The 57,671-nt window shown below is 71.6% G+C and carries 45 protein-coding genes, 1 tRNA gene and 1 pseudogene (1 of these 47 running past the window's edge); 17 read left to right on the top strand and 30 right to left on the bottom strand.

The genetic code is table 11. The features are described from left to right. The 10 genes from ACZ4WH_RS24370 to bldG form a co-directional block, all read right to left on the bottom strand. Positions 1-918, bottom strand: partial view of an alpha/beta hydrolase gene (locus ACZ4WH_RS24370; RefSeq protein WP_468183860.1) — the 5' portion only. It extends 696 nt beyond the left edge of the window; the window shows 918 of its 1,614 coding nt (coding positions 1-918); the start codon lies at positions 916-918; the stop codon falls past the left edge of the window. 299 nt (positions 919-1,217) lie between these two features. Next, complete coding sequence (locus ACZ4WH_RS24365; RefSeq protein WP_468183857.1) at positions 1,218-2,423, bottom strand: DNA polymerase III subunit delta'; 1,206 nt, start codon at positions 2,421-2,423, stop codon at positions 1,218-1,220. Positions 2,424-2,569: 146 nt separating this feature from the next. Continuing rightward, positions 2,570-5,986 carry a dTMP kinase gene (tmk, locus tag ACZ4WH_RS24360; RefSeq protein ID WP_468183854.1) on the bottom strand — a complete coding sequence of 1,139 codons (3,417 nt, stop codon included), beginning with the start codon at positions 5,984-5,986 and terminating at the stop codon, positions 2,570-2,572. A gap of 126 nt (positions 5,987-6,112) precedes the next feature. Beyond that, a complete protein-coding gene (gene topA / locus ACZ4WH_RS24355; RefSeq protein WP_468183851.1) occupies positions 6,113-8,968 on the bottom strand; it encodes a type I DNA topoisomerase in 2,856 nt (951 codons plus the stop codon). Positions 8,969-9,226: 258 nt separating this feature from the next. Next, a complete protein-coding gene (locus tag ACZ4WH_RS24350) occupies positions 9,227-9,424 on the bottom strand; it encodes a hypothetical protein (RefSeq protein ID WP_468183849.1) in 198 nt (65 codons plus the stop codon). Positions 9,425-9,812: 388 nt separating this feature from the next. Next, positions 9,813-11,333: a DUF7059 domain-containing protein gene (locus ACZ4WH_RS24345; protein WP_468183846.1), complete on the bottom strand. Its 1,521-nt coding sequence runs from the start codon at positions 11,331-11,333 to the stop codon at positions 9,813-9,815. 193 nt (positions 11,334-11,526) lie between these two features. Then, a complete protein-coding gene (locus ACZ4WH_RS24340; RefSeq protein WP_468183844.1) occupies positions 11,527-12,138 on the bottom strand; it encodes a small secreted protein in 612 nt (203 codons plus the stop codon). Between the two features lie 216 nt (positions 12,139-12,354). Then, a complete protein-coding gene (locus tag ACZ4WH_RS24335) occupies positions 12,355-14,757 on the bottom strand; it encodes a sodium-translocating pyrophosphatase (protein ID WP_468183841.1) in 2,403 nt (800 codons plus the stop codon). A 377-nt stretch (positions 14,758-15,134) separates the two neighbouring features. Next, positions 15,135-15,569, bottom strand: coding sequence for an ATP-binding protein (locus ACZ4WH_RS24330; protein WP_468183838.1), 435 nt, complete (start codon positions 15,567-15,569; stop codon positions 15,135-15,137). A 181-nt stretch (positions 15,570-15,750) separates the two neighbouring features. Then, positions 15,751-16,092: an anti-sigma factor antagonist BldG gene (gene bldG, locus ACZ4WH_RS24325; RefSeq protein WP_014674042.1), complete on the bottom strand. Its 342-nt coding sequence runs from the start codon at positions 16,090-16,092 to the stop codon at positions 15,751-15,753. Positions 16,093-16,172: 80 nt separating this feature from the next. On the opposite strand from bldG, the gene ACZ4WH_RS24320 reads away from it, so the two are divergent. Next, complete coding sequence (locus tag ACZ4WH_RS24320) at positions 16,173-18,653, top strand: DEAD/DEAH box helicase (RefSeq protein WP_468183835.1); 2,481 nt, start codon at positions 16,173-16,175, stop codon at positions 18,651-18,653. Positions 18,654-18,966: 313 nt separating this feature from the next. Here ACZ4WH_RS24320 and ACZ4WH_RS24315 read toward each other — a convergent pair. The 7 genes and pseudogenes from ACZ4WH_RS24315 to ssd all read right to left on the bottom strand — a co-directional run. Continuing rightward, positions 18,967-19,353, bottom strand: a pseudogene (locus ACZ4WH_RS24315) (Rv3654c family TadE-like protein); the annotation flags it as partial. Beyond that, positions 19,350-19,688: a TadE family type IV pilus minor pilin gene (locus tag ACZ4WH_RS24310; RefSeq protein WP_468183832.1), complete on the bottom strand. Its 339-nt coding sequence runs from the start codon at positions 19,686-19,688 to the stop codon at positions 19,350-19,352. The gene ACZ4WH_RS24310 and the pseudogene ACZ4WH_RS24315, both read right to left, overlap by 4 nt. Positions 19,689-19,710: 22 nt before the next feature. Further along, positions 19,711-19,911 carry a DUF4244 domain-containing protein gene (locus tag ACZ4WH_RS24305; RefSeq protein WP_468183829.1) on the bottom strand — a complete coding sequence of 67 codons (201 nt, stop codon included), beginning with the start codon at positions 19,909-19,911 and terminating at the stop codon, positions 19,711-19,713. A gap of 128 nt (positions 19,912-20,039) precedes the next feature. Further along, positions 20,040-20,819: a type II secretion system F family protein gene (locus ACZ4WH_RS24300; protein WP_468183826.1), complete on the bottom strand. Its 780-nt coding sequence runs from the start codon at positions 20,817-20,819 to the stop codon at positions 20,040-20,042. A gap of 82 nt (positions 20,820-20,901) precedes the next feature. Then, positions 20,902-21,783 carry a type II secretion system F family protein gene (locus ACZ4WH_RS24295; protein WP_468183823.1) on the bottom strand — a complete coding sequence of 294 codons (882 nt, stop codon included), beginning with the start codon at positions 21,781-21,783 and terminating at the stop codon, positions 20,902-20,904. Between the two features lie 117 nt (positions 21,784-21,900). Then, positions 21,901-23,103 carry a TadA family conjugal transfer-associated ATPase gene (locus ACZ4WH_RS24290; RefSeq protein WP_468183820.1) on the bottom strand — a complete coding sequence of 401 codons (1,203 nt, stop codon included), beginning with the start codon at positions 23,101-23,103 and terminating at the stop codon, positions 21,901-21,903. After that, positions 23,100-24,206, bottom strand: coding sequence for a septum site-determining protein Ssd (gene ssd / locus ACZ4WH_RS24285; RefSeq protein WP_468183817.1), 1,107 nt, complete (start codon positions 24,204-24,206; stop codon positions 23,100-23,102). The genes ACZ4WH_RS24290 and ssd overlap by 4 nt, the downstream gene beginning before the upstream one ends. Before the next feature lie 593 nt (positions 24,207-24,799). On the opposite strand from ssd, the gene ACZ4WH_RS24280 reads away from it, so the two are divergent. Continuing rightward, positions 24,800-25,630: an HAD family hydrolase gene (locus ACZ4WH_RS24280; protein WP_468183814.1), complete on the top strand. Its 831-nt coding sequence runs from the start codon at positions 24,800-24,802 to the stop codon at positions 25,628-25,630. A 428-nt stretch (positions 25,631-26,058) separates the two neighbouring features. Here ACZ4WH_RS24280 and ACZ4WH_RS24275 read toward each other — a convergent pair whose 3' ends face one another. Then, positions 26,059-26,883: a Fic family protein gene (locus tag ACZ4WH_RS24275; protein ID WP_468183811.1), complete on the bottom strand. Its 825-nt coding sequence runs from the start codon at positions 26,881-26,883 to the stop codon at positions 26,059-26,061. Between the two features lie 101 nt (positions 26,884-26,984). Between ACZ4WH_RS24275 and ACZ4WH_RS24270 the strand changes: the two genes are divergently transcribed. Beyond that, on the top strand, positions 26,985-27,965 hold the full coding sequence (locus ACZ4WH_RS24270; RefSeq protein WP_468183809.1) for an ATP-binding protein: 981 nt from the start codon (positions 26,985-26,987) through the stop codon (positions 27,963-27,965). Positions 27,966-27,968: 3 nt separating this feature from the next. Here ACZ4WH_RS24270 and ACZ4WH_RS24265 read toward each other — a convergent pair whose 3' ends face one another. Beyond that, positions 27,969-29,234: a polysaccharide deacetylase family protein gene (locus ACZ4WH_RS24265; protein WP_468183806.1), complete on the bottom strand. Its 1,266-nt coding sequence runs from the start codon at positions 29,232-29,234 to the stop codon at positions 27,969-27,971. Positions 29,235-29,573: 339 nt separating this feature from the next. Between ACZ4WH_RS24265 and ACZ4WH_RS24260 the strand changes: the two genes are divergently transcribed. The 6 genes from ACZ4WH_RS24260 (at position 29,574) to ACZ4WH_RS24235 (ending at position 37,446) form a co-directional block, all read left to right on the top strand. Then, on the top strand, positions 29,574-31,925 hold the full coding sequence (locus ACZ4WH_RS24260; RefSeq protein WP_468183803.1) for a SulP family inorganic anion transporter: 2,352 nt from the start codon (positions 29,574-29,576) through the stop codon (positions 31,923-31,925). A gap of 92 nt (positions 31,926-32,017) precedes the next feature. After that, positions 32,018-33,973, top strand: coding sequence for an acetate--CoA ligase (gene acs, locus ACZ4WH_RS24255; RefSeq protein ID WP_468183800.1), 1,956 nt, complete (start codon positions 32,018-32,020; stop codon positions 33,971-33,973). A 206-nt stretch (positions 33,974-34,179) separates the two neighbouring features. Continuing rightward, positions 34,180-35,628: a Na+/H+ antiporter NhaA gene (nhaA, locus tag ACZ4WH_RS24250; RefSeq protein ID WP_468183797.1), complete on the top strand. Its 1,449-nt coding sequence runs from the start codon at positions 34,180-34,182 to the stop codon at positions 35,626-35,628. A gap of 67 nt (positions 35,629-35,695) precedes the next feature. After that, entirely contained in the window at positions 35,696-36,184 is a 489-nt protein-coding gene (locus tag ACZ4WH_RS24245; protein ID WP_468183794.1) for a phage holin family protein, read from the top strand. Beyond that, the gene (locus ACZ4WH_RS24240) at positions 36,181-37,104 is read left to right on the top strand and encodes an alpha/beta fold hydrolase (RefSeq protein ID WP_468183791.1); all 924 of its coding nucleotides are present in this window, start codon (positions 36,181-36,183) and stop codon (positions 37,102-37,104) included. Before ACZ4WH_RS24245 ends, ACZ4WH_RS24240 begins: the two co-directional genes overlap by 4 nt. A gap of 162 nt (positions 37,105-37,266) precedes the next feature. Then, complete coding sequence (locus ACZ4WH_RS24235; protein WP_078629584.1) at positions 37,267-37,446, top strand: hypothetical protein; 180 nt, start codon at positions 37,267-37,269, stop codon at positions 37,444-37,446. 14 nt (positions 37,447-37,460) lie between these two features. Here the strand turns inward: ACZ4WH_RS24235 and ACZ4WH_RS24230 are convergent, their stop codons facing one another. The 3 genes from ACZ4WH_RS24230 to nth are packed head-to-tail and all read right to left on the bottom strand — an operon-like array spanning position 37,461 to position 40,488. Next, positions 37,461-38,660 (bottom strand): MarP family serine protease, encoded by a 1,200-nt coding sequence (locus ACZ4WH_RS24230; RefSeq protein WP_468183788.1) that lies wholly within the window; start codon positions 38,658-38,660, stop codon positions 37,461-37,463. 12 nt (positions 38,661-38,672) lie between these two features. Continuing rightward, complete coding sequence (locus tag ACZ4WH_RS24225) at positions 38,673-39,368, bottom strand: NUDIX hydrolase (RefSeq protein WP_468183785.1); 696 nt, start codon at positions 39,366-39,368, stop codon at positions 38,673-38,675. 55 nt (positions 39,369-39,423) lie between these two features. Continuing rightward, positions 39,424-40,488, bottom strand: coding sequence for an endonuclease III (gene nth, locus ACZ4WH_RS24220; protein ID WP_468183782.1), 1,065 nt, complete (start codon positions 40,486-40,488; stop codon positions 39,424-39,426). Positions 40,489-40,763: 275 nt separating this feature from the next. On the opposite strand from nth, the gene ACZ4WH_RS24215 reads away from it, so the two are divergent. Both ACZ4WH_RS24215 and ACZ4WH_RS24210 read left to right on the top strand, forming a co-directional pair. Further along, positions 40,764-41,438 carry a Crp/Fnr family transcriptional regulator gene (locus tag ACZ4WH_RS24215; protein WP_014674022.1) on the top strand — a complete coding sequence of 225 codons (675 nt, stop codon included), beginning with the start codon at positions 40,764-40,766 and terminating at the stop codon, positions 41,436-41,438. Between the two features lie 60 nt (positions 41,439-41,498). Continuing rightward, complete coding sequence (locus tag ACZ4WH_RS24210) at positions 41,499-42,320, top strand: nucleotidyltransferase domain-containing protein (protein ID WP_468183779.1); 822 nt, start codon at positions 41,499-41,501, stop codon at positions 42,318-42,320. Here ACZ4WH_RS24210 and ACZ4WH_RS24205 read toward each other — a convergent pair. From ACZ4WH_RS24205 to ACZ4WH_RS24190, 4 genes are all read right to left on the bottom strand, one after another. Then, positions 42,317-43,147, bottom strand: coding sequence for an MBL fold metallo-hydrolase (locus ACZ4WH_RS24205; protein ID WP_468183776.1), 831 nt, complete (start codon positions 43,145-43,147; stop codon positions 42,317-42,319). The genes ACZ4WH_RS24210 and ACZ4WH_RS24205 overlap by 4 nt on opposite strands. After that, positions 43,144-44,049: an NUDIX hydrolase gene (locus ACZ4WH_RS24200; protein ID WP_468183773.1), complete on the bottom strand. Its 906-nt coding sequence runs from the start codon at positions 44,047-44,049 to the stop codon at positions 43,144-43,146. The genes ACZ4WH_RS24205 and ACZ4WH_RS24200 overlap by 4 nt, the downstream gene beginning before the upstream one ends. A 70-nt stretch (positions 44,050-44,119) precedes the next feature. Beyond that, positions 44,120-44,584 (bottom strand): RidA family protein, encoded by a 465-nt coding sequence (locus ACZ4WH_RS24195; protein WP_468183770.1) that lies wholly within the window; start codon positions 44,582-44,584, stop codon positions 44,120-44,122. Beyond that, positions 44,581-44,751 (bottom strand): DUF4177 domain-containing protein, encoded by a 171-nt coding sequence (locus ACZ4WH_RS24190; protein ID WP_165951826.1) that lies wholly within the window; start codon positions 44,749-44,751, stop codon positions 44,581-44,583. The genes ACZ4WH_RS24195 and ACZ4WH_RS24190 overlap by 4 nt, the downstream gene beginning before the upstream one ends. Before the next feature lie 107 nt (positions 44,752-44,858). Here ACZ4WH_RS24190 and bagA point away from each other — a divergent pair, with 107 nt between their 5' ends. Both bagA and bagB read left to right on the top strand, forming a co-directional pair. After that, a complete protein-coding gene (bagA, locus tag ACZ4WH_RS24185) occupies positions 44,859-45,836 on the top strand; it encodes an ATPase BagA (protein ID WP_468183766.1) in 978 nt (325 codons plus the stop codon). After that, positions 45,833-47,194, top strand: a complete 1,362-nt coding sequence (gene bagB / locus ACZ4WH_RS24180; RefSeq protein WP_468183763.1) for an ATPase BagB — start codon at positions 45,833-45,835, stop codon at positions 47,192-47,194. The genes bagA and bagB overlap by 4 nt, the downstream gene beginning before the upstream one ends. A 328-nt stretch (positions 47,195-47,522) precedes the next feature. Here bagB and wblA read toward each other — a convergent pair whose 3' ends face one another. Continuing rightward, positions 47,523-47,861, bottom strand: coding sequence for a transcriptional regulator WblA (wblA, locus tag ACZ4WH_RS24175; protein ID WP_018547931.1), 339 nt, complete (start codon positions 47,859-47,861; stop codon positions 47,523-47,525). Positions 47,862-48,352: 491 nt separating this feature from the next. Here wblA and ACZ4WH_RS24170 point away from each other — a divergent pair, with 491 nt between their 5' ends. Next, complete coding sequence (locus tag ACZ4WH_RS24170; protein WP_468183760.1) at positions 48,353-50,692, top strand: transglycosylase domain-containing protein; 2,340 nt, start codon at positions 48,353-48,355, stop codon at positions 50,690-50,692. A 203-nt stretch (positions 50,693-50,895) separates the two neighbouring features. Here ACZ4WH_RS24170 and ACZ4WH_RS24165 read toward each other — a convergent pair whose 3' ends face one another. Further along, positions 50,896-51,363 carry a GatB/YqeY domain-containing protein gene (locus ACZ4WH_RS24165; RefSeq protein ID WP_468183757.1) on the bottom strand — a complete coding sequence of 156 codons (468 nt, stop codon included), beginning with the start codon at positions 51,361-51,363 and terminating at the stop codon, positions 50,896-50,898. A gap of 94 nt (positions 51,364-51,457) precedes the next feature. Here ACZ4WH_RS24165 and ACZ4WH_RS24160 point away from each other — a divergent pair, with 94 nt between their 5' ends. The 3 genes from ACZ4WH_RS24160 (at position 51,458) to ACZ4WH_RS24150 (ending at position 53,482) form a co-directional block, all read left to right on the top strand. Next, entirely contained in the window at positions 51,458-52,384 is a 927-nt protein-coding gene (locus ACZ4WH_RS24160; protein ID WP_468183754.1) for a metallophosphoesterase, read from the top strand. A gap of 200 nt (positions 52,385-52,584) precedes the next feature. Beyond that, positions 52,585-53,343, top strand: coding sequence for a Pr6Pr family membrane protein (locus ACZ4WH_RS24155; RefSeq protein WP_468183751.1), 759 nt, complete (start codon positions 52,585-52,587; stop codon positions 53,341-53,343). A 65-nt stretch (positions 53,344-53,408) separates the two neighbouring features. Further along, positions 53,409-53,482, top strand: a tRNA-Pro gene (locus ACZ4WH_RS24150). 849 nt (positions 53,483-54,331) lie between these two features. Here the strand turns inward: ACZ4WH_RS24150 and ACZ4WH_RS24145 are convergent. Beyond that, positions 54,332-54,469 (bottom strand): hypothetical protein, encoded by a 138-nt coding sequence (locus tag ACZ4WH_RS24145; protein ID WP_468183748.1) that lies wholly within the window; start codon positions 54,467-54,469, stop codon positions 54,332-54,334. Positions 54,470-54,485: 16 nt separating this feature from the next. After that, on the bottom strand, positions 54,486-57,536 hold the full coding sequence (locus ACZ4WH_RS24140) for an RHS repeat-associated core domain-containing protein (RefSeq protein ID WP_468183745.1): 3,051 nt from the start codon (positions 57,534-57,536) through the stop codon (positions 54,486-54,488). Positions 57,537-57,671: the final 135 nt, after the last annotated feature.

The following is a 57,671-nucleotide window of genomic DNA, read 5'->3' as shown; positions in this document are numbered from 1 at the left end:
GCAGTCGGAGTGGCGAACGCAGTCCTTCGCGAACGCCTGGAACGCCGTTTCGAAGCCCGCCGTCTGGTCCAGGTTCAGCCTGCGGGCGTCCAGGGTCGGGTCCATCGCACCGTCCAGGACCATCCGGCCGACCCGCCCGGGGAACAGGCCGGCGTACGTCGCCCCGAGGAACGTGCCGTACGACGCCCCGACGTAGTTCAGTTTCCGGTCCCCGAGCACCGCCCGCAGGATGTCCATGTCGCGTGCCGCCTCGACGGTGGAGACGTGCCGCAGCAGCCGCGCCGAGCGGGCGCCGCAGCTCTCCGCGAACTTCCGGTCCGCCGCGACCAGCGCGTCCCGTTCCCGCTGGTCGTCGGGGGTCAGGTCCGTCTGCGTGTACGTGTCCATCTGCCGTCCGTCGAGGCATTCGACGGGCTCGCTGCGGGCGACGCCCCGCGGGTCCACCGCGACCATGTCGTAGCGGGCGCGGACCTGGGCCGGGTAGCCGATGCCGGCGTACTGCTGGAGGTACCCGACCGCCGAACCCCCCGGGCCACCCGGGTTGACCAGCAGCGAGCCGAGCGGCTTGGCCTTGCCGGTGGCCTTCTTGCGGGCGACGGCGAGCCGCACAGTGCCCGCGTCGGGTTTGGCGTAGTCCAGGGGGGCCTTCATCGTCGCGCACTGGAATCCGGGCACACCGCAGTCGTGCCAGCGCAGCCGTTGGCTGTAGTACGGCGTCAGCGCCGACGGCGTCGAACGCGGCAGCGCGGCCAGCGCCGCCTCCACCGTCCCGCCCGCCGGTGATGTGGTCGAGCTCCCGGAGGAACAGGCGGACAGGAGCAGTGCGGCGGCCGTGAGGAGGGTGGCCGTGAGGCGGACCGTCGTCCGGGTGCGGGTGCCCCGGGCCCGGCGGGTGCGGGGGGATGGCCTGGTGTGCATCCGGCGAGCCTAACCGTGTGCGAAGGGATGTGTGCGTTGCGTGGGATTTGTGGCTCTTACGAGGGACATGGTGGCCTCCTTCCCTGCCGGCCGGTCCCGACGCGCTTCCCAGCCGGCCAGTCCCGACGTCCTTCTCTGCCGGCCGGTCACGACGCCCTTCCCAGCCGGCCAGTCCCGACGTCCTTCCCTGCTGGCCGGTCACGACGCCCTTCCCAGCCCCCAGTCCCGACGTCGTTCTCCCTGCCGGCCGGTCGCGGCCGCCTTCCGTGCTCAGCCCGGGGCCCTGACGGCTTACGGCCTCAGCCCGCCCGCAGCGCCATCGTCATCGCCTCCACCGCCAGCAGCGGAGCCACATTGCGGTCCAGGGCCTCCCGGCACGCGGCGATCGCCTCGATGCGGCGGAGCGTGGACTCCGGGGCGCTGGCCCGGGCCAGCCGCTCCAGGGCGTCCTCGGCGTCGGCGTTGGCGAGCGCCACGCGCGTGCCGAGCTGGAGGGCGAGGACGTCGCGGTAGAAGGCGGTGAGGTCGCCGAGGGCGATGTCCAGGCTGTCGCGCTGCGTACGGGTTCTGCGGCGCTTCTGCATGTCCTCCAGTTCCTTCATCACCCCCGCCGTACCGCGCGGCATCCGGCCGCCCTGGGCCGCGCCGAGCGCCGCCTTCAGCTCCTCGGCCTCCTTGCCGTCCATCTCCTCGGCGAGCTGCTTGGCGTCCTCGGCCGCCGCGTCGACCAGCTCCTGGGCGGCCCTCAGACAGGCGCCGACCTGATCCAGCCGCAGCGGGAGCTTCAGCACGGCGGCGCGGCGCTCGCGGGCCGCCGGGTCGGTGGCCAGGCGGCGGGCCCGGTCGACATGGCCCTGGGTCGCGCGGGCGACGGACGCGGCGACCTCGGGCTCGATGCCGTCGCGCCGCATGAGCATGTCGGCGACCGCCTCGACGGACGGCGTGCGCAGGTTCAGGTGGCGGCAGCGGGAGCGGATGGTCGGCAGGACGTCCTCGATGGAGGGCGCGCACAGCAGCCAGACCGTGCGCGGGGCGGGCTCCTCCACCGCCTTGAGGACGGCGTTGGCCGACTTCTCGTTCAGCCGCTCGGCGTCCTCGACCAGGATGATCTGCCAGCGGCCGTTCGCCGGGGAGGTGAACGACTTGCGGACCGTGTCCCGCATGTCCTTGACCAGGATCTCGGAGCCGACCGCTGCGACCGTCGTGACATCCGCGTGGGTGCCGAGCAGCGCGGTGTGGCAGCCGTCGCAGAAGCCGCAGCCGGGGGCGCCGCCGAGCGCGCGGTCGGGGCTCACGCACTGAAGGGCGGCGGCGAAGGCCCTGGCCGCCTGGTTCCGGCCCGCGCCGGGCGGGCCCGTGAAGAGCCAGGCGTGGGTCATCTTCGACGTCTCGGGCAGCGGCTGGCCCGCCGCGGCGGCCGTGACGAGGGCGTCGGCGTCCCGCGCGGCGGCGTCGAGCACCGCGCTCACCTTCTCCTGCCCGACGAGGTCGTCCCACACGGTCATGGGTCACGCCGCCCTTCCGTCACACTGCGCGTTCCGGGATCCATTGTGCGGGTGGGCACTGACAACGCGGGCGAGCGGAGGTACGGCGGGGCGGCGAAGGTACGGCGGGGGGCCGGCGAAGGTGCGGCGGACCGACCGCACCGCCGTCAGCCGCGTCGGCCCCGGCCACGGCCCTTGCGGCCCTGCTCCTCCCCGTCGCGCCCCTGGTCGCCGTGCTCGCCCCCGTCGTACGACCCCAGCAGTTCGTCGGCCAGCGTCGGCAGGTCGTCCAGCGGGGTCTCCTCGGCCCAGTCGGGGCGCGGGCGGCGGCGGGGCGTGCCGTCGGCGTCGATCTGGGGCATCTCCCGCGTGCGTGCGTCGGAGCCGTCGGGGCCCGCGGCGGGCCGCTCGTCCCGGAAGAAGCCGGGCGGCACCCGGTCGGACGGGGCGTCGTCCCGTACGGGCGGCAGCACGGCGGTCTCGTCGGCCGCACCCGGAGCCACCGACGGCAGCTCGGCCGTCTCGTCGGCGGACACCGGCGGCAGCACGGCCGTCTCGTCCGCCGCGCCCGGCGGCACCTGCGGCAGCACCGCGGTCTCGTCCGCCGCCCCGGAGGGCGCCGGCGGCTGCGGCAGCTCGGCGGTCACCTCGGCGTCCGGGGAGGCGCCGCGGGCCTCGCCGGCCGAGCCGCCGCGCTGCTCGCGCACCGGCCGCAGCACCGTCGTCTCGTCCATGCCCCGGGTGTCGGCCGCCCGGGAATCCGCACCGCGCGCGTCCGCGCCCCAAGCGTCCGCAGGACGCCCGTCCGGGTCCGCACTCCAAGCGTCCGCACGACGCCCGTCCCCGTCCGGTGACACCACCGGCGTGGGGACCGTGGCCGCGTCGGGGACCACGCCCAGGGCCGTCGGCAGAGGCGCGCTGGGCCTGCGGGCCGCCGCGTCGGCCGCCGCCGCGGCCTCGGCGGCCTGCCGGCGGGCCTCCTCCGCCCGCAGCAGCGCCTCCTCGGCCTTGCGCTGTGCCTCCAGGCGCCGGGCCTCCTCCTCGGCGCGGAGCCGGGCCTGCCGGGCCTCTTCCTCGGCGCGCAGCCGGGCCTCCTCCTCGGCCTGCCGGCGGCGCCGCTCCTCCTCGGCCCTGCGGCGGGCCTCCTCCTCGGCGCGTGCCTTCTCCTCGGCGAGCAGCCGCTGCCGCTCCTCCTCCGCGCGCCGACGGGCTTCCTCGGCCCGCTGCCGGGCCTCCTCCGCCTGCCGTTCGGCCTCGCGCCGCTGCGCCTCCTCCAGCTCGCGCCGCTTGCGCTCCTCCTCCTCGGCGCGCAGCTTGGCCAGCTGCTCCTGGCGCTCGCGCTCCAGGCGCTCCTCCTCGGCCTTGCGGGCGGCCTCTTCCTCGGCCTTGCGGCGGGCTTCCTCCTCGGCCTTCCTGCGCGCCTCCTCCTGGGCCTTGATCTCGGCCTCGGACAGCGGCAGCACGGTGTCCAGCCGGTGCCGGATCACGGTGGTGACGGCCTCGGGCTCCTGCCCGGCGTCCACGACCAGGTAGCGGCCCGGGTCGGAGGCGGCCAGCGTGAGGAAACCGGCCCGCACGCGCGCGTGGAACTCCGCCGGCTCCGACTCCAGCCGGTCCGGTGCCTCGGTGAACCGCTCGCGGGCGGTCTCCGGGGAGACGTCCAGCAGGACGGTGAGGTGCGGGACGAGTCCGTTGGTGGCCCAGCGGTTGATGCGGGCGATCTCGGTCGGGGACAGATCGCGGCCGGCGCCCTGGTAGGCGACGGAGGAGTCGATGTAGCGGTCGGTGATCACCACCGCGCCGCGCTCCAGGGCGGGGCGCACGACCGTGTCGACGTGCTCGGCGCGGTCGGCGGCGTACAGCAGCGCCTCCGCGCGGTGCGACAGACCCGCCGAGGACACGTCCAGCAGGATCGAGCGCAGCCGCTTGCCCACCGGGGTGGCGCCGGGCTCGCGGGTGAGCACGACCTCGTGGCCCTTGGCGCGGATCCACTCGGCGAGGGCCTCGGCCTGCGTGGACTTGCCGGCGCCGTCACCACCCTCCAGCGCGATGAAGAAGCCGCTGGCCGCCGGGGCGGTGACCGGGTCGTCGCCGCCCAGCAGGGCGTCCCTGAGGTCTTGCCGCAGCGGCACGCCGGAGCGGTCGTCGACCTTGGCGAGCACCAGCGCGGCCACCGGCAGCAGCAGCGCGCCGACCAGCATCAGCGTGAACGCCGCGCCGCCGTGCGCGAAGACGAACTTGCCGTTCTCCAGGCGGTGCGGGCCGACGAGCGCCGCGAACACGGGTGCGATCAGGGCGCCGAGCGCTATGAAGACGCGGACCACGGCGTGCAGGTGCTCGGTGGTGCGCGCCCTGCGGTGGTCCTCGGTCTCCTGGTCGAGCAGGGTGTGCCCGGTGTTGGCGGCCACGCCCGCGCCGACGCCGGCCAGCGTGACGATCAGCAGGACCGTGGTGACGTCCGGGACCAGCCCGGCGGCCAGCAGCGCGATGCCGGTGACGGCGATGGCCAGGGCCAGCAGGCGACGGCGGGAGAGCGAGGGCAGCAGCGCGGGGGCGGTGCGGATGCCGACGGCGACACCGCCGGTCAGGCCCAGCACCAGCAGGCCGTACAGCACCGGGCCGCCGCCCAGGTCCTTGGCGTGCAGCACGCACACGGAGACGGCCGCCGCGATGGCCCCGGCGACCCCGGCGCAGGCCGGGACGAGCAGCGGGATGGCCCCCGTACGGCCCTTGTCGACGCCGGTGGCGGTGCGCGGGCGGCGCAGGCCCTCCAGCGGGGACCGCGCACGCGGGGTGCGCGTGTCGGGCAGCTCCAGATAGGTCAGCACGGACAGGGAGGCGGCGAACAGGCCCGCCGCCACATACGACCCGAGGGCCGCCTGGTGCTGGTCGAACCAGGCCACGCCGGTGCCCAGCAGGTTGTTCAGCAGCGCGGCGACGACCAGGGCGGCGGCGGCCAGCGGGACCGCCAGGAAGGTCGTCCGCACCGACAGACGGCGCAGGGCGTCCAGGTGGTCCGGCAGCGGCCGTACCGTCGCGCCCTCCGGTGGCGGGCCCGGCAGCAGGGCCGGGGCCGCGCTCTCCCGGCACACGGTCCACAGCCGCTCGGCGACGCCGGTGACGAAGGCGGTGACCAGCAGGACGGCCAGCGCGTTGTCCGGCGTCCAGTCGATCCACAGGGGCGCGACGATCAGCAGCGCGGCGCGCAGGCCGTCGGCGCCGACCATGGTCCAGCGGCGGTCGAGCGGGCCCTCCTGAGCGGTGAGCGAGGACAGCGGGCCGAGGAGGACGGCGCCGAAGAGCAGCGCGGCGAGGACGCGTGCGGCGAAGACCGTCGCCACTGCGAACGCCACGCCTCGGTAGCCACCGCCGAAGGCCCCCTCGGCGATCGCCGCCTGAAGGACCAGGAGGACCAGGACGAGGAGGGACAGGGTGTCGCCGACACCGCTCACCAGCTGCGCGCTCCACAGGCGCCGCAGCGGCGGTCGGCGCAGCAGGGAACGGACGGCGCGCTCGCGGGAGTCCGCGACCAGGGCGTCGTCCGGTGCTGTCGTGTGGGCCGTCGGCTGCTCGGCTCGCGTCATGCGTGCAGCCTATCCGCAGCCACTGACACCACACCTCGCGTGTCCGGACGTACGCGCGCCCCGGCACCGAAGGGTGCCGGGGCGTTCGTTTCGCGAATCGGGCCAGTGGCCGCCGTCCGACGGGTGTCAGTCCTCCGTGCCGGAAGCCGTCGCCTTGGAAGCCGTCGCCTTCTTCGCGGTGGTCTTCTTGGCGGTCGTCTTCTTCGCGGCGGCCGTCGTCTTCTTCGCGGCCGTCTTCTTGGCGGCGGTCTTCTTCGCCGGTGCGGTCTTCTTGGCCGCCGCCTTCTTCGCGGTCTTCTTGGCGGGGGCCTTCGCGCGCTTCTCGGCGAGCAGCTCGAAACCACGCTCAGGAGTGATCGTTTCGACGCTGTCGCCCGAGCGGAGGGTCGCGTTGGTCTCGCCGTCGGTGACGTACGGGCCGAAGCGGCCGTCCTTGACCACGACCGGCTTGCCGGAGACCGGGTCCTCGCCCAGCTCCTTCAGCGGCGGCTTGGCGGCCGCCCGGCCACGCTGCTTGGGCTGGGCGTAGATCGCCTGCGCCTCCTCCAGCGTGATCGTGAAGATCTGGTCCTCGGACTGCAACGAACGCGAGTCCGTGCCCTTCTTCAGGTACGGGCCGTAGCGGCCGTTCTGCGCGGTGATCTCCTGGCCGTCCGTGTCGGTGCCGACGACGCGCGGCAGCGACATCAGCTTCAGCGCGTCCTCGAGCGTCACCGTGTCGAGTGACATCGACTTGAAGAGCGAGGCCGTGCGCGGCTTGACCGCGTTCTTGCCGGTCTTCGGGGTGCCCTCGGGGAGGACCTCCGTGACGTACGGGCCGTAGCGGCCGGCCTTGGCGACGATCGTGTGGCCGGTGGCCGGGTCGGTGCCCAGCTCGAAGTCGCCGCTGGGCTTGGCCAGCAGCTCCTCGGCCAGCTCGACGGTCAGCTCGTCCGGCGCCAGGTCGTCCGGGATGTCGGCGCGCTGGTGCTGCTCGGTGTCCTTCTCGCCGCGCTCGATGTACGGGCCGTAGCGGCCGACGCGGAGCACGATGTCGTTGCCCACGGGGAACGACGACACCTCGCGCGCGTCGATCGCGCCCAGGTCGGTCACCAGCTCCTTGAGGCCGCCGAGGTGGTCGCCGTCGCCGTTGCCGGCGTCGGCCGCGCTGCCGGGGCCCCCCACGGCGGAGCCGCTGTCGGACTGGGTCTCGCCGAAGTAGAACCGCTTCAGCCACGGCACGGCCTTGGCCTCGCCCGCCGCGATGCGGTCGAGGTCGTCCTCCATCTTGGCCGTGAAGTCGTAGTCGACGAGCCGCCCGAAGTGCTTCTCCAGGAGGTTCACCACGGCGAACGACAGGAACGACGGCACCAGGGCCGTGCCCTTCTTGAAGACGTAGCCGCGGTCGAGGATCGTGCCGATGATCGACGCGTACGTCGACGGGCGGCCGATCTCGCGCTCTTCCAGCTCCTTGACCAGGGAGGCCTCGGTGTAGCGGGCCGGGGGCTTGGTGGCGTGGCCGTCGACCGTGATCTCCTCGGCGGACAGCGCGTCGCCCTCGGCGACCTGCGGCAGCCGGCGCTCGCGGTCGTCCAGCTCGGCGTTCGGGTCGTCGGCACCCTCGACGTAGGCCTTCAGGAAGCCGTGGAAGGTGATCGTCTTGCCGGAGGCGCTGAACTCGACGTCCCGCCCGTCGGCGGCGGTGCCGCCGATCTTCACGGTCACGCTGTTGCCGGTCGCGTCCTTCATCTGGGAGGCGACGGTCCGCTTCCAGATCAGCTCGTACAGCTTGAACTGGTCGCCGGTCAGGCCGGTCTCCGCCGGCGTGCGGAAACGATCACCCGACGGACGGATCGCCTCGTGCGCCTCCTGCGCGTTCTTGACCTTGGCGGCGTAGGTGCGCGGCTGAGGCGGCAGGTAGTCGGCGCCGTACAGCTGCGTGACCTGGGCGCGGGCGGCGGTGACCGCCGTCTCGCTCAGCGTCGTGGAGTCCGTACGCATGTACGTGATGTAGCCGTTCTCGTACAGCTTCTGGGCGATCTGCATGGTCGCCTTCGCGCCGAAGCCGAGCTTGCGGCTGGCCTCCTGCTGAAGCGTCGTCGTACGGAACGGGGCGTACGGCGAGCGGCGGTACGGCTTGGACTCGACGGACCGCACGGAGAAGCGGGTGTTCTCCAGGGCGGCGGCGAGGGCGCGGGCGGTCGCCTCGTCGAGGTGGAGGGTGTTCGCGCTCTTGAGCTGTCCCAGGGAGTCGAAGTCGCGGCCCTGCGCGACTCGCCGGCCGTCGACGGTCTGGAGGCGGGCGACCAGCGACGACGGGTCCGACGGATCCCCCGCGCGGCCGGTCGCGAAGGTGCCCGTCAGGTCCCAGTACTCAGCAGAACGAAAAGCGATGCGCTCGCGTTCCCGCTCCACGACGAGTCGTGTGGCGACGGACTGCACGCGGCCGGCCGACAGCCGGGGCATGACCTTCTTCCACAGCACCGGGGAGACCTCGTAGCCGTAGAGACGGTCGAGGATGCGGCGGGTCTCCTGGGCGTCGACCAGCTTCTGGTTGAGCTGGCGCGGGTTGGCGACGGCCTCGCGGATCGCGTCCTTGGTGATCTCGTGGAACACCATGCGCTTGACCGGGATCTTCGGCTTCAGGACCTCCTGGAGGTGCCAGGCGATCGCCTCGCCCTCCCGGTCCTCGTCAGTGGCGAGGAACAGCTCGTCGGAGTCCTTCAGGAGGTCCTTGAGCTTCTTGACCTGGGCTTTCTTGTCCGCGTTGATCACATAGATCGGCTGGAAGTCATGGTCGACGTCCACACCGAGGCGACGGACCTCGCCGGTGTACTTCTCGGGCACCTCGGCGGCACCGTTGGGAAGGTCGCGGATGTGCCCGACGCTCGCCTCGACGATGTAGCCGGGGCCGAGGTAGCCCTTGATCGTCTTCGCCTTGGCAGGCGACTCGACGATGACGAGTCGGCGACCGCCCTGTGCGGTCTCGCTGGTCGGGGACAACTTCGCTCTTCTCTCCGGTCGACGCTGGGGGCCTCCCCAGGCCTTGGTCCCGGGGTCGCGGCGTACTGATGGCTCGTGTGACGCTGCGGAGTGTGACGCTACATCCCGCCCCCGTGTCAAACGGGAAAAGCCCACAACGGCCACTCGAACGGTAACCCGACTACCGCCGTTCCTGCCGCCCGGACTGCCCGGTCACCCCCCTGACCCTGTCCGGAGCGTGACGCTCCCCTCACCCGCCGAACAGGGCGGGTACCCGTCTCAGACCCGGGTCAGGCAGTACACAGCGAGGGTCAGCGCGACCGTCCCGGCGACGCTCGCGACGGCGGCGGATGCGACCCGACTCACACCGACGGCCACCGGTTCCCGGCGCCGGAGACGGGCCCCGGTCCACACCAGCAGACCGGCCCCGAACAGGGCGAACACCACTCCCGCGAAGATCGCCGGTCCGCTCTCCATCGCCTGAGCGCCCCTTCCCTGCCGTCGGCTCTGCCCAGCGCCGGGAGAGTGGCACGCGCGGGAGGCGGGCGGGCGACATCGGGGTGAACGAGAGGTCGCGACGATCTCGAACGTACACTCGAATACAGAGGCCTCGAATCTGGCGCTCATATTTTTCCGGCCGTTTTTCGGAAACGGGTCGGCGCCGCCCGCGATCGGCAACCTCGCCGGGCCTGTGCCCCCGGCATACGACGATGCGCGCGCCACACGCAGGAGATGATCCGACCGCGCCTACGACGGCACGGGCACCCGGCCTACGGCACCTGCCCGGCACCGCTCCTCACCGGAACGCCCACCCGGCGCTCCGGCACGGCTCCTCACCCGGCGCTCCCGCCCTTCGCGCCCCCGCTCAGCCCGCCGGCTCCAGGAAGCCCTGCTCCACCAGCAGCCGGATCTGCGCGGGCGTGCGGTCGCGGAGCACCACCGGGTCCTCGCCGACGAGCTGCGCGATGGCGTCCAGGATGCGGCCCGCGCTCAGCGTGCCGTCGCACACCCCCGCGAACCCGGCACCCACGGTGTCCACCTTCGTCGCCCGGCGCATCCCCCGGTGCTGGCGCAGCACCACATGCTCCGGATCCTCGGCGCCCGGCAGCCCGACCTGCTCCTGGACCACCTCGGCGACGAGCCTGAAGCGGCTGTCCAGCAGCGCCGCGTCGTCGTGCTCCCGGAGATAGTCGAGCCGCTCGAAGTGCGCCCGGATCGTCTCCCCGAGCGGCTGTTCGACCGGGTGCGGCCACTCCTCCACGGTGACGACGGGCTCGGCGGACCCCGTCCTGCGCAGGGTGATCCAGCCGAAGCCGACCGCCCTGACCTTGCGCGCCTCGAACTCGTCGAGCCAGGCGTCGTACCGCGCCTGGTACTCCGCCGGGTCCCCACGGTGGTCACCGGCGTCCCTCAGCCACAGCTCGGCGTACTGCGTGACGTCCTGCACCTCGCGCTGCACGATCCAGGCATCGCACCCGCGCGGCACCCACGACCTGAGTCTGTCCTGCCAGTCCTCCCCTGCCACGTGCTGCCAGTTCGCGAGGAACTGCGCGAACCCGCCCTCGTTCAGCCGTTCCCCCGCCTGCTGAACGAGCGAGCGGCACAGATCGTCCCCGCCCATGCCACCGTCCCGGTAGGTCAGCCGGGCGCGCGGGGAGATCACGAACGGCGGGTTGGACACGATCAGGTCGAACGTCTCGTCGTCCTGCACCGGCTCGAACAGCGACCCCTCGCGCAGGTCGGCGGCGGGCGCGCCGGAGAGCGCCAGCGTGAGCGCCGTGATGTGCAGCGCGCGCGGGTTGAGGTCGGTCGCCGTCACGCGCGTGGCGTGCTGCGTGGCGTGCAGCGCCTGGATGCCGGACCCGGTGCCGAGGTCCAGGGCGGAGGCGACGGGGGTGCGGACGGTGATGCCGGCGAGGGTCGTGGAGGCGCCGCCGACGCCCAGGACTACGCCCTCGTCACGCTGCCCGATGCCGCCGGCGCCGCCGACCGCGCAGCCGAGGTCGGAGACGATGAACCAGTCCTCGCCGCCGGGACCGCCGTACGGCCGTACGTCCACGGTGGCGGCCACCTCGTCACCGCCCACGCGCCTGAGCCAGCCGGCCTCCAGCGCCTCCTCAACCGGCAGAACGTCCGCCACGCGCGCGTGGGGCACCGGTTGCTGGAGCAGGAACAGCCGTACGAGCGTCTCCAGCGGCGTGTCGCCACGGGTCGCCCGGAGAGCGGGCACGGTCTCGCTGCGGGCCAGTGCCGCGTACGCGGCGGCGCCGAGCAGGTCGAGCAGCCCGTCGGCGGTGAAGGAGGCGGCCAGCAGCGCGTCCCTCAGGCGCGCGGCGATGTCGGGCCGGTCGGAAGCGGGCAGGGGGGCGAGTCCGGAGTCAGTCACGCCCCCATTGTGGCCCGCGGGGGCCGCCCGCGGCCGACTCGCGGCGACTGCCCGAGGCCGGCTCGCGACGGCTGCCCTAGGCGATTCGCGACGGCTGCCCTGAGCCGGCTTCGCTCGACCGTTCGCCGACGTGAGCGGGTTGTTGCCGACGTCAGCCGACCGTGGCCGACCTCAGCCGGCCGTCGCGGAGTCGTCAGCCGGTCGTCGCCGGTGCCGTCGGCTGTGCCGACCCGGACGGTGTGACCTTGCAACTGGGCTGCTTGGCCATCGCCTCCTTGACGTCGCCCTTCTCCAGCCGCTTCAGCGCCTCCGTGCCGCTGTCGCTCTGCTTGCCGACCTCCTTGGTCTGTAGGGCGACCTCCTTCAGGCCCTTGGCGAACTTGCCCTGGTCCTTGGTGTCGAGCCCGTCGACCCTCTTCTTCAGGCCGGCGTACGACGTGGAGAGGCCGGCGAGGTTCTTGGCCGCGTCCTGCTGGAGCTTGGCGCCACCGTCGATCCCGGGGGGCGCTCCGGCGCCGTCGAGGGCGTCGGCGAGCGCCTTGTAGCCCTCGGCCATGTCCTGGAAGGCCTCCGCGTACGTCTTCTGGGCGTCCTTGGGCGGGAGGTTGGTGTCCGTGGCGATGGCCGCGATCGATGCGTTGGCCGACCTGATCTTCGCGTCCTGCGCGGGCACCGCGTCGCACACCGTCTTGGCCCAGGACACCAGCTTGGGGTCGGGCCCCTTGTCACCGCTGCTGCTGCACCCGGACACCGCCACCACCAGTACCGCACCGCCGGACAGTGCGGCCGCGAGCTTCTTGTTCACCGGATTGGTCCCTTCCATGGCTCTCGGCCCCCGGAATCTACACGGCGGACGCACTCCCTCCCCTTGTCCGGTGAGGTATAAGTCAGCTTTTGTGATCTTTCGCACCATGGGAGAGAAGGCTCACGACGTCGGCGAGCCCACGGACGACAAGCGGGCGGGCGGCGCGTCGGTACGCGCCTCCCGCCCGTCCGTTGAGCAGGGCCTTCTTGCCGCGATCTACGAAACCACCGCGGCGTCCGGCGGGTTGGCGACCCGCCCGGCGCTGTCGTCGTCACCGACGGCGATCCCGCGCCGCTTGGAGATGTACACGGCCACGACGATCACCAGCAGCGCGAGGATCGCGATCCCGATCCGCACCCCGAGGTTCTTGTCGTCGCCGTAGGAAAACTTGATCACCGCCGGTGCGATGAGCAGCGAGACCAGGTTCATGACCTTCAGCAGCGGGTTGATCGCGGGTCCGGCGGTGTCCTTGAACGGGTCGCCGACCGTGTCCCCGATCACCGTGGCCGCGTGGGCCTCGCTGCCCTTGCCGCCGTGGTGGCCGTCCTCCACCAGCTTCTTGGCGTTGTCCCAGGCGCCGCCTGAGTTGGCGAGGAACACCGCCATCAGCGTGCCCGCGCCGATCGCGCCGGCGAGGTAGGAGCCGAGCGCGCCGACACCGAGCGTGAACCCGATGAAGATCGGCGCCATGACGGCGAGCAGACCGGGCGTGGCCAGCTCCCGCAGGGCGTCCTTGGTGCAGATGTCGACGACCTTGCCGTACTCGGGTTTCTCGCTGAAGTCCATGATCCCGGGCTTCTCACGGAACTGCCGCCGCACCTCGAACACCACCGAACCCGCCGACCGCGACACCGCGTTGATGGCCAGTCCGGAGAAGAGGAAGACGACCGCGGCGCCCGCGATGAGGCCGACGAGGTTGTTGGGCTGCGAGATGTCCATGGACAGGCTGAGCGGCGAGCCCGGCCCGGTGAGCTTCGCGCCGACGTCCTGCACGTTGGTGGTGATCGCGTCGCGGTACGACCCGAACAGCGCCGACGCGGCGAGGACGGCGGTGGCGATGGCGATGCCCTTGGTGATGGCCTTCGTGGTGTTGCCGACCGCGTCCAGGTTGGTGAGCACCTGGGCACCCGCGCCTTGGACGTCGCCGGACATCTCGGCGATGCCCTGCGCGTTGTCGGAGACCGGCCCGAACGTGTCCATGGCGACGATCACGCCGACCGTGGTGAGCAGGCCGGTGCCGGCCAGCGCCACCGCGAACAGCGCCAGCATGATCGACGTACCGCCGAGCAGGAACGCGCCGTACACGCCGAGCCCGATGAGCAGCGCGGTGTAGACGGCGGACTCCAGGCCCACCGAGATGCCGGAGAGGACGACGGTGGCCGGGCCGGTGAGGGAGGTCTTGCCGATGTCCCGCACCGGACGGCGGTTGGTCTCGGTGAAGTAGCCGGTCAGTTGCTGGATGACGGCGGCGAGCAGGATGCCGATGGCCACCGCGACCAGCGCGAGGATGCGCGGGTCGCCGTCCTTGCCCTTGATCGCCGCGTCGGTGACGCCGTCGAGTGCGGAGTACTTCGACGGCAGATAGACGACGACCGCGATCGCGACCAGCGCCAGCGAGATCACCGCGGAGATGAAGAAGCCGCGGTTGATCGCGCTCATGCCGCTGCGATCGGCGCGGCGCGGGGCGACCGCGAAGATGCCGATCATGGCAGTGAGCACACCGATGGCGGGCACCAGCAGCGGGAACGCCAGCCCGGAGTCGCCGAAGGCGGCCTTGCCGAGGATCAGCGCGGCCACCAGGGTCACGGCGTACGACTCGAACAGGTCGGCCGCCATGCCCGCACAGTCGCCGACGTTGTCGCCCACGTTGTCGGCGATGGTCGCGGCATTGCGCGGGTCGTCCTCCGGAATGCCCTGTTCGACCTTGCCGACCAGGTCGGCGCCGACGTCGGCGGCCTTGGTGAAGATGCCGCCGCCCACTCGCATGAACATCGCGATCAGGGCGGCGCCGAGGCCGAAGCCCTCCAGCACCTTCGGAGCGTCGGCGGCGTACACCAGCACCACACAGGAGGCGCCCAGCAGGCCGAGCCCCACCGTGAACATGCCGACGACGCCGCCCGTGCGAAATGCGATCTTCATCGCGGTGTGCGAGACGGTGGTGAGATCCTTTTCCGGTTCGCCTTCCGCCGGGGTGGCTTCCCGGGCCGCCGCGGCGACCCGCACATTGCTGCGTACGGCGAGCCACATGCCGATATAGCCGGTGGCCGCCGAGAACGCCGCTCCGATCAGGAAGAACACCGAGCGGCCGGCCCGCTGATTCCAGTCGTCCGCGGGCAGCAGCATGAGCAGGAAGAAGACGACGACGGCGAATACGCCGAGCGTGCGCAACTGCCGGGCGAGATACGCCTTGGCACCTTCCTGGACCGCCTCGGCGATCCGCTGCATGCTCTCGGTGCCCTCGCCGGCCGCCAGCACCTGGCGCACCAGGATGCCCGCGACCACCAGCGCGGCCAGGGCGACCGCCGCGATGACGGCCACGAGGATCCGGTTGTCGTCGGTCAGGACCGCGGCTGCGAGGGATGTGGGGTGACCCAACTGAGTGGTAGAAAGCCCCGCCATTCGTCCTCCTTGACGCTTGGGCTGAGCTCAAGATGTGGACGGATTGTAGGTACCGCCGAGTGATCTAAACAGGGGACGGTAAACGGAATTGGCCTGCATGTACATACAGCAAACCCGAACGACGTAATGCCCCAAAGCCATTGTCGGCCACCTGGGCGCTTGATCAAATTATCACGGTTTTGATCGTGAATTCGTTCACGAATTCCGCAGTGGCCGGAAAACACGACAGGGGCCCTGCTCGGCAGGGCCCCTGTGCGCTTGGTGGACGGTTGTGACGGTACGGCCGGTCGAGTGAGACGAGGCGGGTACGGCCGGTCGGGTGAGACCGGCAGGCTGGTGTGAAAAACCAGGCTGGTCCGAGACCAGGCGAGTGAAGGTCAGGCGAGTGCGACGGCCGGCGGCGTGGTCGGCCAGGTCATGCGAATCAGGCCGCCGTTCTGCCCGGTGGTGACCTCCACGTCGTCGACGAGGCCGCTGATGACCGCGAGGCCCATCTCGTCCTCCTCGACCTCCGGCTCGGCGTCCCGCCCGGCGCCGGGCGTGTCGCCGCCCGGCGTGGCGTGCGGTGCCTCGTCGCCGACCTCGATGGAGAACTGTTTCTCCTCTTCGATCAGCGCCACCTTCACCGGTGCCGTGACGCCGCTGCTCTGGTGCAGTCCGACAGCGCGGGAGCAGGCCTCGCCCACGGCGAGCCGCACCTCGTCCAGGACGGCCTCGTCCACTCCGGCCCTGCGCGCCACCGCTGCCGCCACCAGCCGGGCGGTCCTGACGTGCTCGGGCAGCGCGCTGAAGCGGAGTTCGACGGTGGCCATGCATCCCCCTCGCGACTACGGGCGTGCGGTCGGAGGCGGGGCCGCCGAGCGCCCGCACCTCCTGGGTACGTCTGTCCCCCGGCCGTCGCGTGCGCGGCGGCCCAGGACGGGACCGGCCGGCGTCCGGGCCCCCGGCGGGAGCCCGGCGCCGGCGACCGGTCCGGGATCGGTCGGTTGTCGATCAGTCGGTGGCCGCCACCGCTTCCTCGACCGTGGTGTGGATCGGGAACACCTTGGTGAGGCCGGTGATGCGGAAGATCTTGAGAATGCGCTCCTGGTTGCAGACCAGACGCAGCGAGCCCTCGTGGGCGCGAACCCTCTTCAGGCCGCCGACCAGGACACCGAGCCCGGTGGAGTCGAGGAAGTCCACGCCTTCCATGTCCACGACGAGGTGGAAATTCCCGTCGTTCACCAGCTCGACCAGCTGCTCGCGCAGCTTGGGCGCGGTATATACGTCGATTTCGCCACCGACCTCGACGACCGTACGATCGCCGACGGTACGGGTCGACAGGGACAGGTCCACGGATCCTCCAGCACCTTGCTATCGAGCGGTCGTCCCTCGGGCACCACGCTTGCGGCCCCCGGGACGTTTCGCCAGCCGCGATGGCATTCAATCACTTACCGGCAGGCGTGCACGACGCCTTGGCTCCATTGTCCGTCACGCCAGTGACACACTCGGTGCCGATGGCCAAGAATCACCGATCCGATCGACCCCAGGCTCACCCGGCCTCCCGCCCGTCTCCGGGGACGCTCCTGGACCGGCTCGCCTCCGGGCCGAGCCGGGCTGCGCGCATCACTCATACGGAGCACTTGCCCCCGCGCGCGGGCCGCCATGCCGTCTGGCCTGACCGGATTCGGTCCGAGGTGATCGCGGCCGTCCAGGCGTGCGGCATCGAGCACCCCTGGGCGCACCAGGCGCTGGCCGCCGAGCACGCCCTGGACGGCGACTCGGTGGTGGTCGCCACCGGCACCGCCTCCGGCAAGTCCCTCGCCTACCTGGTGCCCGTGCTGTCCACCCTCGTGGACGGCGCCGAGGCCCCGAACGGCCGCGGCGCCACCGCCCTCTACCTGTCCCCCACCAAGGCGCTCGCGGCGGACCAGTGCCGGGCGGTGAAGGAACTTTCACAACCTCTCGGCACTTCGGTACGGCCGGCCGTGTACGACGGCGACACCCCGTTCGAGGAACGCGAGTGGATCCGCCAGTACGCCAACTACGTCCTGACCAACCCGGACATGCTGCACCGCGGGATACTCCCCTCCCACCCGCGCTGGTCCTCCTTCCTGAAGTCGCTCAAGTACGTCGTCATCGACGAGTGCCACACCTACCGGGGCGTCTTCGGCTCGCACGTCGCCCAGGTGCTGCGCCGGCTACGCCGCCTGTGCGCCCGCTACGGCTCCTCTCCCGTCTTTCTGCTGGCCTCGGCGACCGCCGCCGAGCCCGCGGTCGCCGCCCGCCGGCTGACCGGCCTGCCGGTCGTGGAGGTCGCCGACGACGCCTCCCCGCGCGGTGAACTGGTCTTCGCCCTCTGGGAGCCCCCGCTCACCGAACTACAGGGCGAGAAGGGCGCACCCGTACGGCGTACCGCCACCGCCGAGACCGCCGACCTGCTGACCGACCTCACCGTCCAGGGCGTGCGCTCGGTCGCCTTCGTACGCTCCCGGCGCGGCGCCGAGCTGATCTCGGTGATCGCCCAGGAGCGACTCGCCGAGGTCGACCGCTCCCTGGCCCGGCGTGTCGCGGCCTACCGCGGCGGCTACCTCCCCGAGGAGCGCCGCGCCCTGGAACGCGCCCTGCACTCCGGGGAACTCCTCGGCCTCGCCGCCACGACGGCCCTGGAGCTGGGCGTGGACGTCTCCGGACTGGACGCGGTGGTGATCGCCGGCTACCCGGGCACGCGCGCCTCCCTGTGGCAACAGGCGGGCCGCGCGGGCCGCTCCGGCCAGGGCGCCCTCGCGGTCCTCGTCGCCCGCGACGACCCGCTGGACACCTTCCTCGTCCATCACCCCGAGGCCCTGTTCGACCAACCGGTGGAATCCACGGTCCTCGACCCCGACAACCCCTACGTCCTCGCCCCGCACCTGTGCGCCGCCGCCGCGGAGCTGCCGCTGACCGAGGAGGACCTGGACCTCTTCGGCCCCGCCTGCGCGGACGTGCTGCCGCAACTGGAGGCCGCGAAGCTGCTCCGCCGGCGCACCAAGGCCTGGCACTGGACCCGCCGGGAGCGGGCCGCCGACCTCACCGACATCCGCGGCGCCGGCGGCCGGCCGGTGCAGGTCGTCGAGGCCGGCACGGGCCGTCTGCTCGGCACGGTCGACGCGGGCGCCGCGCACTCCACCGTCCACGAGGGCGCCGTCCACCTGCACCAGGGCCGCACCTACCTGGTGCGCTCGCTGGACCTGGAGGACTCCGTCGCCCTGGTCGAGCAGGCCGACCCGCCGTACTCGACGGTCGCCCGCGACACCACGGCCATCTCCATCCTGGAGACGGACACCGAGATCCCGTGGGGCGCGGGCCGCCTGTGCTACGGCTCGGTGGAGGTCACCAACCAGGTGGTCTCCTACCTCCGCAGGCGCCTCATCACCGGCGAAGTGCTGGGCGAGACGAAACTCGACCTCCCTCCTCGTACGCTGCGCACCCGTGCGGTGTGGTGGACGGTCACCGAGGACCAGCTGGACGAGGCCCGGATCACCCCGGAGATCCTCGGCGGCTCCCTGCACGCCGCCGAACACGCCTCCATCGGCATGCTGCCCCTCTTCGCCACGTGCGACCGCTGGGACATCGGCGGCGTGTCCGTGCCCCTGCACCCCGACACCCTCCTCCCCACGGTCTTCGTCTACGACGGCCACCCCGGCGGCGCGGGATTCGCCGAGCGCGCCTTCCACACCGCCCGCGCCTGGCTCGCCGCCACCCGCGAGGCCATCGCCTCCTGCGAGTGCGAGGCCGGCTGCCCGTCCTGCATCCAGTCCCCCAAGTGCGGCAACGGCAACGACCCGCTGCACAAGAGGGGCGCGGTACGACTCCTCACGGTGCTGCTGCGGGGGGCGCCGGAGGGGGCGGGTGAGGGGGAGTCGGGGGGCGCGTAGGCGACGGGGCGAGGAGGGGGCTGCCGGGGGAGTCGGAGTCGGAGGCCGATGGTGTGACCTGGGAGCCGCCCGGCACGGCGAGCGGCAGGGCTCAGGACCCGCTCGGCACGGCCGACGGTATGACCTGGGAGCTGCCCGGTACGGCAAGCGGCGCGGCCTCGGAGCCGGCCGGGACGCCAGGCGGTAGGGCCTGGGACCCGCTCGGCACGGCAGACGGCACGGGCTGGGAGCGGGCAGGGACGTCAGGCGGAACACTCGGGGACTCATCCGACCCGCCAGGCGGAACAACCGGGGACCCGTCCGACCCGCCGGGCGGTACCGGACCTGCCGGTCCCGCTCTCGCCCTGACCTCCGCCTTGAACGGCCCCCTCCCCGCGGCCGCCGTCACGTCGGACGTGTCGCCCACGATCGCGCACCGCACCAGCCGTACCCCCTGGGCCGCCGCCAGCCGTTCGGCCCGAGCGCAGGCCGCCGTGCCGCCCTCGGCCCAGTGATCCGCCGCCGCGAGCGCGGCCAGGTCGGCGCCGCCGGCCGCCCTGTGCCGTACGACGACGGCCTGCCCGAGAGCGAGCACGGCACCGAAAACGACGCACAGCACGGCGATCGCCCCCAGGCTCCAGACGGTGGCCGATCCCCGGTCCGAGTCCGACGCCCGCTCCGGCTCCGCACGCCCGCCGGCCAGTCCACCGTGGCGCCTCATGGCCCCGGCTCCCTCGGTCCCACCGTGTCCTCGGCGAGGGCCACGGCCTCCTCTCGGACCTCGAACGGCAACCCGCTCAGCACCGGCGGCTTGGCCATCACCGTCACCCGGACCCGGTCGCCCTCGCGTGCGACGCTCACCCGCGCTCCCCTCGGCGCCGCTTCCCTGGTCACCGTCACCACCGCCTCGGCCGGGTCCTGCCGGGCGGCGGCCCGGGCGCCCGCGCGGGCCGCGTCCACGCACTCGATCTGCGCCGCCACCACGAGCAGCCCCCAGACCAGTGCCATCGTGAACGCCACCAGCACGGACAGCACCACGGCCGCCTCCGCGGTCACGAACCCGCGGTCCCCGCCTCGCTCACATCCGCGCACTGAGGGCCCTCTTCACGATGGCCTGCAACTCCGCCTGGACCTGGCCGCTGGTCACGACCTTGTAGAGCAGCAACGCGAACCCGACGGCCGCGATGATCCCCATGGCGTACTCGGACGTCACCATTCCGGCATCCTGACGGCAAGCCCCGCGCACCCGGACCGCCGCCTTCCTGATCTTCTCGAACATCTCAACCCCCGTGAGGCTCTGGTCTCTTGTCGCTCGTGTCGTTCGTTGTCAGTTGCTGTCGGTTGTTGTCGTCGGTCGTCGTTCTTCGCGCTCACCTGACGTCTGCGTGCTGGTCCCCTCTCGTCCCCTCACCTCCCTCCCATCACCCCGCCCGCCAGTCCGATCACGACCGGCAGCACGCCGACCGCGATGAACGCGGGCAGGAAACACAGGCCGACCGGCGCGGAGATCAGTACGCCCGCCCGGCGCGCCCGGACCGTCGCCGTACGGGCCCACTCCGCGCGCGCGTCCGACGCGAGCCGGGCGACCGGACCGGCCGCGGGCAACCCTGACTCGTCGGCCCGCTCCAGCAGCCGCGCCAAGGCACCGGCGCCGGGCAGCGCCGCCAAACTCCGCCAGGCGTCCGCCGGTTCCCCGCCGAGCCGGACCTCCGCCGCGCCCCGCGCCAGCGCCTGGCCGACGGGTCCGCCGAGGGCCTCCCCGACCGCCTGAGCGGCGATCACCGGACCGGCACCGGCCGCGATACAGGCGGCCAGCAGATCGGCGGCGAGCGGAAGTTGGCGCTCGGCCCCGGCGGTATCGACCACCTCTTGCTGCCCGGCTGCCGCCTGCCGGCCCCGCCACCGCCACAACACGGCGCCCACACCCAGCCCCAGCACCACACCGACGACCCCGCCGACCAGCACCCACACACCGCACGCCGCACCGGCCGCCGGCACCCATCGCCGCACGCTGTCCGGAATCGCCAACCGGGCTTTGCGAACAGGCACTTCCAAGCCCAGCAGCTCGGCCACCCGACGCCGCGCCCAACGCCGCCGTCGCGTCAGCTCCAGCCACCAGGCACCCCAGCCGAGGACCAGCACCACGACCAACGCCGTCCCCAGCCTGTGGACGACTTCCCCGCTCATGCCGCTCACCCCTTCCCCGCCGTTCGGACCTTCGGGCCGCTCGCCCCATCGCACACGGCTCTCCTCACACGGCCTCCGCACCTCATACGGCCTCCGCCCCTCGGACGATCCGCATCGACCACCACATCCCGGCCGCCTCGAACACCGCACCGGCCGTCAGGCAGCCGAGGCCGGCGCCGCTGTGCAGCAGCACGCGCAGCGGGTCCGCGCCCATGGCCGTGCCGAGGAGCAGACCGAGGACGGGCAGTGCGGCGAGCAGCACCGCGGTGGCCCGGGCGCCCGACAACTGGGCGCGCAGGTCGGCTCGTTGATCCCGCTCGGCGCGCAGGGCCCCGTCCAGCCGGTCCAGGCCGGTGGCCAGTCCCGCACCCTGATCCACGGCCACCCGCCAGCACGCGGCGAGTCCGAGCAGGCCCTCCGCTCCCGGCTGCCGAGCCGCCACGGCGAGCGCGCCGGGCACGTCTCCGCCGAACCGCGCCGCGGCCACCACGGCGGCCTGGGCGTCGCCGAGCCCGCCGGAGTCCCTCGCGGCCCGCAGCAGCGCCTCCCCCGGCTGCCGCCCCGCCCGCACCTCCCCGGCGAGCGCACCGCACAGGGCGATCACCGCGTCGGCCCGCCGCTCCCGGTTGTGCCGGGCCTGCCGGGCCAGCCGCATCCGGCGCAGCACCGGCACCCCGGCCGCCCCCGCGGCAACCGGGATCAACGAGGCGCCCATCAGCCCGATCACCAGTCCGGCGACGAGCGCCCACCACTCGGCCCCCCATCGGCCGCGCTGGCGCCGCAGTTCCGCGAGGACCTGCTCCCAGACGGGTGGCCCGGTCGCCACCACTCCGCCGCCGGCGAGCAGAAGCCGTGCCCGCCGCATCCCGTAGTGCCGCCCGCCCAGCAGCCAGACCAACGCACCGAGACAGACCAGCGCGGCCCCCATGGACGTCTCACCGATCACTTCCGTCACTCCTCTCATCACTCCCGAACCCCCACTGACCCGCCCCCGACCCACCGAACCCACTGCCCCGCCGACCCCCCTCACCGCCCCAAGCCGGACGCGCTCACACCACTCACCCACCCCGGCCCACCACCCTCACTCAGTCGCTCCGGAACCCCCGGCCTCCCCCGCATCCGCCAGCAGTTGCCGCAACCGCCCCCACCCCCGCTCCCGCACAAACGCCCGCTCACCCCAGCGCAGGGCCGGTACCGTCCGCACCAACCCGGTGGTGTCCCGTTCCAGCACATGGACCTCGGCGATCCGGCGCCGCCCGGACCGGTCCCGTACGAGGTGCACCACCACCGAGAGGGCCGCCGCCAACTGGCTGTGGAGCGCGGCCCGGTCCAGCCCCGCGGCCGTGGCCAGCGCCTCCAGCCGGGCCGGTACATCCGCCGCCGCGTTGGCATGGACCGTGCAGCAGCCGCCTTCATGGCCGGTGTTGAGCGCCGCGAGCAGATGCACCACCTCCGAGCCGCGCACCTCGCCGACGACCAGCCGGTCCGGTCGCATCCGCAGCGCCTGCCGCACCAGGTCCTCCAGCGTGACCAGGCCGGCGCCCTCCTGGTTGGCGGGCCGGGTCTCCAGCCGGACGACGTGCGGGTGGTCCGGCCTCAACTCGGACGAGTCCTCGGCGAGCACGATCCGCTCGCCCGGTCCGACGAGCCCGAGCAGGGCGCTGAGCAAGGTCGTCTTGCCGCACCCGGTGCCGCCGCTGACGAGGAAGGACAGCCGGGCATCGAGCAGAGCCCTCAGGATCCGGTCGCCGCCGGGCGGCACCGTGCCCGCCACGACGAGTTCCTCCAGGGTGAAGGCCCGGGGCCGTACCACCCGCAGGGCGAGGCAGGTGCAGCCGACGGCGACCGGTGGCAGCACCGCGTGCAACCGGGTGCCGTCGGGCAGCCGGGCGTCCGCCCAGGGCCGGGCGTCGTCCAGCCGGCGTCCGGCCACGGCGGCCAGTCGCTGCGCGAGACGTCGTACGGCCGCCGCGTCGGGGAAGGTCACCGGGGTCAGCTCCAGGCCGCCGCCACGGTCCACCCAGACCCGGTCCGGGGCGGAGACCAGGACGTCGGTGACGTCCGGGTCGGCGAGCAGCGGTTCCAGGGGGCCGGTACCGACGAGTTCGGACCGAAGGTGTGCGGCCGCGCCGAGGACTTCCGCGTCGCCGAGCACCCGGCCCTGTTCGCGCAGGGCCTGGGCCACGCGCGCAGGGGTGGGTTCGGCGCCGCTCTCGGCGAGCCGGCGGCGGACGCCGTCGAGCAGGGCCGCGCCGTCGGCCCGGTCGAGTCCGGGCAGGGTCATCGGATGCCTCCCGCCTCGATCAGCGCGCGCTCCCAGAAGTGCGCGCAGAAGCGGGCGAGCGGTCCGCGCCCGGTCGCGCCCGGCGGTTTAGCGCCGCCCCGGGGGCGCAGCAGCGCGGGTTCGACGGGCACTTCGCCGGCCAGCGGCAGGCCGAGCAGCCGGGCCACCTCGTGGTCGTCCAGGCCGGGTGCGTACGGTCCGCGGACCGCCACCCGCAGGTCCCGTACGACCATTCCGACGGCGGAGGCGACGCGGCCGGCGGCTGCGACGGCCCGCAGCTCGGCCGGGACGACGAGCAGGGCCATGTCGAGCTGGGCGAGGGCCTCGGCGACACCGTCGTCGAGGCGCCGGGGCAGGTCGACCACGACCGTGCCGCCGCGCCGCCGGGCGGCGGCCAGCACCGCGCGGACCGCGGGAGGCGGGATGGCGACGCAGTCGCCACGGTCCCAGCTGAGGACCCGCAGGGAGTGCAGTTCGGGCAGTGACTCCTCCAGGGCGCCGCCACCGACCCGGCCCCGGGAGGCGGCGAAGGCGGGCCAGCGCAGCCCTTCGGCGCTCTCGCCGCCGAGGAGTACATCGAGTCCGCCGCCCAGCGGATCGGCGTCCACCAGGAGGGTGCGAAGTCCCTCGCGCGCGGAGGTGACGGCGAGCGCGCACGCGAGCGTGGACGCGCCGGCCCCGCCCCGGCCGCCGATCACACCTACGGTGAGGGCCGGGCGGCCGATTCCCTCGGCGACGTCGGCGATGCGGTCGACCAGCCACGGCTCGCCGTCGGGGAGCATCAGGACGTGGTCGGCGCCGATCTGGACGGCTCGTTTCCACACCCCCGGGTCGTCCTGGTCACGGCCCACCAGCACCACTCCGGGGCGGCGCACGGCTCCGCGCATCCGGTGGGCGGCGTCGTCGCCGACGAGCACGAGCGGGGCGGACGCCCAGCCGTCGCCGGATTCCGGTACGCCGTGGCGGACCTCGGGTGTGGCGCCCGCCGCCGCGCACAGGCGCAGCAGATCGTCCAGGAGGACGGCGTCCTCGGTGACGATGAGCGGCCGTCCGGGCCGCTCTGCGGGGCCGGGCGGCGGGTCGTGGGTGACGGTTCCGGTCACGGGTGTTCCCCCTTCGCTGCGTGGGCCGCGCAGCCCCTGCGGCCACGCGATTCCCAAAGGTGTGAAGAACCGGCAAGCGGCCTCCATATGAACGGCCGATAGGAACCGGCCATACGCGCTCCGGCAATCGGACCGGGCCATGAACTCGCCACGGCCGGAGTGCGCTGGAATCACGGTGCAGCGATCCGCGAAATGATGTGGATCTTGGTCGATAACTGTGGACAACCCGGGCCCTGTGAATATCTCCGTCACCCATACCGGTGACCCCCGTGCTGATCCGTGTGCGATATCCACAGAGCATCCCGACGATTACTCACGGTTACCGATCACGGGCATACTGAGAAACGCGGCCACGGCGGCGCGAGGCCGGCCGTAGGACCGCGTGAAGAGAGGAGAAGAGGGCGAAAACCCATCCGGACATGCGACGACCCCCGCCGGGGGGGAGAGCGGGGGTCGTCCCCACGGCCGACTCGGGGGGGGAGGAGTCGGACCGGGTTAGCACGGTCGCGAACGATCCGTGACTTCCATGGTGTACCCGAGAGCCCTCTCAGGCAAACCCACACGCCCCACCTTACGCCGAATGGTGGGCGCCTATGCTCAGGGACGTGGAAAACCACTCCTTGCCCCGCGCAGCGGCCTTCTTTGACCTGGACAAGACGGTCATCGCGAAGTCCAGCGCGCTCACCTTCAGCAAGTCCTTCTACCAAGGCGGGCTGATCAACCGCAGGACCGCGCTGCGTACCGCATATGCCCAGTTCGTCTTCCTCGCCGGCGGCCTGGACCACGACCAGATGGAGCGCATGCGCGAGTACCTCTCCGCGATGTGCCGCGGCTGGAACGTCCAGCAGGTGCGGGAGATCGTCGCCGAGACCCTGCACGAGCTGATCGACCCGATCATCTACGACGAGGCCGCCTCCCTGATCGAGGAGCACCACGCGGCCGGCCGGGACGTGGTGATCGTGTCCTCCTCGGGCGCCGAAGTGGTCGAGCCGATCGGGGAACTGCTGGGCGCGGACCGAGTGGTCGCCACCCGCATGGTCGTCGGCGAGGACGGCTGCTTCACCGGAGAGGTGGAGTACTACGCCTACGGCCCGACCAAGGCCGAGGCCATCAAGGAGCTGGCCGCGTCCGAGGGCTACGAACTCGACCGCTGCTACGCCTACAGCGACTCGGCGACCGACCTGCCGATGCTCCAGGCCGTCGGGCACCCGCACACCGTGAACCCGGACCGCGCGCTGCGCCGCGAGGCAGTCGCGCGTGGGTGGCCGGTTCTGGAGTTCCGCCACCCGGTCCTGCTCAAGAAGCGACTGCCCGGCTTCTCCGTCCCGCCCCGCCCGGCACTGGTCGCCGCGGCGGCCATAGGCGCGGCGGCGGCGACCGCCGGCCTCGTCTGGTACGCCAGCCGGCGCCGCGGCACCGCCTGAACGAGCGCCCGTTTCACCCTGTTTGAACCTGAACGTAAAGAAGTGCAGGCAGGGGTTCCGCTTCCTCCCGGCTCGCGGTACAAAGAACCTAGGCCCGCGAGACCAAAGGACATCCGAGAGGATCCCCTACCACAACGCATGGCCCACGGACCCAGCATGAACACCGCGCACCCACGCGACGTCGACCCGTCGATTACGGGCCAGCCGCACCAGGTGACGGGCAAAGCATCCCGACCTGATGGGCGACATATCGAGGACGCCTGGTAACCCGGTGATCATGCCAGCGGCGGTACGAGCACTCGTACCGCCGCAACCCTTGCCCGGCTTCCCGCCGTCCGGAACCCCGGCATCCGGAACCCCGCCGTCCGGAACTTCCCACCGTCCGGAGGTTCCGCCCGTCCGAGGCCTTTCCCCCGTCGGGACTTTCCTCAGGCCGCGCCGCGCTGCAACGCCTCGCACACCGCCGTCGACTCGCGGACGCCCAGCTCGACCGCCCGGCCGCAGTGGGCGATCCACGCGGCCATGCCCTCGGGGCTGCCGGAGACGTACCCGTCCAGAGCGGCCAGGTAGGCGGCGCGGCCCAGTTCGGCGTGGCCGACCTCGGCCGGGCAGATCGCCTTCGGGTCCAGTCCGCTGCCGATCAGCACGATCCGCTCGGCCGCGCGCGCGACCAGGCCGTTGTGGGACGTGAAGGGGCGCAGCGCGAGCAGCTCGCCGTGCACCACGGCGGCCGTGACCAGCGCGGGCGCGGAGGTGCCGGCGATGATCAGGTCCGCCAGCCCCTCCAGCCGGGCCGAGACCTCCTCGGCGTCCGGCAGCGGCAGCTCGACCAGCGGCTCGTCGACCGGCTCGCCGGCCAGGCGCGGCCTGCCGACCTGGTCCTCACCGCTCGCCGCGGCCACCAGGTGCAGCCGGGCCAGCACCCGCAGGGGCGACTGGCGCCAGATGGACAGCAGCTGTCCGGCCTCGGCGGTGAGCCGCAGGGCCGCGCCCATCACGCGGGCCTCGGTGTCGACGCCGAAGTCGGTGCGCCGGCGCACCTCCTCCAGGGCCCAGTCCGCGCCGGACAGCGCCGCCGAGCCACGAGCGCCGCGCAGGGCCGCCTCGGAGGTGATCTCGTTGCTGCGGCGCCGCATGACCCGGTGGCCGTAGACCCGGTCCACGGCCTTGCGCACGGACTCAACGGACTCGGCCACACCGGGCAGCGAGCCCAGGGCCGCGAGCGGATCGGCGGTCGCGCCTGTCGTACTCATGAGTACGACACTACGCACCCCGTCGGCCCACCCCACGAAGGAGTGGTCTTCTTCACTGCCTCGTGACACGTACAGCTATCGCACGGCTACCCTTGGTGAACATGAAAATTGCTTTCGTCGGGAAGGGCGGCAGCGGCAAGACCACGCTCTCCTCCCTCTTCATCCGCCATCTCGTCGCCGCCGGCGCCCCGGTGGTCGCCATCGACGCGGACATCAACCAGCACCTCGGCCCCGCGCTCGGCCTCGGCGAGGAGGGGGCGGCGGCACTGCCCGCCATGGGCGAACAGCTGACGCTGATCAAGGACTACCTGCGCGGCACCAACCCGCGCATCGCCTCGGCCGCGACGATGATCAAGACGACGCCGCCCGGCGAGGGCTCGCGGCTCGTCCAGGTGCGCGAGCCCAACCCGGTCTACGACGCCTGCGCGCGCCCGGTGGAACTCGACGGCGGTGCCGCCCGTTTGATGGTCACGGGCCCCTTCACGGACGCCGACCTGGGGGTCGCCTGCTACCACTCCAAGACGGGAGCGGTGGAGCTGTTCCTGAACCACCTCGTCGACGGCCCCGACGAGTACGTGGTGGTCGACATGACGGCCGGTTCGGACTCCTTCGCCTCCGGCATGTTCACCCGCTTCGACATGACGTTCCTCGTCGCCGAGCCGACCCGGAAGGGGGTCTCCGTCTACCGCCAGTACAAGGAGTACGCCCGCGACTTCGGCGTCGCCCTCAAGGTCGTCGGCAACAAGATCCAGGACCCGGACGACCTCGACTTCCTGCGCGCGGAGGTCGGCGACGACCTGCTCGTGACGGTCGGGCGGTCGGACTGGGTGCGTGCCATGGAGAAGGGCCGCCCGCCCCGGTTCGCTCTCCTGGAGGAGGCCAACGCCCGCGCTCTGGACCTGCTCAAGGCCACCGTCGACGCCACCTACGAGCAACGCGACTGGGAGCGCTACACCCGCCAGATGGTGCACTTCCACCTGAAGAACGCCGAGTCCTGGGGCAACGAACGCACCGGGGCCGACCTGGCGGCGCAGGTCGACCCCCACTTCGTGCTCGGCGAGAGTGTGGCGACGCCGGCCTGATCTCTACGACTCGTCCGCCGGCGCCCCGGGCACGCCCTTGGGCGCCGGAGCCGGGCGGCCGGACAGGAAGGACGCCCAGCCCTGCCGGGGGGCCTCGCCCACCTTCAGGGTGCGCAGCTTCGCCAGGGTCCCCGGATCCTGGGCGTCCAGCCAGTCGGCCAGCTGATGGAAGGAGACACAGCGCACCTCCGGCTTGGTGCACACCGCCTTCACCACGTCTTCGACGGCGCGCATGTAGGTGCCGCCGTTCCAGGACTCGAAGTGGTTGCCGATGATCAGGGGCGCGCGGTTGCCGTCGTAGGCGCGGTAGAAGCCCTTGAGGAGTCCGTCGCGCATCTGGGCGCCCCAGTAGTCGAACTTGTCGGGGTCGCCCTGGGTCTTGGTGCCGGACTGGTTGACCATGAAGTTGTAATCCATGGTCAGCTGCTCATAGGTGTGGCCCGGGAAGGGGACCAGCTGCATCGACAGGTCCCACAGGCCCTCCTTCTTCTTGGGCCAGACCTGGTTGTCGACTCCGCTGGAGTCGTAGCGGAAGCCCAGCTGGCGGGCGGCCTTGATGAAGTTCTTCCGGCCTTCCAGGCAGGGGGTGCGGGCGCCGATCAGCTCCTTGTCGTAGTCGAAGGGCAGCGGAGCCGTCCGCTCCATGCCGGTGTTGGTCCTCCAGGACTTCACGAACCTCTTGGCCTGGGCGATCTCGCTCTTCCACTCGTCCACCGACCAGGTGCCGACCCCGCCGTCGGGCCCGCAGAAGTGGCCGTTGAAGTGGGTGCCGATCTCGTTGCCCTCCAGCCAGGCCAGCCGTACCTGCTTGAGGGTGTCGGTGATGCCCTGCTCGTCGTTGAAGCCGATGTCGGAGCGGCCCGGCGCGTGCTGCGGGGGCTTGTACAGGTCGCGCTTCTCCTCCGGCAGGAGGTACACGCCGCTGAGGAAGTACGTCATGGTCGCGTTGTTCTCCTTGGCGACCTTGCGGAAGTGCGAGAACAGCTTCTGGCTGTCCTCGCCCGCGCCGTCCCAGGAGAACACGACGAACTGCGGGGGCTTCTGACCGGGACTCAGCCGCTCGGGTCTGGGCAGATACGGCTGGGACCCGGTGTAGGCGGTGGAACCGTCGCCGATCAGCCGGAGCACGCTGCCCGGCGCCGGCGCCCCCTGCCCCGGGCCGGGCGCCCCTTCCTTCGTGCCGCTGGAGTCGGTCGCGCAACCGGCGAACGACGCCGCACAGGCCGCGGCGACCATGGCGCCGACGGCGATCCTCTGGGTGGCGGCCATGTTCCGCCCACCTTCTTCCTTCTCTCAGGCACACGCTGACGAGGGCCGTTTTCGAGTGATGCGCCGGGTTCGCACCGGCAGCGCCGCCAAGGTCGCACGGGACCGAGAAGGAATTAGTACGACAAGCCGATCAGATGCTCACTTCACTCCAGCGGGCGATCTTCGACCCCTTTTGCCCCGGAAAAGTATGCTTTGGCTTTACTTGGCATTACGGTCCTTTTACCGAGTCTTGATCCATCCCGCCGCTGTACGCCGTGACCCACGGCCGCGACCGAGCCCCGCCCATCGCCGCGGGTCCCACCCAGTCCGCGACCGCGCCGCCCCGGAGGAGACGGGAACATGTCCGCCTGCGCACCCCCTCACGCCCAGCACCCCCACCCGCCGCACAGCCCCGCACCGAAGCGCCGCCGCTTCCCCGTGGCGGGCGCCGACCTGTCCGCGGCCGTCGCGGTCTTCCTGATCGCCCTGCCCCTGTCCCTCGGCATCGCCCTGGCCACCGGCGCCCCGCTCCAGGCCGGGCTCGTCGCCGCCGCGGTCGGCGGAATCGTCGTCGGGCGACTGGGCGGCTGCCCCCTCCAGGTCAGCGGGCCCGCCGCCGGACTCACCGTGGTCACCGCCGACCTGATCCACCGTTACGGATGGCGGGCCACCTGCGGCATCACCGTCCTGGCCGGCCTCGCCCAACTCGGCCTCGGCTGCCTGCGGGTGGCGCGCGGCGCGCTCGCGGTCAGCCCGGCCGTGGTGCACGGCATGCTCGCCGGCATCGGCATCACCATCGCCGTCGCCCAGCTGCACATCGTCCTCGGCGGCAGCCCGGACAGCTCCGTCCTCACCAACCTGCGGGACCTGCCCGCCCAATTGGCCGACCTCCACCCGGCCGCCGTGTCGATGAGCGTGCTGACCCTGGCCCTGCTGCTGGCGTGGCCCCGCCTGCCCGGCCGCGCCGGGCAGGCACTGCGCAAGGTGCCGGCCGCCCTCGTCGCCGTCACCGGAGCCGCCGCGACCGCCGCCCTCGCGGGCCTGAGCCTGCCCCGGGTCGAGCTGCCGTCCTGGCACAGCCACGCCCTGGCCGGGCTGCCCGAGGGCCCGGCACTCGGGCTCGTGGCCGCGGTGCTCACCACCACCCTGGTGTGCAGCGTGCAGTCGCTGCTCGGCGCGGTGGCCGTGGACAAGCTGGTCGCCGGCCGCACCGGCCCGCAGTCCCACATCGGCCGCTCCGACCTGGACCGGGAGCTGCTCGGCCAGGGCGCCGCCAACATCGTCTCCGGGGCCCTCGGCGGACTGCCGATCGCGGGCGTGGCGGTGCGCAGTACCGCGAACGTGAATTCAGGTGCGGTGAGCCGGAACTCCACGATGCTGCACGGCGTTCTCGTAGTAGTCGCCGCGCTGCTGATGGTCCCGATCCTGGAGGAGATCCCGCTCGCCTCCCTCGCCGCCCTGGTGATGGCCGTCGGCATCCAGATGGTGTCCCTCCACCACATCCGCACGGTGACACGCCACCGCGAAGTGCCGGTCTACGCCGCGACCACACTCGGCGTGGTGGTCCTCGGCGTCCTCCAGGGCGTGTTCCTCGGGGTCGCCGTGGCGGTCGCCGTCGCCCTGCACCGCCTCGCCCGCACCCGTATCACCCACGACGAGAAGGAAGGAGTCCATCACGTACGCGTCCGAGGCCAGCTGACCTTCCTCGCCGTGCCCCGGCTCAGCAGAGCCCTGCATCTCGTACCCCAAGGCGCCCACGCTGTCGTGGAGTTGGACGGTTCGTTCATGGACCACGCGGCGTACGAGTCGCTGCAGGACTGGCGCAGTGCCCACACCGCGCGCGGAGGCACGGCCGAGCTGGCGGGCCGGCGCGGCCGAATCGAAATCCGGACCGCCGAGCAGGCCCCGGCCACCGAGTGCCGGTGCCGCCCCTGGACCCCCTGGCGCAACCACCAGGCCTGTTTCGCCGGAGCGCCCGCCGCCCCGGACGGGCAGGGGGCCGGCCGGGAGCTGGCCCGTGGCATCAGCTCGTTCCAGCGGAACACCGCGCCGCTGGTGCGGGAGGAGCTGGCGCGGCTCGCCCGGGACGGCCAGCGGCCCTCCCAGCTCTTCCTGACCTGCGCCGACTCCCGGCTCGTCACGTCGATGATCACCGCCAGTGGTCCCGGTGACCTGTTCGTCGTCCGCAACGTCGGCAATCTGGTGCCGCCGCCGGGCGAGGAGCACGGCGACGACTCGGTGGCCGCCGCCATCGAGTACGCGGTGGACGTGCTCGGGGTCCGCTCCGTCACCGTGTGCGGGCACTCCGGGTGCGGGGCGATGCAGGCACTGCTGACCACGGGGGCCGACCAGGGGGACACCCCGCTCCAGCGGTGGCTGCGGCACGGGCTGCCGAGCCTGGCACGGACGGCCGGCGACCACCACGAGCGACCCCGGCTGGCCGGGCGGGAGCCCGCGGACGCGGTGGAGCTGCTGTGCCTGACCAACGTGATCCAGCAGTTGGCGCATCTGAGGGCGCACGGACCGGTGGCCCGTGCGCTGGCCAGGGGCGAACTGGAACTGCACGGCATGTATTTCCACGTCGGCGAGGCACAGGCGTACCTGCTCGCGGGGACGGAGGGTGGAACGGTGTTCGAGGACGTCAGGGGAGGCATCGGCGGAGGTGAGGAGGCACGCGAAGCGGTGCGGATCACGAGCCATGGACAGGTCTAAACCAATTTTCCGGTCGACCCTTGTCATCGGACCCCCGTGTCTGATGAGCTGTGGCCTGGGACACAACGGACACCCTTCGAAAGGGAGATGTCGTGAGCAACGAGAGCCTGGCCAACCTGCTCAAGGAAGAACGCAGGTTCGCGCCCCCGGCCGACCTGGCAGCGCACGCCAACGTCACCGCGGAGGCGTACGAACAGGCCAAGGCTGACAGGCTCGGCTTCTGGGCCGAGCAGGCCCGCCGGCTGACCTGGGCCAAGGAACCGACCGAGACGCTGGACTGGTCGAATCCGCCGTTCGCGAAGTGGTTCAAGGACGGCGAGCTGAATGTCGCGTACAACTGCGTGGACCGGCATGTGGAGGCCGGGCACGGGGACCGCGTCGCCATCCACTTCGAGGGTGAGCCCGGTGACAGCCGCGCGATCACCTACGCGGAGCTGAAGGACGAGGTCTCCAAGGCCGCCAACGCCCTGCTGGAGCTGGGCGTGCGGAAGGGCGACCGCGTCGCCATCTACATGCCGATGATCCCGGAGACCGCGATCGCGATGCTGGCCTCGGCCCGGATCGGCGCCGCGCACTCGGTCGTCTTCGGCGGCTTCTCGGCGGACGCGCTCGCGACCCGGATCAAGGACGCGGACGCCAAGGTGATCATCACCGCCGACGGCGGCTACCGGCGCGGGAAGCCGTCCGCGCTGAAGCCGGCCGTGGACGAGGCGATCGGCAAGGTGGACAACGTCGAGCACGTGCTCGTGGTCCGCCGCACCGGCCAGGAGGTGGCGTGGACCGAGGGCCGGGACGTGTGGTGGGACGACATCGTCGCCCGCCAGTCGAGCGAGCACACCCCGGAGGCGTTCGAGGCGGAGCACCCGCTGTTCATCCTCTACACCTCCGGTACGACGGGGAAGCCGAAGGGCATCCTGCACACCTCCGGCGGCTACCTCACCCAGACGGCCTACACCCACTGGGCGGTCTTCGACCTCAAGCCGGAGACGGACGTGTACTGGTGCACGGCCGACGTCGGCTGGGTGACCGGGCATTCCTACATCGTGTACGGCCCGCTGGCCAACGGCGCGACGCAGGTGATGTACGAGGGCACGCCGGACACCCCGCACCAGGGCCGGTTCTGGGAGATCGTGCAGAAGTACAAGGTCACGATCCTCTACACGGCGCCGACGGCGATCCGGACGTTCATGAAGTGGGGCGACGACATCCCGGCCAAGTTCGACCTGTCCTCCCTGCGTGTCCTCGGCTCGGTGGGCGAGCCCATCAACCCCGAGGCCTGGATCTGGTACCGCAAGCACATCGGTGCCGACAGGACGCCGGTCGTGGACACCTGGTGGCAGACCGAGACCGGCGCCATGATGATCTCGCCGCTGCCGGGCGTCACCGAGGCCAAGCCCGGTTCGGCGCAGCGTCCGCTGCCCGGCATCAGCGCGACCGTCGTCGACGACGAGGCGAACGAGGTGCCGAACGGCGGCGGTGGCTACCTGGTGCTGACCGAACCGTGGCCGTCGATGCTGCGCACCATCTGGGGCGACGACCAGCGGTTCATCGACACCTACTGGTCCCGCTTCGAGGACAGGTACTTCGCGGGTGACGGCGCGAAGAAGGACGACGACGGGGACATCTGGCTGCTCGGCCGGGTGGACGACGTGATGCTCGTCTCCGGGCACAACATCTCCACCACCGAGGTGGAGTCGGCGCTCGTCTCGCACCCGTCGGTCGCCGAGGCCGCCGTCGTGGGCGCCGCGGACGAGACCACCGGCCAGGCCATCGTCGCGTTCGTCATCCTGCGCGGCACGGCCTCGGAGACCGAGGCGCTCATCGGCGAGCTGCGCGACCACGTCGGCGCCACGCTCGGTCCGATCGCCAAGCCCAAGCGCATCCTGCCGGTGGCGGAGCTGCCGAAGACCCGCTCCGGCAAGATCATGCGCCGCCTGCTGCGGGACGTCGCCGAGAACCGCCAGCTCGGTGACGTGACCACGCTGACGGACTCCACGGTCATGGATCTCATCCAGGCCAAGCTGCCCGCGGCGCCCAGCGAGGACTGAGCGGACAGGGAGGACTGAACGGCATCCCCGAGGGGCACCCGCCCGGCGAACGTGCCGGGTGCCCCTCGGGCGGCTACGGTGAAGATCACCGGGCCCGGGCGCGCGGCACTTTAGGTAAACTAAACAAAGTGCCGTACCAAGCGGCACGCCAGGTGCGCCGGGAAGTCTGGTCGGCATGTGAGTCCCGCCTGCCCCGGAGGTCTCCCGTGACCGCGCCCCGCACCCGCCCCCGCACCACCCCCCGCAAGGTCCTCGGCCGCCTGTCGCTGCCCGAGCGGTCCTTCGTGGCGGACGCGCTGCGCACCGAGACCGTCGGCGGTGTCCTGCTGCTCCTCGCCGCCGTGGCCGCGCTGCTCTGGGCGAACATCCCCGGCATCCACCACAGCTACGAGACGGTCAGCCACTTCCACGCCGGCCCAGAAGCCCTCGGCCTGAACCTCTCCGTCGCCCACTGGGCCGCCGACGGCCTGCTCGCCGTGTTCTTCTTCGTCGCCGGCATCGAACTCAAACGCGAGCTGGTCGCCGGTGACCTGCGCGACCCCAGGGCGGCCGTGCTGCCCATGGCGGCGGCGCTGTGCGGGATGGCCGTACCGGCGCTCGTGTACACCCTCACCAGCATCGCCGGGCACGGCTCCACGCAGGGCTGGGCGGTGCCCACCGCCACCGACATCGCCTTCGCGCTCGCCGTCCTCGCGGTCATCGGCACCTCACTGCCCAGCGCCCTGCGCGCCTTCCTGCTCACCCTCGCGGTCGTCGACGACCTCTTCGCGATCCTGATCATCGCGGTCTTCTTCACCGACCGGCTGAACTTCGCCGCCCTCGGCGGTGCCGCCGCCGGCCTCGCGGTCTTCTGGCTGCTGCTGCGCAAGGGCGTACGCGGCTGGTACGTGTACGTGCCGCTCGGCGTCGTCGTCTGGGCGCTGATGTACAACAGCGGCGTGCACGCCACCATCGCCGGCGTGGCGATGGGTCTGATGCTGCGCTGCACCACCCGGGAGGGTGAGGAGCGCTCGCCGGCCGAACGCATCGAGCATCTGGTGCGGCCCCTGTCGGCCGGGCTCGCCGTACCGCTGTTCGCGCTGTTCAGCGCCGGTGTGTCGATATCCGGCGGGGCGCTCGGGGACGTGTTCACGAGACCGGAGACGCTCGGCGTGGTGCTCGGCCTGGTCGTGGGAAAGACGGTCGGCATCTTCGGCGGCACCTGGCTGACGGTCCGCTTCACCCGCGCGCAGCTCAGCGAGGACCTGGCGTGGGCCGACGTCTTCGCGGTGGCGTCGCTCGCCGGCATCGGCTTCACGGTCTCCCTGCTCATCGGCGAGCTGGCCTTCACGGGCGACGCCGTGCTGACGGACGAGGTGAAGGCGGCCGTCCTCACCGGGTCGCTGATCGCCGCGGCGTGCGCGACGGTGCTGCTGAAGCTGCGCAACGCCAGGTACCGCAGGCTCTGCGAGGAGGAGGAGCGCGACGAGGACCTCGACGGCATCCCGGACGTCTATGAGCAGGACGACCCGGCGTACCACCTCCGGATGGCCGAGATCCACGAGCGCAAGGCCGCCGAACACCGCCGGCTGGCCGCCGAGCGGGCCGCCGCAGCGCGCCACGGGCTTCAGGAAGTACCGGGCGGGGCAGGCGAGGAGGACGACCGTCCGGCATGATCTGACGAGACGGTACAAATCAAGACGGTACGCAAGACAGCACGAGAGACCTCTGAGGGAGAACGCGATGAGCGCACCCGACGGCAGCCCGGTCGGCGCCGAACGCAGCATCGGCCAGCTGTTCGCCTCGGCGACGACCGAATTGTCGGCGCTGGTGCACGACGAGATCGCGCTGGCCAAGGCCCAGCTCAAGCAGGACGTGAAGCGCGGCGCGGTCAGCGGGGGCGCCTTCTCGATGGCGGGCGCGGTCCTGGTGTTCTCCCTGCCGATGCTCAACTTCGCCCTGGCGTACGGCATCCGCACCTGGACCCACTGGAACCTGGCGATCTGCTTCGTCCTGTCGTTCGCGGCCAACGTGCTCGTCGCCGGCCTCCTCGCGCTCATCGGCACGGTGTTCGCGAAGAAGGCCAAGAAGGGGCAGGGCCCGCAGAAGGTGGCCGCCTCGATGAAGCAGTCGGCGGGCGTCCTTCAGAACGCCAAGCCGCACCCGCGTCCGGAGCTGCCGGAGGACCAGGGTCCCGCGGCCATCGAGGCTGTGGCACGCTCGTCGTCATGACGGACCCCGCCGCTCCCTCGGCCGTACGGATCGAAGGTCCCTGGAGTCACAGGGACGTCGCCGCGAACGGCGCGCGCTTCCACATCGCCGAACTCGGTGACGGCCCCCTTGTCCTGCTCCTGCACGGCTTCCCGCAGTTCTGGTGGACGTGGCGGCACCAGCTGACCGCGCTCGCGGACGCGGGCTACCGGGCGGTGGCGATGGACCTCCGGGGGGTCGGCGGCAGCGACCGCACGCCCCGCGGGTACGACCCCGCCAACCTCGCCCTGGACGTCACCGGGGTGATCCGCTCGCTCGGCGAGCCGGACGCCGCGCTGGTCGGTCACGACCTCGGTGGTTATCTGGCGTGGACGGCGGCGGCCATGCGGCCCAAGCTCGTGCGACGCCTGGCCGTGGCGTCCATGCCGCATCCGCGGCGCTGGCGCGCGGCGATGCTGCGGGACGCCCGGCAGACGGCCGCCAACTCCTACATCTGGGGGTTCCAGCGCCCCTGGCTCCCCGAGCGTCAACTGACCGCCGAGGGGGGCGCGCTGGCGGGCCGGCTGATCCGGGACTGGTCCGGGCCGCGGCTGCCGGAGGACGCGGCCTTGGAGACGTACCAGCGGGCCATGTGCATCCCGTCCACCGCGCACTGCGCGATCGAGCCGTACCGCTGGCTGGTGCGTTCGCTGGCCCGGCCGGACGGCGTGCAGTTCTACCGCCGGATGAAGCGGCCGGTGCGGGTGCCGACGCTGCATCTGCACGGCTCGCTGGACCCGGTGACCCGGACGCGCAGCGCGGCCGGTTCGGGCGAGTACGTGGAAGCGCCGTACCGCTGGCGGCTGTTCGACGGGCTCGGTCACTTCCCGCACGAGGAGGACCCGGCGGCGTTCTCCACGGAACTGATCAACTGGCTCAGGGATCCCGAGCCGGACCGATGAGGCGTCAGGCGCCCGTTCGGTGACCGTGGGGTGAAGGTTCGATGCGTGGAGTATCCGATTTCCTGAACAGTTGTCCCCCGAACGGCCACATGCCTGCCGCATAGGCCAATTGGGGGGCGCACAGGCGGTTATCGACCTTGGGGCGGGGGCACACGTCGGGGTATGGGCTGGACGCACGACTACAGTGACGCACCCCGCAACCGCCGCTCGGCCACGGGCCTGAGCACGCCTCAACGAGGCACCCCGCAACTAGCGGAAGCGGACCTCCGGGTGGGGATTCCGCGCATCCTGCGCCGCCGGGCCCGCTGGGTCTCGGTGCGCCTGCGTCACCCGCGGGGCTGACGCGCCGCGTCGCCCTACAGGGCGCAGCTGTCCGTACCCACCTGCTCGTTCGCCGTACGCCCCCGCTCGATGTCGGCCTGGATCTCGTCCGCCGTCAGGGCGTAGCCGGTGTCCGAGTCGTCGAGGGACTTGGCGAACACCACGCCGTACACCTTGCCGTCCGGAGTGAGCAGCGGGCCGCCGGAGTTGCCCTGACGGACGGTGGCGTACAGGGAGTAGACGTCGCGGCGGACCGTGTCGCGGTGGTAGATGTCCGGGCCGTTGGCGGTGATGCGCCCGCGCACACGCGCGGCGCGCACGTCGTACGAGCCGTTCTCCGGGAAGCCCGCGACGATCGCGCCGTCGCCCCCGGCCGCGTCCCGTGAGGTGAACCGCAGGGCGGTCGCCTTCAGGTCCGGTACGTCGAGTACGGCGATGTCGCGCTTCCAGTCGTACAGGACGACCTTCGCGTCGTACCTGCGGCCCTCGCCGCCTATCTGCACGCGCGGCGCGTCGACCCCGCCGACGACGTGCGCGTTGGTCATCACGCGGCGGTCGGCGAAGACGAAGCCGGTGCCCTCCAGGACCTTGCCGCAGCTCTGGGCGGTGCCGGTGACCTTGACGATGGAGCGCTGGGCGCGAAAGGCGGCCCGGCTGTTCGCGAGGGCCGGGTCGGGCGGCTGTACGTCCTTGATCGGCTCGTTGGCGAACGGGCTGAAGACCTGCGGGAAGCCGTTCTGGGCGAGCACGGAGGAGAAGTCCGCGAACCAGGTGTCGGCCTGCGCGGGCAGCGCCCGGGAGACCCCGAGGAGCACCTTGGAGCCGCGTACCTCTCTGCCGAGCGTGGGCAGGGTCGTACCGGCCAGGGCGGAGCCGATCAGCCAGGCGACCAGGAGCATCGCGACGACGTTGACCAGGGCGCCGCCGGTGGCGTCCAGGGCGCGCGCCGGGGACCAGGTGATGTGCCGGCGCAGCTTGTTGCCGAGATGGGTGGTCAGAGCCTGGCCCACGGAGGCGCAGACGATCACCACGACCACGGCGACGACGGCGGCGGTGGTGCCGACCTCCGTCTTGCCGGTCACGGCGTCCCAGATGACGGGCAGCGTGTACACGGCGACCAGGCCGCCGCCCAGGAACCCGATCACCGACAGGATGCCGACGACGAAGCCCTGGCGGTAGCCCACCACCGCGAACCACACGGCCGCTACCAGCAGCAGGATGTCCAGCACGTTCACGGGATCACCCTGTCATGCGTGCCAGTCGAGCGGGACCTGCTTGCCCCGGTCCCAGGGGCGCTCCCAGCCCGCGTAGTGCAGCAGGCGGTCGATCACTCCCGCCGTGAAACCCCACACCAGGGCCGATTCGACCAGGAATGCCGGGCCGCTGTGGCCTCTGGGGTGGACGGCGGTGACGCGGTGGGCGGGGTCCGTGAGATCCGCCACGGGGACGGTGAAGACCCGCGCGGTCTCGTTCGGGTCGACGACGCCGACCGGGCTGGGCTTGCGCCACCAGCCCAGCACCGGGGTGACGACGAAGCCGCTGACCGGGATGTACAGCCTCGGCAGCACGCCGAAGAGCTGCACGCCGGACGGGTCGAGCCCGGTCTCCTCCTCGGCCTCGCGCAGCGCGGCCCGCAGGGGGCCCTCGCCCTGCGGATCGCCGTCCTCGGGATCCAGGGCGCCGCCCGGGAAGGACGGCTGTCCGGCGTGCGAGCGCAGCGAGCCCGCCCGCTCCATGAGCAGCAGCTCCGGGCCGTGCTCTCCCTCGCCGAACAGGATCAGCACGGCCGACTGCCGCCCCGAGCCGTTCTCCGGCGGCAGGAAGCGGCTCAGCTGGAGCGGCTCGACCGTCTCGGCGGCGCGCACGACGGGCTCCAGCCAGTCCGGCAGCCCTTCCTTGCTGAGCGTCACCGGACCGCCCTGTGTGTCGCTTGCCCTCGTCATCGCCACCCCCGTCGCTCTGTCCTCTCCAACGCCCGAGGGCCCCGAGATCGTTCCGTCACGCGGCCCCCAGCGGCGGCGCCGGTTTGCCGCCCGCGTCGAGGTAGGCCTGCGGGGGCTTGAGCCGCTGGCCGGGGAAGCCCCCCTTCTCGTACTTCAGCAGCTTCTTCGCCTTCTCCGGGTCGGTCTCGCCCTCCCCGTAGGCCGGGCAGAGCGGGGCGATGGGGCAGGCGCCGCAGGCGGGCTTGCGGGCGTGGCAGATACGGCGGCCGTGCCAGATCACGTGGTGGGACAGGTCGGTCCAGTCGCTCTTCGGGAAGAGCGCGCCGACGGCGGCCTCGATCTTGTCGGGGTCGGTCTCGTCGGTCCACTGCCAGCGCCGGACCAGCCGCTGGAAGTGGGTGTCCACGGTGATCCCGGGCCGGCCGAAGGCGTTCCCGAGGACGACGAAGGCGGTCTTGCGGCCCACGCCGGGCAGCGTGACCAGGTCCTCCAGCTTTCCGGGCACCTCGCCGCCGAAGTTCTCGACGAGCGCCTTGGAGAGACCTATCACCGACCTCGTCTTGGCGCGGAAGAAGCCGCAGGGGCGCAGGATCTCCTCGACCTCCTCCGGGTTGGCGGCGGCGAGGTCCTCGGGGGCGGGGTACTTGGCGAAGAGGGCCGGGGTGGTCTGGTTGACGCGCAGGTCGGTGGTCTGGGCCGACAGCACGGTGGCGACCAGCAGCTGGAAGGGGTTCTCGAAGTCCAGTTCGGGGTGGGCGTACGGGTACACCTCGGCCAGCTCGCGGTTGATCCGGCGGGCGCGGCGGACCAGGGCGGTGGGGGACTCGCCGGACGGAGGCGCGACAGCGATCTTCTGTACGGGGACAGCCTTCTTGGCGGGCTTCTTGACGGCGGCGGCCTTCTTCACGACGGCGGTCTTCTTCATGGCCGCGGTCTTCTTGACGGCCGCCGCCTTCTTGACGGCCGCGGCCTTCTTCGCGGCCGGTGCCTTCTCCGCGGCGGCGCCGCTCTTCTTCGTAGCCGGTGCCTTCTTCGCGGCCGAGGTCTTCTTCACGGCAGAGGCAGCCTTTTTAGCCGATTTGCCTGTTTTATTACTTCCACCGGAATCCTGTTCGCCCACAGCGGAATCATGACGTGCAACCACCCGCCCAGCCCCCTTGCCCTGTGCTCTCACCGGCGATTTGGACACCCGGCCAGCCTAAAGCCCGGCACCGACATCCGCCCCGGAGCCCGCGGAGCGGCCCCCGATCGGACCCCTGACGCTTACCCCGGGACACCTGTGCGGCATCCTTGTGACAGATCACACTGTTTGGACCGTCCGGCAAAATGGGGAACACGGTCCCCTGGCACACGGGGGAGCAAGATCCCCTGAGCAGGTCGACAAGGAGAGAACTCGTGGACGACGTTCTGCGGCGCAACCCGCTCTTCGCGGCTCTCGACGACGAGCAGGCCGCGGAGCTTCGCGCCTCCATGAGTGAGGTGACCCTCGCACGCGGCGACTCCCTGTTCCACGAGGGCGACCCCGGGGACCGGCTGTACGTCGTCACCGAGGGCAAGGTCAAGCTGCACCGCACCTCCCCCGACGGCCGCGAGAACATGCTCGCCGTCGTGGGCCCCGGCGAGCTGATCGGTGAGCTGTCGCTGTTCGACCCGGGCCCCCGCACGGCCACCGCGACCGCGCTGACCGAGGTCAAGCTGCTCGGTCTCGGCCACGGCGACCTCCAGCCCTGGCTGAACGCGCGCCCGGAGGTCGCCGGCGCTCTGCTGCGCGCCGTCGCCCGCCGTCTGCGCAAGACCAACGACGCGATGTCCGACCTGGTCTTCTCGGACGTCCCGGGCCGCGTGGCGCGCGCCCTGCTGGACCTCTCCCGCCGCTTCGGCGTGCAGTCCGAGGAGGGCATCCACGTCGTCCACGACCTCACCCAGGAGGAGCTGGCCCAGCTGGTCGGCGCCTCCCGCGAGACCGTGAACAAGGCGCTGGCGGACTTCGCCCAGCGCGGGTGGCTCCGCCTGGAGGCACGGGCCGTGATCCTGCTGGACGTGGAGAGGCTGGCGAAGAGGTCGCGCTGACGCGGGTCCCGGCCGTAAAACCGGGCTGCCCGGGGCGTGAGCGGACGGCAGAGTAGGTCCATGACCGTGCTCCCCGCCGCCACTGGCGTCGACGCCGAGGGCTGCTTCGTCCGCGAAGGCTCCCTCGCGCGCGTGCAGCCCGCCTTCCGCCCGGTCGTGGCGGCCGTCCGCGACCGGCTGCCGGCCGTCTTCGGCGCGCGCCTGCACAGCGCCTACCTCTACGGGTCGATCCCGCGCGGCACCGCGCGCGTGGAGCGCAGCGACCTGGACCTCCTGGTCGCCCTGCGCGAGGTGCCGACCGACGCCGACCGGGACGCCGTACGCGTTCTCGGGGAGGCGGTCGACCGGGAGTTCCCGCAGATCGACGGCGTCGGCACGCTGCTCTACAGCCGGGAGCGGCTGCTGAGCGACGTGGAGCGGTACGACATGGGCTGGTTCGTCGCCTGCCTGTGCACCCCGCTGCTCGGCGACGACCTCGCCGCGCACCTGCCCCGCTACCGCCCCGACTCCCTGCTGGCCCGCGAGACCAACGGCGACCTCGCTCAGTGGCTGCCGCGCTGGCGGGAGCGGATCGCCGGGGCGGAGGACACCGAGGAGGCCCGCCGAACGCTCGTGCGCTTCATGTCCCGGCACCTCGTGCGCACGGCCTTCACACTCGTCATGCCCCGCTGGCAGGGCTGGACCGGCGATCTGCGGGAGATGGCCGAGGTGTTCGGCGCGTACTACCCGCGGCGGGCCGCACAGCTGCGCGCGGCGGCCGGGTACGGCTACGAGCCCGTCGGCGACCCGGATGTCCTGCGCTCGTACGTCGACGACCTGGGCCCCTGGCTCGCGGCGGAGTACGCGCGCGTGCACGGCGTGAAGGCCCCGCGGCCGGACTAGATCAGCCCGTGCTCGCTGAGGTAGTCCAGCTGGGCCCGGACCGACAGTTCCGCCGCCGGCCACAGCGAGCGGTCGACGTCGGCGTACACATGGGCGACGACCTGGGCGGGGGTGGTGTAGCCGTTCTCGACCGCGGTCTCCACCTGGGCGAGCCGGTGGGCGCGGTGGGCGAGGTAGAACTCGACGGCGCCCTGGGCGTCCTCCAGGACCGGTCCGTGGCCCGGCAGGACGGTGTGCACGCCGTCGTCCACCGTCAGGGACCGCAGACGGCGCAGGGAGTCCAGATAGTCGCCGAGCCGGCCGTCGGGGTGCGCCACGACCGTCGTACCGCGCCCGAGGACGGTGTCGCCGGTCAGCACCGCCCGGTCGGCCGGGAGATGGAAGGACAGCGAGTCCGCGGTGTGCCCCGGGGTGGGTACGACCCTCAGCTCCAGGCCGCCGACGGTGATGACGTCTCCGGCGGCCAGGCCCTCGTCGCCGAGCCGCAGGGCCGGATCGAGGGCACGCACGCGCGTGGCGGTCAGCTCGGCGAAGCGGGCGGCGCCCTCGGCGTGGTCGGGGTGGCCGTGGGTGAGCAGGGTCAGGGCTATGCGCTTGCCGGCCTTCTCGGCCGTGTCCACGACGTTGCGCAGGTGGCCGTCGTCCAGCGGTCCGGGGTCGATCACCACGGCCACGTCGGAGTCGGGCTCGGCGACGATCCAGGTGTTGGTGCCGTCCAGGGTCATCGCGGAGGCGTTCGGCGCCAGCACGTTGACGGCCCGTTCGGTGGCCGGACCCGCGAGCACTCCGCCCCGGGGCTGGCCCGGCAGGGCTGCTGCGTCGGTCATGCGGGGCCTCCACCGGTCGTGTCAGCGGTCGTCTGAGCGGGCGTCGGAGCGGTCGGGACGTGCTTGGTGAACTCGTCGTGCCCGGGCCAGGACAGGACGATCTCGCCGTCCTGGAGGCGGGCCCGGGCGAGCACCGGGGTCATGTCGCGCGCGGGAGCGGCGGCCAGCGCCTCGGCGGCGGTGCGGTACGGGAGCAGCTGGCGGAGGGTGGCGACGGTGGGCGGCATCATCAGCAGCTCGCCCTTGTCGTACCCGGCGGCGGCCTCCTCGGGACGGATCCACACCGTGCGGTCGGCCTCCGTGGAGGCGTTCCGGGTGCGCTGCCCCTCCGGGAGGGCGGCCACGAAGAACCAGGTGTCGTAGCGGCGGGCCTCGAACTCCGGGGTGATCCACCGGGTCCAGGCGCCCAGCAGGTCCGAGCGCAGCACCAGGCCGCGCCGGTCGAGGAACTCGGCGAAGGACAGCTCGCGCGCGACCAGGGCGGCGCGGTCGGCCTCCCAGTCGGCGCCGGTGGTGTCGCCGACGACCGACTCCTGGTCGGGCCCGGCGAGCAGGACGCCGGCCTCCTCGTAGGTCTCCCGCACGGCCGCGCAGACGATCGCCTGGGCGCCCGCCGCGTCGACGCCGAGCCGCTTCGCCCACCACGCGCGCGTGGGACCCGCCCAGCGGATCTGGCGGTCGTCGTCCCGCGGGTCGACACCGCCGCCGGGATACGCGTACGCGCCTCCGGCGAAGGCCATGGAGGCGCGTCTGCGCAGCATGTGGACGACCGGCCCGTCCGGGGTGTCCTTCAGGAGCAGCACCGTGGCCGCGCGCCTCGGGGACACCGGGGTGAGCGTGCCGTCCGCGAGCGCGCGGATGCGGTCGGGCCACTCCGGGGGGTACCACTGACCGTTCGCCATGGCCGGAGGCTATCCCGTGTAGGGCGAATGTTCGAGAGGTACCCGAGGTCAGCGGGCCTGTCGGGGCCGGCTACTGAGCCAGCTCGACCTGGATCTCCACCTCGACGGGCGCGTCCAGCGGCAGCACCGCGACGCCGACCGCGCTGCGGGCGTGCACGCCCTTGTCGCCGAGCACCTCACCGAGCAGTTCGCTGGCGCCGTTGACGACACCGGGCTGCCCGGTGAAGTCGGCCGCCGAGGCGACGAAGCCGACGACCTTCACCACGCGCGCGATGCGGTCCAGGTCGCCGACGACGGACTTCACGGCGGCCAGCGCGTTCAGCGCGCAGGTGCGGGCCAGCTCCTTGGCCTCCTCCGGCGTGACCTCGGCGCCCACCTTGCCGGTGACCGGCAGCTTGCCCTTCACCATCGGCAGCTGGCCGGCGGTGTAGACGTACACCCCGGACTTCACGGCCGGCTGGTACGCGGCCAGCGGGGGTACGACCTCCGGCAGGGTCAGACCCAGTTCGGCCAGCTTGGCCTCGACCGCGCTCACGCGTCCTTCTCCGGCTTCTCGCGCTTCAGGTAGGCCACGAGCGACTCCGGGTTGGGCCCGGGCACGACCTGCACGAGTTCGTACCCCTGGTCGCCCCAGCTGTCCAGGATCTGCTTGGTGGCGTGGATCAGCAGCGGCACGGTCTGGTATTCCCACTTCTTGGTCATGGGGGCGACTGTAGCCGCTGCGACCGGAGGGTCCGGCGGCCCACCACGGCCCCCGTTATCCACAGCCTCCCGCGTGAGTGTCGCCCGGACTGGTTAGTCTCGAAGACGTGAGCAGGCTCCAGGTCGTCAGCGGCAAGGGCGGGACCGGAAAGACGACGGTCGCCGCCGCACTCGCGCTGGCCCTCGCGACCGAGGGGAAGCGGACGCTTCTCGTGGAGGTCGAGGGCCGGCAGGGCATCGCGCAGCTCTTCGAGACGGAAGCACTTCCGTACGAGGAGCGCAAGATCGCGGTCGCTCCGGGCGGTGGCGAGGTGTATGCCCTCGCCATCGATCCGGAACTGGCCCTTCTGGACTATCTCCAGATGTTCTACAAGCTCGGCGGCGCGGGCCGGGCCCTGAAGAAGCTCGGCGCGATCGACTTCGCCACCACCATCGCGCCCGGCCTCAGAGACGTCCTGCTGACCGGCAAGGCGTGCGAGGCGGTGCGCCGCAAGGACAGGTCGGGGAGGTTCGCGTACGACTACGTCGTCATGGACGCCCCGCCGACCGGCCGCATCACCCGCTTCCTGAACGTCAACGACGAGGTGGCGGGCCTCGCGAAGATCGGGCCGATACACAATCAGGCCCAGGCCGTCATGCGGGTGCTGAAGTCGCCGGAGACGGCGGTGCATCTGGTGACGCTGCTGGAGGAGATGCCGGTCCAGGAGACCGCCGACGGGATCTCCGAACTCCGCGCGGCACGGCTGCCGGTGGGCCGGGTCATCGTGAACATGGTGCGGCCGGAGGTGTTGGACGCGGCCGATCTGGAACTCGTACGGACCGTGGAGCGTTCATCGGTCGCACAGGCGCTCTCGGCGGCCGGTCTGGGCGGGGCCCGGCGCGGCGGGCACGCCGAGAAGCTGGTGGACCCGCTGCTGGAGCAGGCCTCGGAGTACGCCGAGCGGTTCGCGCTGGAGCAGGAGCAGCGCGCGGTCCTCGGCGAGCTGGGCCTGCCGCTGCACGAACTGCCGCTGTTCGCCGAGGGCATGGACCTCGCGGGCCTGTACGAACTCGCCACCGAGCTGCGGAAGCAGGGGTTGTCATGAGTCCCGACCCGGCCAAGGCGCAGGACGCCGCCCCCCACCAGGACCCGGCGCGCCCGCGTCTCTCCCCCGCGCGCGTGCTGGACATCGATCCGCTGCTGGACGACCCGAAGACGCGGATCGTGGTGTGCTGCGGCGCGGGCGGGGTCGGCAAGACGACGACCGCGGCGGCCCTCGGGCTCCGGGCGGCCGAGCGGGGCCGCAAGGTGGTCGTCCTGACCATCGACCCGGCCAAGCGGCTGGCCCAGTCGATGGGCATCGACTCCCTCGACAACGTGCCGCGCAAGGTGAAGGGCACGGAGGGCGACGGCGAGCTGCACGCCATGATGCTCGACATGAAGCGCACCTTCGACGAGGTCGTGGAGGCGCACGCGGACCCCGAGCGGGCCGCCGCGATCCTGGCGAACCCCTTCTACCAGTCGCTCTCGGCGGGCTTCGCGGGCACGCAGGAGTACATGGCGATGGAGAAGCTGGGCCAGCTGCGCGCGAAGGACGAGTGGGACCTGATCGTGGTCGACACGCCGCCGTCCCGCTCGGCGCTGGACTTCCTGGACGCGCCCAAGCGGCTCGGTTCCTTCCTGGACGGCCGGCTCATCCGGCTGCTGACCGCCCCCGCCAAGCTGGGCGGCCGCGCGGGGATGGCCTTCCTCAACGTCGGCATGTCGATGATGACCGGCACACTGGGCAAGCTGCTGGGCGGTCAGCTGCTGAAGGACGTACAGACGTTCGTGTCCGCGATGGACACCACCTTCGGTGGCTTCCGCACGCGCGCGGACGCCACCTACAAGCTGCTCCAGGCGCCCGGCACGGCGTTCCTGGTGGTGGCGGCACCGGAGCGGGACGCCCTGCGCGAGGCCGCGTACTTCGTCGAGCGGCTGGCCTCGGAGGACATGCCGCTGATGGGCCTGGTGCTCAACCGGGTCCACGGCAGCGGCGCCGGCCGGCTGTCGGCCGAGCGGGCGCTCGCCGCCGCGGAAAATCTTGAGGACCCCCGCATTGTGGATCAGGGGGACGGGAAAGCTGGACTTCGTAACTCTCCCGACACGTACGGCAGTTCAGGAACACCCGCGGCCGAGGCGGCGACACCCCCCGCGGCCGAGTCCGCAGCCACCGCTTCCGAGGAAGGCTCCCCCGCCGACACGGAGCGCTCCGTCGACCGGCTCACCGCGGGACTGCTGAGGCTGCACGCCGATCGCATGCAGCTGCTCTCGCGCGAGCAGCGCACGCGCGACCGTTTCACCGCTCGCCACCCCGAGGTGGCGGTGGTCGAGGTGCCCGCGCTGCCCGGCGACGTCCACGACCTCGCGGGCCTGCGCGACATCGGTGACCGCCTGGCGGCCGGGCGGCCGGAACACGCGTAGGGCTGCGGGCGGGTGGGCGGCAGACCACAGGTACGCGGCGGGCCATGGGCACGGCGCCCGGTCCTCAGTGCTCTGCGCGGCAGGCGGGAGTAGGCGCAGACGCAGGCGCGTCACACGCGGAGGGCTTGCGCGCACACGCGCGGCGTCTTGCCGTACGACGCGCCCGTTGGACCCTGCGCCCGTTGCCGGACCATGTGCCTGTGCCAGGCCATGCACCGCTGAACCATGCGCCGCTGCCGGACCATGCGCCCGTCGCCGGACTACGTGCCCGTGTCGCCGGACTATGTGCCCGCGATGTGCTCCAGGAGTGTGCCGCAGGGGGATGCCCTCAGCTCACCGCCGCGTAGTTCTCGTACACCTCGTCGTTGTCGAGAGGCACGATGCCCGCGCCCCGCTCGTACTCCGAGCGGGCGGTTTCCAGCAGCCTCCGCCAGGAGGTCACGGTGGGCCGCCGGCGCAGCAGTGCGCGGCGCTCACGCTCCGTCATGCCTCCCCACACGCCGAACTCGACGCGGTTGTCCAGCGCGTCCGCCAGGCACTCCGTGCGTACCGGGCATCCGGTGCACACCGCCTTGGCCCTGTTCTGCGCTGCTCCCTGAACGAACAGTTCATCCGGATCGGTAGTGCGGCAGGCAGCCTGCGCACTCCAGTCGGTTACCCAGCCCATACCGGCGCCGTCCTCTCCCGAATCGAGGCTCCCCCACGGCGGCAGCGGCATATTCACCGCCGCCAGTTGAGGACGTTACGGAAGGTGGGGACAGCGCAACACCCCCTGCGGGCCCAATCTTGAATGGCCCGAACGGACTATGGGTAAGCGGCAGATCACCCGCGGGAGTGAGCTGGCGACATGCGCGACCATCCCGGCAAACCGGGACAGTCGTGGTGCGTCACATCGGGCGCCAGGTGACACACGAGGCGGAATCGGGCTCGTCCTTCTCGGGGAACAGGCCCGTCCCCTGGGAATTTCGGGCTACGTCCGGAACGATTCGGGGTCGCCGGACGTATAGATACGTGACCGCTCTGCTGTGACAGTTGAGAGCAGCTTAGGCCAAGGCCTGTGCGCGTGTCCGGCGAATGGGAACGCAGACGCCCCGCTTTGCCGTGCCGTGACGCGGTCGCTCCTTAGGAACGCTCAACAGTACGGATTAGGCTGCCCCCATGCCAAAGAAGCGCCCGGGCGGCGGTCTGTCGCCCATGCAGCAGGCCGCCAAGTTCCTCGGTGTCAGTGTGCTCGCCGGAGCCGTGATGGCGGGCATCGCGCTGCCCGCTGCCGGCGCGCTGGGCCTCGCGGCCAAGGGCTCGGTCAAGGGCTTCGACGAGATCCCGGCCAATCTGAAGAGCCCCCAGCTCAGCCAGCGCACGACGATCCTGGACGACCAGGGCAAACAGATCGCGACCGTCTACTCCCGCGACCGTACGGTGGTCGACCTCAAGGACATCTCGCCGTACATGCAGAAGGCGATCGTCGCGATCGAGGACTCGCGCTTCTACAAGCACGGCGCCGTCGACCTCAAGGGCGTGTTGCGCGCCCTGAACAAGAACGCGCAGGAGGGCGGGGTCGCCCAGGGCGCCTCCACGCTCACCCAGCAGCTGGTGAAGAACTACTTCATCGAGGAGGCCGGCGACGACCCGACGAAGGTCGCCGAGGCCACCCAGCAGACCCTGGGCCGCAAGATCCGCGAGCTGAAGTACGCGATCCAGATCGAGGACAAGCTCGGCAAGAAGAAGATCCTCGAGAACTACCTGAACATCACCTTCTTCGGTGAGCAGGCCTACGGCGTCGAGGCCGCCGCCCAGCGCTACTTCTCCAAGCACGCCAAGGACCTGAGCCTCCAGGAGTCGGCCCTGCTGGCCGGCATCGTGCAGTCCCCGAGCCGCTACGACCCGGTGAACGACGAGGCGGAGGCCACCAAGCGGCGCAACACCGTCCTCCAGCGCATGGCGGAGATCGGCGACATCTCCCAGAAGGAGGCCGACCAGGCCAAGGAGAAGCCGCTCGGGCTGCACACCAGCCGCCCCAAGAACGGCTGCATCACCGCGGTGAAGGGCGCCGGCTTCTTCTGCGACTACGTCCGCCAGGTCGTCCTCACCGACCCGGTCTTCGGCAAGACCAAGGAGGACCGGGCCAAGCTCTGGAACCGCGGCGGCCTGACGATCCGTACGACGCTCGACCCGCAGGCCCAGCGGTCCGTGCAGGCGTCCATCAAGGACCATGTCTACAAGAGCGACGCCGTGGCGACCGCCGCGACCATCGTCGAGCCCGGCACCGGCAAGATCCTCGCCATGGGCCAGTCCCGCCCGTACGGCGTCAACACCAAGAACGACGAGACGACGATCAACCTCTCCGTCAACGGGGACATGGGCGGCGGCGCCGGCTACCAGCCCGGTTCCACGTTCAAGCCGATCGTCGCCGCGGCGGCCGTCGAGGGGGGCAAGCCCCCGACGCAGGAGTACTCGTCGCCGTACGAGATGACGTACCCGAGCCCGGTCTCCGCGTGCGACGGCAAGATGTGGCGCGACGATCCGAACAAGCCCACCAAGCTGACCAACGAGAACGAGTCCGAGCGCGGCCCGTACGCCATGAAGGAAGCGACCGCCAAGTCGGTCAACACCTACTACGTGCAGCTGATCAGCGACATCGGCATCTGCCCGGTCATCGACATGGCCAAGAAGATGGGTGTCCAGCGCGCGGACGGCCGCAAGATCCAGCAGGCCCCCTCCATCGCGCTCGGCACCCAGGAGATGACCCCGCTGACCATGGCGAACGCGTACGCCACCTTCGCGTCGCGCGGGATGTACTGCACCCCGGTCGCCATCGAGTCGATCACCCAGAAGGTCGGCAGCCAGCAGAAGTCCCTGCCGGTGCCGAAGTCGACCTGCTCACGGGCGATGTCGGAGAAGACCGCCGACACGGTCAGCACGCTGCTCAAGGGCGTGGTCGAGGACGGCACGGGCCAGGAGGCCGGTCTCGGCAGCCGCCCGAGCGCGGGCAAGACGGGTACGACGGACGAGCGCTTCGCGGCCTGGTTCGTCGGCTACACGCCGAACATGGCGGGCGCGGTCTGGGTCGGCGACCCGCAGCACAAGCGGAAGATGACCAACATCACCATCGGCGGCGTCCCGCACGACAAGGTCTACGGCGGTGAGGTCCCGGGTCCGATCTGGCGCGACATGATGAGCGGCGCGCTGGAGGACAAGCCCGTGGAGGACTTCCATCTGATCGACATCCCCGACGACACCCACGAGGATGATGATCAGGGAAAAGGCGACGGGGGGACGGAGGACGGCAACAACGGGGACACGACGGGACGGCTGATCGGCGGACTGATCGGCGGACCGACGGACGGGGGAGCGGCGGACGGCACCACGGGTGACGCGACCGGCGGCACCCTCGGCGGCACGTTCCCCACGCCGACCTTCTCCGTCCCCGGGAACTTCATCGAGGGCCAGGTCAACGGCGGGAACAACGGCAACGGGAACGGGGGCGGGCCAAGGTAGCCCGTAGCCCTCTTCCAGGTACGACTGCGGGGCCGCACCTCTGTCAGGGGTGCGGCCCCGCTGCCGTGACCGGGAGGCCGTAGAGAGGGGACTCCCCTGGCTCCTCGGCTCTGCTTCTCAGCCCCTTCGGCCCTGCTTCTCGGCCCTTCGGCTCGGCTTCTCGGCCCTTCGGCCCTGCTTCTCAAGCCTCTCGGCCCTGCTTCTCAGCCCTGAAGCAGCTTCTTCACCGCGGCGGCGACCCGGCCGCCCTCGGCCTGGCCGGCCACCTTCGGGTTCACGATCTTCATGACGGCGCCCATGGCCCGCGGCCCCTCGGCACCGGCCGCCTTCGCCTCCTCCACGGCCTGGGCGACGATCGCGTTCAGCTCCTCGTCGGACAGCTGCTTGGGCAGGTACCCGGCGAGCACCTCACCCTCCGCCTTCTCCCGCTCGGCCTGCTCGGGGCGGCCACCCTGCGCGAAGGCGTCGGCGGCCTCACGGCGCTTCTTGGCCTCGCGGGTGATCACCTTCAGCACCTCGTCGTCGGAGAGCTCACGCTTCTCCTTACCCGCGACCTCCTCCTTGGTGATCGCGGCGAGCGTCAGCCGGAGGGTCGAGGAGCGCAGCTCGTCACGCTCCTTGATCGCGGCGTTGAGGTCGTCGTGCAGCTTCGACTTGAGCGTGGTGGTCATGGCCCCGATTGTCGCAGGTGCACCGCCGGGTACGCCCGCCGATTTACCGGGCGGCCGGTCTCACCCCGGTCAACCGGTCTGACACGATGGGCACATGCGCGCGCGATACGGAATCCCCCTGGGAATCGTGGCGGCCGGCGCCGCCGGCCTGGTCTATGCGGCGGGCTTCGAGGCCCGTTCCTTCCGCCTCCGACGGGTCACCGTCCCCGTCCTGCCCCCGGGCATGCGCCCGCTGCGCGTGCTCCAGGTCTCCGACATCCACATGGTGAGCGGCCAGCGCAAGAAGCAGCGCTGGCTCCGGTCGCTGGCCGGGCTGCGCCCCGACTTCGTGATCAACACGGGCGACAACCTGTCGGACCCCGAGGGCGTCCCCGAGGTCCTGGACGCCCTGGGCCCGCTGATGGAGTTCCCGGGCGCGTACGTCTTCGGCTCCAACGACTACTACGGCCCCACGCTCCGCAACCCCGCCCGCTACCTGCTGGAGAAGACGAGCGGCCGGCACGGCCTGAACGGCAACCCGCCCGTGGTCGGAGCGGTCCACAACCCGTGGGAGGACCTGCGGGACAGCTTCGACGAGGCGGGCTGGCTGAACCTGACGAACACGCGGGGCGTCCTGAAGGTCGAGGGCGTCTCGATCGAGCTGACGGGCCTGGACGACCCGCACATCAAGCGGGACCGCTACGCCCAGGTGGCCGGCGGCCCGTCCGGGTCGTACGACTTCTCACTCGGCGTGGTCCACGCGCCGTACCTGCGGGTCCTGGACGCGTTCACGGCGGACGCCTATCCCCTGATCCTGGCCGGCCACACCCACGGCGGCCAGCTGTGCATCCCCTTCTACGGCGCCCTGGTCACCAACTGCGACCTGGACACGGACCGCGTGAAGGGCCTCTCCACGCACACGGCCGAGGGCCACACCTCCTACCTCCACGTCTCGGCGGGCTGCGGCACCAGCCGCTACACCCCGGTCCGCTTCGCCTGCCCACCGGAGGCGACGCTGCTCACGTTGGTGGGGAGGGAGTAAGGAGTAAGGGGCAAGGGCAAGGGGACCGAGCGGCAGCGGTCCCCTTACCCCACACGAACCGGTCCTCCACGGGGCCTTCGCCCACACGGACCGGTCCTCCACCGGGGCCTTCCCCCACGCGGACCGGTCCCCACCGGAGCCTTCCCCCATACGGACGAGTCCACCTGGCCGCCCCCCTCCCCCACTCCTAGCGTGAGGGCATGACCGCCCCGATACCCAGGGAGATCCCGGACCTGCCCGCAGTCCCGGGCCCGCCCCTGCTGCTGCCCGCCCCGGTCCCGGCCACGGCGGTGGTGGCCCCGGTCCGCCGCCCCCGGGCCGCGGTGTTCCGCCTCGCGACCGCCGTGGCGGCGGCCGCCGGTGTCGCGCTGGAACTCCTGCTCGGCACCCCGGCCGACATCCTCAGCTACTTCAGCGTCCAGGCCGGCATCCTGCTGACCGTGGTCATGCTCCTGTCCGCGTCGAGGGCCTGGCGGGCACGCCGCGCACTCCCATCGGCCGTGACAGGCGCCACACTCCTTTACGTCCTGACCTCGGCGCTGGTCTACCACCTGCTCCTGGCCCACACGACACCCCCGTTCTCCATGACCGGAGCGACGACGCCCCCGGAGCGCTGGCACGCCCAGTGGGCAGCCCTCCAGGTCCTCCACATCCTGGTCCCGGTGGCGGCCCTGCTGGACTGGCTCCTCCTCACCCCGGCGGCCCGCCTGCACCTCCGCCAGACCGCGGCCTGGCTCCTCTACCCCCTGGCCTACCTGGTCTTCTCCCTCATCAGGCCCGCGTTCCTGCCACCGGCCGACCCGTCCCGCTACCTCTATCCCTTCCTGGACGTGGCGACCCACGGCTACCGCAGCACCCTGGCCAACGCCCTCCTCATCGGCCTCGCGATCTACGCCCTGGCCGTCCTCCTGGTGGCCCTTGATCACACCCGCCCGACCCCGGTCCGCCACCCCGCCTAAACCGGATTTCGTCTACAGCCACCGGTGGGCTAAAGTAAACGTCGTCGCCGCGAGAGCAGCGACACCGGGGTGTAGCGCAGCTTGGCAGCGCGCTTCGTTCGGGACGAAGAGGTCGTGGGTTCAAATCCCGCCACCCCGACGCCGTAGTACCAGGTCAGGGGCCTGATCCGCTTAGCGGGTCGGGTCCCTGAGTCGTTTCCGGGAGTCTCTTGGGAGCCGACTAGAGATCCGGCTCCCGGACGGCTCCCAGCTACTCCCCCCGGAAGCGGCACCAGGGAACGCCACTTAAAGCCGTCGAGCGCACACCCGAGTGACCGCCACAGCGCGAGGTGGTTGCTGACACGGACGGCCATTGCATACTCCTCACCTCCTGCAGCCAGCAAAGAGGCGCCCGCCCTATGTCAGCTTGCCCTGCGAGCGGATCTCGCTTCGGCGGGGCGTGTCAGCAGACGGACAGCGCCTCAGCGAAGTCGAGTGGCCTGCTGTTTGATGAGCCACCCAGATGATCTCTCGCGGCGAGCCAGCCCGCCCAGCACGGGTGTCAATCTGGCGCCGCCGCTTGTTCTTCGGCCAGCTCGGGGGTCCCTGCGGCCCCGAGCTGGCGACCTGGACCTCAGCGGAGTCGGCCCTGGCCCGGCTGTCCCAGGCGAGCACGTACGCCGCGCGGTCCGGTGTACGGCCGTACGTGGCACTTGTGTGCCCCCATGCTCCCTACCGGAACGCCGATGGGCGGCAGTTCTGGGTCCGGCGTGCCAGATCAACGCGAAGCGCTACGCCCCCCGGGGTAGATCGCCGTGCCGCGGCAGTTCGCCGAAGCAGGCACCCGCATGCAGCCCCGTCGGCCTTCCCTTGGCCGGACCGTGCGGTGAACCGCGCAGCGATCACGGGATGGAGATCTTTCGCGCCGGATGAAGATGATGACGTGCTTCCTGTCCGTCGGATCGACGATGAGCCGGTGCCCTGTAGATCGACGATCTCGGTTGCCCCCTCAGCTCGCGTCCCCCCAAACGGCTTGCAGGTCCTCGCAGCGGACGGTGATCGACGCGTCAGTGAGGGCGATCTCGTGCACGCAACCCCCGTCCTCGCCCGGGAGAATCTCGTCGAGGAGCACGGTGTCGACCAGCATCCAGTCGATTGAGTGCTCATAGTCGATGGAGAAGTGCGTCACGCGCGAGTAGCTGATGCGCAGGCCGGAATCGTGCTTGAACTTGTTGGGCGCGAAGTCCAGGACCAGCCCGCCGCTCTTGTCGGTGGCTAGGTGAACCCCGGCGAGTTCCAGATCCTTCACACAGCGGATGGCGCCCGCGATGTCGTAGTGCCCGCGGTCGGTGGCGAAAGATCGGGCGCCCGGGGGCAGATCGGCGCACAAACGCGGCAGCTCGGCCAGGTAGGCGTGCGCATCCAGACGGAACCCGGGCACCTCGGGATCCCAGTCCGCCTTGACGAATTTCATGGACAACCTTCCTGTGAGAGGGGAGGGCGACGCCATTTGTCACCGGAGATGTCCTCGGTTCCCTTGGGTCCGATACGCCCGATTCTGCGCATCGTGTCGATGGCTCGCCCCTTGATGGCATTCTCCACGGCCGGCGGAACGTCGACTTCCTCGGCCTTGAGGCTGTGCTTGTTGAACCAGCCGTCGCTGCGGAACGTCCCGACCTCACGGTTGGCCTTGTCGTACACGTGGATCTCGAAGTCCGTTCCCTTCGAGCCCTCTCCCCAGATGTCCACTCGCCCGGAGTACCCCTGACCGAAGTCGAGGGGATCCCATACGGCCCCTTCGGGCCCTTCTTCCCGGCGAGGCCGAGATGGTCGCTCCAGCTCAGCGGGTTCGGTACATAGGCGTGGTGATCCGGTGCGGGGACGAGGCCCAGCGGATCCGCGCTGATGTACCGCGCGGTCTCGGGATCGTAGTACCGGTGCAGGTTGTAGTGCAGACCCGTCTCGGGGTCGGCGTACTGTCCCGGGAAACGCAGCGGGCAGTCGACTGGCGACATCGCTTCGTCCACAGCCGGAAAGGGAGTGCCCCACAGGCTGGTACGGCGCTGCCAGACCAGATCTCCTGTCGCGGAGACCAGCTCCGTGGGTGTACCGAGGGAGTCGGTGACGACTGCGTGGAACTGAGTGCCTCGCTCGGGATCCGCTTCCTCCGCCAACTGCGCCAGGAACGACGTATTGGCGGCTGACGCGGTCGACTTGTGGCGCGTCTGGGCGACCGGGCGAGGGCTGTTCGGCGCGTAGTCCCAGGTTGTCACCCAGCCGTCTGCTGTGGCCTGCTCGGCCAGGCACAGGTCGTCCCAGAAGAAGTCCGTACGGTCGGCCACGGAGCCGTCGCCGACGACCCGGTGTTTGGAGATGCGTCGGCCGAGCGGGTCGTACGCGTACCGCCACTGAATTCCGTCTGGGTTAATCACCTCCGTGAGGCGGTCCTCGGCGTTCCACCTGTAGGTCCAGGTACGGGTCTGACCGTTCAGAAGCTTGCGGGCCCTGCGCACGAGGCGGCCTTCGCCATCGTGCTCATAGGAGGTGTGGCCGGCCGAGCGGACGAGCGTGCCCTCGAACCGCCGCTCACCGGGTGCCTCATGAGCTGGCGACGCGGCGCGCGTCAGGTTGCCCGGTGGGGCGTATGCGTAGGTCTCGCTCCAGCCGTGGGTGCGCGTACGGGTGACGCGGCCCATGTCGTCCAGGTCGAAGCGGCGGGTGCCCGACGTCAGCTCCCGGATTTCGGTGAGGTAGCCGTCTGCTCGATGCGCGTACGTCCGATGCTGGAGGAGGCGGTCAGGGGAGGAGGCGGTCAGGGTCTGCGCGGCCAGCAGACCCGCCGCGGTCCATGTCTGGGTAAGCGTCGCCTCCGTACCGATGTTGCGCTGTGTCTCACGGCCGACAGCGTCATGGCAGAAATCCAGGGCACCTACGGACGACCGCAGGGTGAGAGGACGCCCCGCCAGGTCGTAGGTCCATTCGGAGACCAGCCCTGAAGGTGTCATACGCCGGGTCCGGCGACCGAGGGCATCGTGGACGTAGGTGGTCGTCTGGCCGTTCACGGTCTCCGACAACACGCGGCCGAGCGGGTCACGCTCCAGCGTGACCTCGGCATCCGCGTTTGCCGCACGGCACAAGTTGCCGTCGGAGCCGTAGGCGAACGTGGTGACGTCACCCGTGTCGGCCTGCTGTTCCACTACCCGGCCGAGCGGGTCCCGCACGAAGCGCAGCGTCTGTCCGGCGCCATTGGCGCGCGCGGTCAGGTTGCCGACGGCATCGCGCGTGTAGCTGAGGGTCCGACCGTTGAAGTCCGCTTCCGCTGTCAACCTGCCCGCGCCGTCATACGTGTACGACCAGGTCAGGCCCTGCGGGTTCGTGACGGCGGTCAGACGGAGTTCGGTGTCGTAGTCAAACGCGTACCGCGCGCCGCCCGGCTCGGTACGGGTGGCCGGCACGCCGAAGTGGCTCACCGAGTGGTGGGTCGTGTTCCCAGCGAGGTCCGTGTGACAAAGCAGGTGGCCCTCGGCGTCCCAAGACCATGACTCACGCGTGCCGTCGCCCAGTTCGCGCCAGGCCAGCTTCCCTTCTGTCGTCCATCCCAGACGTGTGGTGTGGCCGAGAGGGTCGGTCACCTCGATGACCCGGCCGAAGGCGTCCCGGCGGATGGTCGTCGTGTGGTCCAGCTCATCCGTGAGGGCGAGGGGCAGGCCGGCGTCGTCGTAGGCGACCGTGCGAGTGTGTCCGAGGGCGTTCGTGATCGCCGTGGGACGGCCCGCCGCGTCGTTCGTGTACCGCGTCTCGGCGCCGAGCGGGTCCACGGTGCTGAGCAGGTTGCCCCGCTCGTCGTACGTGTGCCGCCAGACCGCGCCGCCGGGCTCGACCACCTCCGTGGGCAGTCCGAGCGCGTTGTACGTGGCCCGGGCGACCGAGCCGTCGGGCAGGGTGAGTTCGGTGACGTTGCCCGCGTTGTCATAGGCGTACCGCGTGGTATGGCCCAGGGCGTCGGTGACCGTCAGAGGCTTGTCGCCGTACTCGTCCCACTCCGTGCGGGTGACGTGCCCGAGTGGGTCCGTCTCCTCCACTCCCAGGCCCTCGGCGTTGTACCGGTGGACCGAGGTGTGGCCCTGGGAGTCTGTGTACGTCGTCGTACGGGCCGCGTCGTCGTACGTCAGTGTCCCGGACAGGATGCCGTCGATGCCTTCGGTGCGGACCACGCGGCCGCGCTCGTCGTAGACGTACGAGAACCACGTGCCATTGCGGTCGGTCCAGCGGGTGACGCGGCCCTCGGTGTCGTAGGTGAAGCGCAGGGGCTCGCCGCTGGAGTTGATGACCTCGGTGAGGTTGCCGGC

Source organism: Streptomyces sp. NPDC029138, from assembly GCF_055564375.1.
Note: the sequence above shows the minus strand (reverse complement) of the source record. Positions and strands in the feature narration are given on the sequence as shown.

Bases quoted from the DNA above. Each gene is read 5' to 3' on its own strand.
- ACZ4WH_RS24265 (WP_468183806.1), bottom strand. From the start codon at position 29,234: ATGGCCGCCACCCAGAGGATCGCCGTCGGCGCCATGGTCGCCGCGGCC.
- bagB (WP_468183763.1), top strand. From the start codon at position 45,833: ATGAGTCCCGACCCGGCCAAGGCGCAGGACGCCGCCCCCCACCAGGAC.
- ACZ4WH_RS24305 (WP_468183829.1), bottom strand. From the start codon at position 19,911: ATGTTCGAGAAGATCAGGAAGGCGGCGGTCCGGGTGCGCGGGGCTTGC.
- ACZ4WH_RS24170 (WP_468183760.1), top strand. From the start codon at position 48,353: ATGCCAAAGAAGCGCCCGGGCGGCGGTCTGTCGCCCATGCAGCAGGCC.
- wblA (WP_018547931.1), bottom strand. From the start codon at position 47,861: ATGGGCTGGGTAACCGACTGGAGTGCGCAGGCTGCCTGCCGCACTACC.
- ACZ4WH_RS24205 (WP_468183776.1), bottom strand. From the start codon at position 43,147: ATGACCGACGCAGCAGCCCTGCCGGGCCAGCCCCGGGGCGGAGTGCTC.
- ACZ4WH_RS24300 (WP_468183826.1), bottom strand. From the start codon at position 20,819: ATGAGCGGGGAAGTCGTCCACAGGCTGGGGACGGCGTTGGTCGTGGTG.
- ACZ4WH_RS24330 (WP_468183838.1), bottom strand. From the start codon at position 15,569: ATGGCCACCGTCGAACTCCGCTTCAGCGCGCTGCCCGAGCACGTCAGG.
- ACZ4WH_RS24335 (WP_468183841.1), bottom strand. From the start codon at position 14,757: ATGGCGGGGCTTTCTACCACTCAGTTGGGTCACCCCACATCCCTCGCA.
- ACZ4WH_RS24155 (WP_468183751.1), top strand. From the start codon at position 52,585: ATGACCGCCCCGATACCCAGGGAGATCCCGGACCTGCCCGCAGTCCCG.
- ACZ4WH_RS24240 (WP_468183791.1), top strand. From the start codon at position 36,181: ATGACGGACCCCGCCGCTCCCTCGGCCGTACGGATCGAAGGTCCCTGG.
- ACZ4WH_RS24165 (WP_468183757.1), bottom strand. From the start codon at position 51,363: ATGACCACCACGCTCAAGTCGAAGCTGCACGACGACCTCAACGCCGCG.
- ACZ4WH_RS24145 (WP_468183748.1), bottom strand. From the start codon at position 54,469: ATGCTGGTCGACACCGTGCTCCTCGACGAGATTCTCCCGGGCGAGGAC.
- ACZ4WH_RS24280 (WP_468183814.1), top strand. From the start codon at position 24,800: ATGCTCAGGGACGTGGAAAACCACTCCTTGCCCCGCGCAGCGGCCTTC.
- ACZ4WH_RS24200 (WP_468183773.1), bottom strand. From the start codon at position 44,049: ATGGCGAACGGTCAGTGGTACCCCCCGGAGTGGCCCGACCGCATCCGC.
- ACZ4WH_RS24245 (WP_468183794.1), top strand. From the start codon at position 35,696: ATGAGCGCACCCGACGGCAGCCCGGTCGGCGCCGAACGCAGCATCGGC.
- ACZ4WH_RS24270 (WP_468183809.1), top strand. From the start codon at position 26,985: ATGAAAATTGCTTTCGTCGGGAAGGGCGGCAGCGGCAAGACCACGCTC.
- ACZ4WH_RS24275 (WP_468183811.1), bottom strand. From the start codon at position 26,883: ATGAGTACGACAGGCGCGACCGCCGATCCGCTCGCGGCCCTGGGCTCG.
- ACZ4WH_RS24235 (WP_078629584.1), top strand. From the start codon at position 37,267: ATGGGCTGGACGCACGACTACAGTGACGCACCCCGCAACCGCCGCTCG.
- ACZ4WH_RS24225 (WP_468183785.1), bottom strand. From the start codon at position 39,368: ATGACGAGGGCAAGCGACACACAGGGCGGTCCGGTGACGCTCAGCAAG.
- ACZ4WH_RS24210 (WP_468183779.1), top strand. From the start codon at position 41,499: ATGACCGTGCTCCCCGCCGCCACTGGCGTCGACGCCGAGGGCTGCTTC.
- ACZ4WH_RS24290 (WP_468183820.1), bottom strand. From the start codon at position 23,103: ATGACCCTGCCCGGACTCGACCGGGCCGACGGCGCGGCCCTGCTCGAC.
- tmk (WP_468183854.1), bottom strand. From the start codon at position 5,986: ATGACGCGAGCCGAGCAGCCGACGGCCCACACGACAGCACCGGACGAC.
- ACZ4WH_RS24295 (WP_468183823.1), bottom strand. From the start codon at position 21,783: ATGAGAGGAGTGACGGAAGTGATCGGTGAGACGTCCATGGGGGCCGCG.
- ACZ4WH_RS24365 (WP_468183857.1), bottom strand. From the start codon at position 2,423: ATGACCGTGTGGGACGACCTCGTCGGGCAGGAGAAGGTGAGCGCGGTG.
- ACZ4WH_RS24260 (WP_468183803.1), top strand. From the start codon at position 29,574: ATGTCCGCCTGCGCACCCCCTCACGCCCAGCACCCCCACCCGCCGCAC.
- ACZ4WH_RS24190 (WP_165951826.1), bottom strand. From the start codon at position 44,751: ATGACCAAGAAGTGGGAATACCAGACCGTGCCGCTGCTGATCCACGCC.
- ACZ4WH_RS24160 (WP_468183754.1), top strand. From the start codon at position 51,458: ATGCGCGCGCGATACGGAATCCCCCTGGGAATCGTGGCGGCCGGCGCC.
- ACZ4WH_RS24320 (WP_468183835.1), top strand. From the start codon at position 16,173: ATGGCATTCAATCACTTACCGGCAGGCGTGCACGACGCCTTGGCTCCA.
- ACZ4WH_RS24350 (WP_468183849.1), bottom strand. From the start codon at position 9,424: ATGGAGAGCGGACCGGCGATCTTCGCGGGAGTGGTGTTCGCCCTGTTC.